This window comes from Nocardia brasiliensis NBRC 14402, from assembly GCF_000308475.2.
GTDB classification, from domain to species: domain Bacteria; phylum Actinomycetota; class Actinomycetes; order Mycobacteriales; family Mycobacteriaceae; genus Nocardia; species Nocardia brasiliensis.
Map to the genome: position 1 here is coordinate 172,600 of NZ_BAFT02000060.1, position 52,567 is coordinate 225,166.

The following is a 52,567-nucleotide window of genomic DNA, read 5'->3' on the forward strand; positions in this document are numbered from 1 at the left end:
CGTGGAGCTGTAGCTCGCGTTGCGCAGCACCAGGAAGTCGAGCAGCTCGGCCTGTTCGGTGAACTTCGCCAGCGTCGGCTCGTGCTCGGCGATCCACTGCCGCGCTTTGGTTTCCGTCGAGTACGTCCGGAACGGGTGGTAGCGCTCGTCGGTGACGATGCCGATGCTGGTGTTCCCGGACGAGAGCGGGATCATCCACACCCAGTAGCCGGTGCCCATCAGGTGGTTGGTCGAGAACCACCGGCGCTCTTGGGTTTTCGGACGCCAGGTGGGGCTGGTCGGCCCCGCCATCTCCTCCACGTCGTACTCGCCGCGCAACCGCCACCAGGCCGCGTTGATCTTGTGCGGGCTCGGCGCGCCGAGGCCGAGCTTGCGCTGGATCAGCTTGCCGCGCCCGGAGGCGTCGGCGACGAAGCGCGCCCGGACCGAGCGCTCCTCCCCGCCGGCCACCTCGTAGGTGATGACGTGATCGTCGTCGCCCTGCGCCAGATCCACGTCGACGACCTTGGCCTGTTCGATCAGGTCGATGCCGAGATCCTTTGCGCCACGGCGCAGATCGCGCTCGAAGATGCCGCGGTCGATCTGATACGACGGCACCCGGGCGAACCGGCGCGCGCCGATCTCCGGCCGTGCCTCGAAGGGACCGTGCTGGTCGCCGAAGAACAGGCGCAGGCCGAGCTTGTGCAGGTGGTGCTTGTTGAAATAGCCGGTGAGGCCGAGCTGTTCGGTGAAGTAGTGCGCGCCGCCTTCGACGGTCGCCTCCCCCACCTTGTACGCGCCGTCGGGGATATCGCCGCCGGTGCGCTCCAGCACCAGCACCGAGAGCTCGGGCATGGTCCGCTTGAGCTGCCTCGACAGGGTGAGCCCCGCCAGTCCGCCGCCACAGATCACTACGTCGTATCGGTCAATCGGTTTCATAGCATTTCTCCGTTCGAGCAGTTGCTCAGTGCCCATCCATGAGACTGGTGAAGCTCGGGTAGTGGTCCTCGGCGGACAGTTCGTCGGCGATCGTCCGCATCACCTGCGCACTGGGGTTCTGGATGAACAGGTGCCCGCCCGGGACCGTGGTGAGCGAGAACCGGCCGCTGGTCAGCTTTTCCCAGCCCTGCAGTTGGTCGGCCTCGAACAGAGGGTCCTCGGCACCGCGCAGCACCGTGATCGGGGCCCGCAGCACCACACCGTGTTCGAATCGGTAGTCGCCGAGCATCTTCAGATCCGCCCGCACCGCGGGCATCATCGGCTTCACCGAGGCCTCGTCCTCGACCGGGATGTTCAGCAGATCGTTGTCCCGCAACACTTCCAGCACCCGGCTGTCCGTTTCGCGGTCCATGTCGAAGCCGTCGCGAATGTGCTTCAGGTTTCGCACGTAGCTCTCGACCAGCGCCGGCGACGGCCACCCGCCGATGATAAGTTTCAGCGGCACTTCGGCGTACTGCTGTTCCAGATATTTGGTGAGCTCGTAGGCCAGCAGGCTACCCATGCTGTGCCCGTAGATCGCGAAGGTCCGATCCAGGTGCGGCAGCATCGCATCGGCCAGTTCCTCGATGAAGGCGGGCATGGAGTCGAACGGGACCTCGTTCACCCGGTCCTCGCGGCCCGGATACTGAATTCCCACCACTTCCACCGTGTCCGGCAGGAAGTTCGGCCACGGTGTGAACACCGAGGCGCCGCCGCCGACGAACGGCATCGCGAACACCCGCAGCGACGCGGTACTCGACCGTCCCTTCACCGTGTGGATCCAGCGTTGCGTGCCCGCGTTTTCCGACGCCACCGGCAGCACGCCGTTCGCCTCGCCGAAGACCTGGGCGAGCACCTCGTCGGTGAGCTCGACCAGCGTCGGGCCACGCATCAGACCCATGGTCGGGAAGTCGATGTCGAGATGCTTGGCCAGCGCGTTGCGGATCTGCCCGGCCATCAGCGAGTCCATGCCGAGGTCGGTCAGGGCCACGTCGTGGGCGAGCCGGTCGATCGGCATGTCGAAGATCCGCGAGATCTGTTGCGAGAGCGCCTCGATCAGCCGCGGTTGGCGCGCGGACTCTTCGAGCTCGAGCAGTTCGGCGCGCAGCCCCTCGGTGCCACCGCTCGCGGTGACGCCCGCGCTTTCGGCGAGCGCGAGATGCGCCAACCGCGGCGAGCTCCGGATGATCGGCATGACCTGATTCATCTTCGACCAGTTGACGCCGAAAACGCTGGTGCTCGTGACACCTTGGGCCAGGCACCGCCCGATGAAATCGAGAGCGTGGTCCGGGATGATCGGTGTCCACCCGAGCCGGGCCAGCGTGTCGAGCTTGGTGCGCGCGACGAAACCGACCTCGGCGAGCGCACCCCAGTTGACCGTCAGGGCGGGCAGACCGTGCGCGCGCCGATGCTTGGCGAGCGCTTCCAGGAATCCGTTGGCCGCAGCGTAATTCGCTTGCCCGGGGGTGCCGACGTTCCAGCTCATCGACGAGTACATGACGAAGGCGTCGAGTTCCAGTTCGCGGGTGTGGTTGTGCAGGTGCCAGGCGCCGTCCACCTTGGGCTGCACGGTCCGCAGGAACTGCTCCTCGGTCATGCCGGCCAGCGGACCGTCCGCGAGCACCATCGCGGCGTGGTAGATCCCGCGCAGCGGCGGCAGCTCCGCGATCCGGTCCATCAGGGCGACCACGTCGGCCTCGATCGAGACGTCGGCCCGCTCGAGCACCACGTTGACGCCCTTGGCCCGCATTTCCTCGATCGGCGCCTCGTTCTCCTCGTCGATCTGGGCCCGGCGGCCGACCAGCACCACCGTGCGCGCCCCGTTCTCGACCAGCCACTGCGCGGTGCGCAGGCCGAAACCGGAGTAGCCGCCGGTGATCAGGTAGGCGCCGTCGGCGTCGAAGGCATGGTCGCCGGTCACCGTCGGATGCACGAGCACCTCGGTGTCCGCGTCGAATTCGACGACGACCTTGCCGATCTGCTTGGCCGAGGCCATGAACCGGAAGGCCGAGGCCACCTCGACCGCGCCGAAGGCGGTGTGCGGCAGCGCGGGCAACGTATCTGCGGCGATGCGCTGCAACACCTCCACCATCGCCTCGCGGCACAGTTCGGGATCTTCCAGCAGCAGCCGGTCGATATCGATCGCCGCGTAGCTCAGGTTGTTGCCGAACGGCTTCAGGCCGAGCTTGTAGTTGTCGTAGATGTCCTTCTTGCCGATCTCGAGGAACCGGCCGCGCGGCCGCAGCAACTCGAGGCTCTTCGGAATCGTCTCGCCCTGCAGGGAATTCAGCACGACGTCGATGCCGTCGTAGCGCTCCCGGATCTCGTCCGCGAAGGCGAGCGAGCGCGAGTCGAAGACCGCCTCGATACCCAAGGCCCGCAGGTATTCCCGCTTCTCCTCGCTGCCCGCGGTGGCCAGCACGGTCGCCCCCAGCGAGCGGGCGATGTGCACCGCCGCGAGGCCGACACCGCCGGCGGCGGCATGCACGAGCACCCGCTGCCCCTTACGCAGCCTGCCCACCTCGACCAGCGCGTACCACGCCGTCAGGTAGGCCATCGGCAGCGTCGCGGCCTCGGCGTCGGACAGCCGCGACGGCGCCTGGTAGACCCGCCGGACATCGGCGACCACCAGTGAACCGAAACAGCCACGGGCGAAGGCGATCACCCGGTCGCCGGGTGCGAACCCGTCCACCCCGGGCCCGACCTCGGTGATCACACCGGCGCACTCGACGCCGAGGTTCTTCTCGTAGAAGCCGCCGAAAGTCGCACCGTCGGAGAGCATGCCGAGCGAGAGCATGATGTCGCGGAAGTTCAGGCCGGTGGCCAGCGGCCGGATCGCCACCTCACCAGCGCCGAGCACCGGCACCGCCTGCCGCTCGTAGCGCAGCTGTTCGATCTCGGGATCGGCGGGCACCGACAGGGCGAACGGAGTCGGGTCCGAGACCCGGGCCGGCGTCGCGACCGAGGCCTCGAATTCGGCGAGCGACACGTGTTCGAGCCGGTCGATGAACCGGGTCTCGCCGCGGAAGGCGATCTCCTCGTCCGCCGCGTCCACGTGCAGCAGCTCCTGGAAGAGCTGCGCGGCGCGCTGCGGCGCCGCGGCCGCCGGATCGAAGTCGAAGATCTTCGCCCGCAGGCTGCTGTGCTCGCTCAGCAGCACCCGCAGGATGCCCCAGCTGGGCACCTGGGTGAGCGCGACGTGCTCGGCGCGGTCCAGTACCTGCGCACCGGAGGTCGCCACCCACAATCGCGGCGCCTGCTCCCAGTCCAGTTCCTCGACCGCCTGCGCCAGCGCGATCACGCTGTAGGCGCCTTCGGTTTCGACGGCGGGCAGCAATTCGGTGGTCAGTTCGGCGCCCGCGTAGTCCAGGTTCCACAGGTGCAGCACGCCGGCGATCTCGCCCGCTTGCGTACGTACCTGCTCGAGCACCCGCTGCAGGTCTTCGCTGCTGTTCGGCCGCACCCGGAAAGTGTTGGCGTCGATCTCCTCGAACTCCGTGCCGCGGGTGACCACGACACCGGCCGCACCGCCCTCGGTGAGCAGCGCGATGTAGCGATCGCCGACCCCGGCTTCGTCCGCGAGCACGACCCAGGAGCCCTGCTCGATCCGCGGCTGATGCGGTTCGAGGTCGATCGACGGGGTGCGCGCCAGGATCACCGAGTTGCCGGTCTGCTCCGGTGTCGCCATATCGGAGAAGATCTGCACGTTCTCGAAACCGATGCTGGGCAGGAACTCCCGCCACTTCGACTCCGCCATCAGCGGGTAGTCGGGCCGGACGTCGTGGTCGCTGAACGCCCACCAGCCCTCGGTCATGCCGAAGGTCAGGTCGACCCAGTGCGGCGGCACCGTCGCCTCCACGACCAGCAGCATGCCCTGCGCGGTCAGCAGGCGCTGCACGTTGGCGAGCGTGGCACTCAGACTCGCGGTGGCGTGCACCACATTCGAGGCCACGACGATGTCGTAGTAGTGCGCGTCGAAGCCCTGGGCCTCGATATCGTGCTCGATATCGAGCACTCGATAGTCGACGAACTCGAATTCGGCGAAGCGATGCCGTGCCTTACCCAGGAACAACTGCGTGACATCGGAATACACGTATTCGGCTCGGTCCGCGGGCAGCTCCGGCAGGACGTAGCCGGTGGTGCCGCCGGTGCCCGCACCGATCTCCAGCACCCGGATCGGCCGGTCGGCGGGCAGCGCGCGCACGCATTCACCGACGATCTTGCTGACGATGCGATTGGCCTTGCCGAACGAGAACGAGGGACCGTAAAGGTCTGCCACCGACTGGAATTCGTCCTCGGGGAAGATCAGCTCGATGGGGTTCACATCGTCGCGCAGCACCGCGGCCTGCTCGGTGCCACAGCGGCCGAGCACCGCCAGTTCGGGCTCGCATTCGGGATGCAGTTCCTGCAACCTGGCCAGTTCCGCGCGGGTGTCGACCCGCTCGGGGACCGTCAGCAGCCGCCACGCGTCGCCATCCTTCTCGGTGATCCCGTGTCGCGCAAGCAGTTCCAGCAGCCGGGCGAGGTAGCGCCGATGCTTGTCGTGCACCCGCATCTCGGCGGCGAGCTCGTCCAGGGTGACCGTGCGGCCCACCGAGAACTCCATGCCCAGCTGATAGAAGGCCTCGGTCACGAACGCGATGCACAGCGCGTCCATCACCGTCTCGGTGCTCGCGTGGTACTCGCGGTTGACCGACCAATTCTGCAACTCGTCGACCAGCGGTGCCACCGCCGCGTCGAGCGTGGCCGGCGCGGCCAGCGCGGCGGGCATGCGGGTCTTCGTGCGCACCGGCGCCTCGTGCCAGCGGAACTCGTAGAGCCACTGCAGTAGCGCGTCGCTGTCTTCGGCGGTCGTGGTGATCGACTTGCCCCGGAACCCTTCGAGTTCGGCGACGAGCGTGCCGTCCTCGTTGACGATCCAGAGATCACCGAAGCAGTAGTTGATGTCCTCGCTGATCTGCGCGCGGCCATAGCAGTAGACGCGACCGCTCGCCTTCGCGTAGAAGCTGAGCCGCTTCACCTCGACAGGGAGGTAGAGCGTCTTGTCCTCGTTGTTCGGATCGTTGCCCATCGAGATGGACAGCGACTGGAAGCAGGAGTCCAGCACGGCCGGATGGATCGCGTGGCGCGGCGCCTCGTCCGCGAGCGCCACCGGGGTGTCGATCCGGCCGAGCGACTTCAGGTCGGCGTAGCCGAGTTTGGTGATCGCCTTGAACGTCGGGCCCAGCATCAGGCCGTTGTTGCGGAGCTTGGCGAAGACCTTGGCGGGCTCGATCTCGAGCGGGCATTCGGCGTCGAGTTCGGCGAACGGCACTGGCAATTCGGTGTCGGGCGCGCCGCGGCGCAGCGTCCCGACCGAGTGCAGGGTCCAGTCCTTGTCACCGTCCTGCCTGCTGTACACGGAGTAGTCCAGCGACGGTGTCAGCACCACCTGGACGACGGGCGCGGGACGATCGTCGAAGACGAACAGCGCACGCCGGAACTCGACGTTTTCCAGCGAGTACCGGCCGGCGCCGAACGCGTCCTCGGCACAGCCGAGCACCATGTCCAGGTAGGCCGCACCGGGGAAGACGATGGGACCTTGCACCCGATGGTCGTCGAGCCAGGGGAAGTGATCCGGATCGAGCACGATCTCCCAGACGTGCTTGTCCGGCTCGTCCGCGACCCGGCCGACCTCGCCCACCAGCGGATGCCGCAGCGCCGGGAAGCGCCGATCGCGCGCGGAAGGCGTTTCCAGCCAATAGGTTTCACGCTGCCACGGGTAGAACGGCACCTGCACCCGGGCGGCTACCCCGTCGAACAGGGCCGCCCACGACGGGTCGAAACCGGCCGTGTAGAGCGCGGCGAGCGAGGACAGCAGGGTGGCCCGATCGCTCTGCTTGCGATGCAGCGACGGCACCGCGATCCCCTCGGCGTGCCGCTGTTCGAGCAGCTCGCCGATGGCCGTCGCGTGGATCGGGTGCGGGCCCAGCTCCACGAACGCCAGGTGCTGATCCTCGATGAGGCGATCGATGGTGGGCGCGAACCGCACGGGCTCGCGCACGTTCTGCCACCAGTATTCGGCGTCGAGGCCGCCGGTCGGCACGATCTCGGAGGTGACCGTGGAGTACATCGGCACCGTCGCCGGACCCGAGGTGAGCCCCTCGAGCGAGGAGAGCAGCTCGTCGTGCAGCGGATCCATGTGGTGACTGTGGAAGGCCACGCTTACCTGGAGCATCCTGGCGAAGATCTTCTCCGCGCCGAGCTCGCGCTCTATCTCCTCGAGCGCGTCGGGATCGCCGGCCAGCGCCACCGATTGCGGCCCGTTGAGCGCGGCGATGGCGACCCGGCCGCGATATCCGGCGACCCGCTGCTCCACCTCGCTCAGCGGCAGACCGACCGCGAGCATCTTGCCCTTGCCCGACGCCTGCTGCTGAACCCGGCTGCGGTGGAAGATGACTCGCACCGCGTCCTCGAACGACAGCCCACCCGAGACGTAGGCCGCAGCGACCTCGCCGATGCTGTGGCCGACCACGGCGGCGGGCACGATGCCCCAGCTCTGCCACACGGCCGCCAGGCCGACCTGCACCGCGAACACCGCGGGCTGGGCGATGAACGTCTCGCCGATCCGGCTGTCGGCTTCGTCGCGCCCGAGTTCCTCGGACACGGTCCAGTCGGCGTATTTGCTCAGTTCCGCGTCGACGCGCTGCACGGTCTCCCGGAACACCTCGTTCTGTGCAAGCAGCTCCCGCGCCATGCCCCACCACTGCGGGCCCTGGCCGGAGAACACGAACGCGATCTGCTGTGCGGCAGGCGCTTTCACGCCGGTACGCACGGATTCCGGGGTCGCACCGCGGGCGACCTCACGCAGCGCGTCGCGCAACTCGTCGGTGGCGGCGCACACCACGGCGAGCCGATGGTCGTAGTGCGCCCGGGTCTGCGACTGGGTGGCCGCGATGCCCGGCAGGCTCGCCGCGGCGGGCGGCTCCTCCAGGTATTCCGCATAGCTCTCGGCGTAGGCCCGCAGCGCGTCCTTGGTCTTCGCGCTGAGCGCGAACACCACCGGCTCCTGTGTCTCGACGGCGGTCGCGTGCCCGTTCGCCTTGTCCGGCACCGTGTTTCCCGCGGCCGCCGGCGGGCCCTCGAGGATCACATGGGCATTCGAGCCACCGAACCCGAAGGAATTCACACCGGCCAGGCGCGGCCGGTCACCCGGCCACGGCTGGCGGGACTGCGCCAACTGCAGGCCCAGTTCGTCGAACGGGATGGTCGAATTCGGCACTTCGGCATGCAGATTCGCGGGGATCTCACCGTTGGTGAGCACCAGGCACGCCTTGATGACGCCGGCGATGCCCGCCGCCGACTCCAGGTGGTCCAGGTTCGATTTCACCGCGCCGACGATGCACGGACCGTGCCCGTTTCGCCCCGGCGCCAAGGCCTTTCCGAGGGCGCGCGCCTCGATCGGGTCACCGACGGAGGTACCGGTCCCGTGCGCCTCGACGTAGCCGATATCGGCCGGCGCCACGCCCGCGTCCCGACAGGCGTCCGCGATCATCTGCGCCTGGGCTTCCTCGCTCGGCACGGAGATGCCGTTGGTGCGGCCGTCCTGGTTCGTCGCGCTGCCCCGGATCACCGCGTAGACGCGGTCACCGTCGGCGAGCGCCGCGGACAGCGGCTTGAGGATGATGGTGCCCGAACCCTCGCTGCGCACATAGCCGTCGGCCGATTCGCTGAAGGATTTGGACCGCCCCTCCGGCGAGAGGAAGGTGCCCTGGCTGAAGCCGATGGTCGCCTCGGGAATGAGCAGCGTGCTGACGCCGCCGACGATCGCCATCGACGCCTCGCCCGAGCGGATGCTGCGGCACGCGAGGTGGATCGCGATCAACGAGGACGAGCACGCGGTATCGACCGTCATACTGGGGCCGCGCAGGTCGAGCAGGTACGAAACACGGTTCGCCACAATGCAGTTCGTGACGCCGGTCATCGTGTGGCCGCCGATGAGGTAGCGGTTCTCCGGGTTGAGCTGGATGATGCCGTAGTCGTGCCCCGAGACGCCCGCGTACACAGCGGTTTTCGTGCCCGCGATGCTTTCCGGGACGATGCCCGCGTCCTGCAGCGCCTCCCAGGTGGTCTCCAGGAAGAGGCGCTGCTGCGGGTCGATCCGCGCCGCCTCGTGCGGCGTGATGCCGAAGAAGTGCGCATCGAAGGACGTGACGTCCTCGAGATAGCCGCCCGCCCTGGTGCGCAGGTGGCCCGGCCGCGCCGCATCCCGATCGTAGAACGCCGCGCCGGACCAGCGGTTCTCCGGAACCTCACGGACGGCGTCCTGCTCACCGAGCAGCAGTTGCCAGAAATCACCCACGTCGGAAACCCGTCCGGGGAACCGGCAACCGATTCCCACGACGGCTATGCCCTCGTGAGCGGTCGACTCGGTCTCGATCGATGAGCTGTGCACAGAATCCATCGCATTACCTTCGTTTTGTAACCACACGTCTATCGACCGGGCGAGACAACCGCTCAGTTGGTGTCGCCCAGTCGATCAGGATCCGTATCGACCATTCGCGCTTCGCCTGCGCGAAACGCCCCACCACGCCTTCGATTCCAGGTGCGCGGTGGCATCGAGCAGGCTGATTTGATCGTCGAGTTTCCGACCGTCACTTGCCGAAATCGAGCCGGCGGTCATGTTCCCCCCTCGAGGACCATGACCGCCGATGCGAAATGTCCACCCGCCGAGCGCTTTTCGGTGGACCGCCGGACGGCATGGAGCTCCCGGCCGGTGCCTACTCCCCCCGAACGAGACCTCGGCGGTCGGACCGAGTCGTTCGGACGCCGGACGGCCGGCGATACATCGACACTGAGGCGGTTGAGCTGGGTGGCACAGGGCGGCACATCATCAGGGGTCGTGCTGATCGTGCTGAACGTCCACATGATTTGTGCCCACCTCACGCCCGGTGCCCAGATCCGCACCCATGGTCAGAATTTATCGACCACGAGCAGTCATGTCAACACATCGGTGTGCATTCGTGTGCATCCAAGATCCCTCTCATGCGCACACTCGTGCAGTCTAACTCCACCCCCTGCGTGACGTCGGACAATGATCTTGCTAAGGTGCTCGTTCGCGACCGGACATGAGAGGACATGCACGCGCATGATGACCAGCTCTGCACAGCCAAGTGGTATGGTGCTTGCCATGGGCGACGAGTTGGGCGCCAGCGAGACCGTGAACCGTGCGAGAGTCGAGTCGGCTGGACAGCGGTTCGGACGGCAGCTGAAGGCGTTCCGGCAGCGAAATCTTCCCGATGAGCTGATCACGCACCAGCACATCCATGACCTCGGGGGTCCTACACGAAATGTTCAGTCCCGGATCGAGAGCGGGCAAGTCGACACGATAAGCGCCACCACGGAGGCGAAGTACAACCGCGCGCTCGAAGCGCTGGGGCTGGCGGCCGGAAGCGCAACCGCCGCACTGCATCACGGCGGCACCCTCGGGGCGCCCCCGGTGGACGAACCCGACGAGACCGTCGTGCCCGACGATGTCGAGAGCGGCGTGGACGCGTTGCAGAACCTGGCCCGCAAACACCGGTCGGTCGTGGACCTCGTGACCGAGCTCGACCGGCTCGGCATCGAGTTGAAACGCGCCCGCAGCCACACCGAGGGCTATCAGCTGGTCTTCCCGAAGACCGCGATCGATCGCCTGTTACAGGCGCTACAGAACACGGCCGAACCCGCACAGCCTGGGCGCGAGTCCGACCGAGACGACCATCCGCAGACCTAGCCTCCGAAGCAGCGGGTCATGGACGTACGCACCCTCGAGACATGCCGGACGACCCGAGGATGCGGATCGGGGACCGTCCACGCGGGTCGCGCGACGCGACAACGGTTGAAACACAAAGTATTTCGGCGAACCACGGGGACGAGCGCCCGGTATCGCTCACGCGCGGAACGGTTCCGGCGGCCGCCGGACCGCGCGTCCGTCCGCCTACGGCCGCCACCGCTGAAAACCGGTCGGCATCGCGATATTTCGTGGTCCGGCGAAAACTCACCCGTACCCTGCCCTACCGTGCGCGGCCGAGCCACCGCCGGCCGTGCCACCAGGACCGATCGCGTTCCTCCGACGGCGCCGATGCCGAATCTTGCGTTACTGTTCACCCATATCGGCCCAGGTCAAAGTGACAATCTGGAACTTCTGACCGCGGAATTACAGCTACGCGAAGCCCGGGTGACAGGTAGGGTATATGCCAGCCCGGCAAGTCGACGATGGTGAGTCGATGTGTGTCGACATGCCGGTCCGCTGAAGGCATCCGGGACGATGGACGACGTCGCACTCCCGTTGAAACGGACGACTTCGACGAACAATATCGCGCCGGTGGCAACGATGCCGCTGTGGTGCGCGATAACAAGGTGGGATCTCCAGGTGCTCGGGGGAGGAAATCGTGAACGCATACGATCTGCATTCCACCGGCCTCGACGCAGCAGCTCTTACCAGCGGTAATGCCGACGGGTCGGACCTCACTGACGCGGATCGCCTCACTCGAACGAGGAGGCAAGTGACATGTTGAAACTGTTCCGGCGCAAGGCCTCCACCCTCACGTGGAAGCCCACTCGCGGCAAGACCTCCACGCGGGCTCGCCTGCAAGCGCTGGTCGACAGTCTCGAGCTGCCGACGGACTGGACCATCGAGGAGTTCATCGCGTGCGTCGAACGCACGCGCGGGCGGCGCATCGTGCGGTTGCTGCTGCCGCCCACCGCACCGGTGGGACTGTGCGGACTGTGGCTGGCCTGCAAGGACTACGACGTGATCTTCCTCAGGCAGTCCTCGGACCCGGCGGTCGAATTGCACGTGGCCCTGCACGAGGTCAGCCATATGCTGCTCGGCCACGGCCAGGACACCTCGTTGTCCTCGGTCGAATGGAAGACGCTGACCAGTGAGGTCGCGTTGAACGACGCCATCGATCTGTCCATGGTCCGCGCCGCCCGCGGCGCCTCGAGCTACGCCTCGGTCGAAGAATACGAAGCCGAGCTGCTGGCGACCCTGATCAGCTTCCGCGCGCGGACCGTCGGACCGCGCCGCGACCCGATGTTGAGAGAGTTGTGACGCATGTGGCCGAACACCCACCTGTCGCCCTGGATCACCATCTCGGCAACGGTGTTCATCGTCGCCATCACCCTGATCCGGCTGGCGTCGACCCTGCACACGACGCTGTTCGGCCGCTTGATCAACACCCTGCTCGGCTTCGACGCCGCGGCGGCGCTACTGCGTGAACCGGTCATCGCGCGACAGGTGGCGAAATTCGTCCCCGGCGGCCTGCCCACGGTGTTCGACGCCTGGCACTGGCTGACGGTGACCGCCTGGGCCTTCGGTCTCGGCATGGCGCTGCTGCACGAGAACGGCCCGGTCCGCTACCGCACCCAGTTCAAGGTCGTGCTGGGTCTTTCCGCCGCGATCGGCCTGATATTCCTCGCGCTCAGCGCGCCCGCCCGGGCCCACGGCCTGACGTCCATCGCCGAATACGGCGGCTGGCGTTTCGGCATCTACATCGGACTGTATTCGGCCCTGCCCGTGATCGTTTCCGGGTACTACTACGTCTTGAAAGTCCGCGGCACGGTGTGGCGGACCAACACGCTGTGGGAACGGTTCACCGTCGCCGCCCTCGTCTGCTTCGGTGTCGCCAGCTCACTGCCCGTCTTCCTGATGGCGATCGCCGCCGCGGCGGACGCCATCGGTGTGGGCAATGCGTTCACGCGCAGCATCTTCGAACTCGTCGCCGACGGATTCACCTCGGGCGAGCCCGGGTTGTTCGTGTTCGCCGCCCTGGTCATGGTGTACGTGCCCTCCTCGGCGCAGGCGATCGTGCAGTTGCTGCGGCTCGATCGGGAATCGCGCGCCGCGCGCCGGGTGTATCCGATCTGGCGCGACCTCACCGCCGCCGCGCCGCAGGTCGTCTTCCGGCTCAAACGGGCGGACAGTTGGAATGTCTCGCCGCAGGAACGATTGCACCGCAGGCGAATGGAAATCCACGACGCGGCCGAAATCGTCGCCAGATATGTCCTGCCGCTGCCGACGCCGGTCGACGAACTGATCGAGAACACCGTCGTCGAAGACGAACAGGAACATATCCGGATGGTCGCCGAATTGGTGCTGGCCGCGCGCCGGCTCGCCGACGGCGCCGAGGCGGCGGGCGAGCCGACCGCGCGCGGGACCGACGTCCCCGACGAGCAGACCCTGGTCCGGCTGTGGCAGCACGCGAAATCCCTGCTGCACGCGACGGATCTCACCACGACGATCCGAACACCAATCAGCACACCATGATTCGCGACGGGGGCGCCGAACGCAGGCCGCGGCATCGCGCGCGATTCGGCATGCGGCACGCGGCGCGCTGTGGTGTAATCAGTCGATTCCCGCAGCCGAATCATTCGTCGGCAGTGCGCATTCCGAGGGTCGGCACACCGTCGGAAAGTCGACCGCGCAGGTCCGTCACCCGGACGCGCCCCTCAGTCGAGTAAAGGTGAACCATGGCATCGAACGATCAGGTGAGCACGGCGTCCCCGAATGTTCTCATCGTCGGCACCGGATTCGCCGGTGTCGCGATGGCGATCAAACTACTGGAGGCGGGCGAGCGCGATTTCGTCATCCTCGAGAAGGCCGACGGCGTGGGCGGGGTATGGCGCGAGAACACCTATCCCGGCTGCGGTTGCGACATCATGTCGATGATGTACTCGTATTCCTTTGCACCGCATACCGGTTGGAGCCGAATGTATGCTCCGCAACCGGAGATCCTGGACTACATCAAACGAGTCGTCAAAGACTACGGGATCGAGCCCTATATCCGTTTCCGCTCCGAGGCGGTGTCCTATGAATTCGACGCCGCCGCGGACCGATGGGTGGTCCGCACCGCCGACGGCGAGGAGTATCGGCCCCGGGCCGTCGTCGCCGCGCACGGCGCGCTGCACGTGCCGAACATCCCGGAGTTCAAGGGGCGAGAGAACTTCACCGGGCCGGTCTTCCATTCCGCGCAATGGGATCACTCGGTGGACTTGACCGGCAAGCGGGTCGCGGTGATCGGCACCGGCTCCAGCGGCGTGCAGCTGGCGCCCCAGATCGCCGATAGCGCAGCCCATGTCGAGGTGTTCCAGCGCTCCGCGCACTGGGTGATGCCGAAGATGGACCGTCCGGTCAGCAACGTCGAACAGCGCATGTTCCAGGCTTTCCCCGGCCTGATGAAGATCTACCGCAATTTCGCCTTCTGGCTGCACGAGGCGCCGGTCTACGGCTACTTCCACCCCCGCTGGAACTTTCTGCTGAAGTTCGTGGCGCTGCACCATCTGAAGAAGCAGGTGCCCGACCCCGAGCTGCGCGCCCGGCTCACGCCCACGCACACCTTCGGCTGCAAGCGAATCCTGTTCTCCAGCGACTTCTTTCCGGCCCTGCAACGACCCGATGTGAGCCTGGTGACCGCCGGCATCGAGGAATTCACCGAGGCCGGGATCCGCACCGCCGACGGCGTACTGCACGAGGCGGATGTGATCGTGCTCGGCACCGGGTTCGCCACCGACAACCGCTGCGCGACCGAACACATCGTCGGTCGCGACGGGCTCACCATTCAGGACGCGTGGCGCGACGGTATGCAGGCCTACCTCGGCATGACCGTGGCGGGCTTCCCGAACTTCTTCATGATCATGGGCCCGAATTCCGGTGGCGGCGCCCAGTCGATCGTGTTCCTCATCGAGGCGCAGGTCCGCTACATCGTGCAGTGCCTGCGGCTGATGCAGCGCCAGGGCGCCACCCGGATCGAGGTGAGCGGCGCGAAGCAGGACGAGTTCAACACCTGGTTGCACGGCAAACTCGACCGGTCCGTGTGGGTGTCCGGCGGTTGTCACAGCTGGTTTCTCGACCACACCGGCCACAACCGCCAGTCCTGGGCGGGCACCGGCACGAGCTACTGGCGCGCGACGCGCAAGCCCGAACCGGCGGCTTTCGAGTTCGCCACCGCGGCCAGGGCCGACCTGGGTACGGCTGCGGCCGGGTAGCGAATACGTCTGGGCTCCCGGGGATATCGTCCCCGGGAGCCCATGGCGTGCCTGCAATCAGGGATTGCGCGTGGTGCCCATGCGGGTGTGCGCTTCCTCCGGGGTGGCGACATGCGATCCACCACGGGGACGCGCCGCGGCCGCAGTGCCCGCCGCCACCGGGGTGCCCCGGCCCCGCCCGGACGCGCTGTGGTTGGATCCGCCGCGGCCCACCATGGCCGCGAGCGCACCCGCGATGGCCGCGATCACCAGACCGATCGGCAGCGCCCACCACTTCGCGTTCGAACTCGAGCCCGAATCGGAGTCGGACTTGGCTTCGGTCGCCGGCTCCGGATTACCGCCGGACACCACCGAACCGGGGGGCGCACCGGGCGCGGACACATCCAGTCCGCTCAACTGACCCGCGATCTCCGGCGGCACGGTGGTGAAACCGTCGGCCTTGCTCCAGCGGATCTGCACCGGATTGCCGTTCTGGCCGCTGAAGGTCTGGGTGTAGACGCCGTCGGCCACCGTGGTGTCGGAGGTCGGGCTACCCAGCGGACCGTCGGTCGCCTTCAGATGTGACCACGCGGTGCGGATCGGGCCGCGCACCAGCCACGCGCCGTTCTGCGGGCTCCACTGGATGGTCGCGCCGTCCGCGGCGGAGAATTCGCTGTAGCGCGCGGTGCCCGCGACCGGCGCGTCGGACTCGTCGTTCACCGGGTAACCGATATCGGTGCTCGCACCGCCGAGCGCGAGATACTTGTCCAAGATCGCGCCGTACATCACCTTCGCGCCGGTTTCCGGCGAGTAGACGATCTTTCCGCCGCGATAATCCTGTGCGGCCCCGTCCGGCCCGAAAGCGTAGACGGCACCGACCTTTTCCCCGAGCGGCGTAGACGCGCCGCCCTTCTCGTCGTAGTGCGCGGTGATCGCGGCGTCCGCGTCGGCCGGTTGCGCACCGGCGCTCGGGCTCAGCAGCACACCGGCGCCGAATGTCGCGATCAATCCGCCGGCGAACGCGACGGCGGATAGGGATTTCTTCAAGCTCTTCATCGAAAGACTCCTCACAAGGGGCGACAGGGCTAGCACTTGCAGGCAATCTCGAAGCTGTCGGTCAGCGAACTTCGCCGGCCTTCGGTTTGGTGGCCACGCCGATGATCGCGGACAGCACGGCGCCCACCACACCACCGCCGGCGACCTGGGCGAGGATCTGCCCGAAGTCCAGCCCGCTACCCGTCGCGGCCTGGATGATCCCGCCGGTGACGCCGCCACCGACCGCACCCGCCGCACCGTTCACCAAGGGTCCGAGCGGGTTCTTCGAACCACCGATCCCGCCACCGACCACCCCGCCCAGTAATCCCAGAAGCCATTCCATGGGTTTCCTCCTTCGCAATGCCACGGATGTTGCGTACATCGAGACAAACAGCTGTTGTGGAAATCATCGAGTCTGGCGTCAAGACCCCATAGTGCCCCTTCGATCTACCCGGCATGATCGATTTCAATCGCAACCAGGTATTTACGCGGAAAATGCCGTCGTATGCGGCGGGAATGCGTGGCTGCCGCCGAGCGGACGAGAACCCGCAGGTAGGGGCATATCAACCGGCCACCGTTGCGGCCTGTCCCGGTGGTGCCCGAGGCAGTTTCGGTGGCACTTAACTCGTTTACAGAAACGCTAACATTTCTGGTCCGAATCGATTGCGCGCCATAAACTCTCAGACCCGACGGGTATTCGAGGGAAAGCAGCCGATGGGTAGACACCGCGCACCACGAAAGTCCGAAGTCACGATGCAGTTCGCGGTGGTCTCGACCGCCGCCGTGCTCACCGCGCTGGTCTGCACCCACCGCGACGGACCGCCGGCCGGTCGCTCCGCGTCGAGCCAGGACCACACGACCTCGGGCCTGTCCGGGCGTCCCCTCGTGCCACCGCCGGTCAGTGGGCCGGAAGCCGTACCGGAGCCGCCGATCTACCAGGCCCCACCCGCGCCGGTCGAACCGCCCGTCTCCCCCTGGACTCCGCCCGCGGCAACCCCGCAGGCAGCCGAACCCGAGGCTCCGGCACCGCGCGATGTCGTCGGCGGTATGACGGCGGCCTGGGTCGCCGGCACCCAGCAGGGCTACGACTGTCTCACCAGGATCGAACAGCACATCGCCGCGCACGTGCGTTCGGTAGTGGACCAGCGCCCGGTGTGATACTCCAGTTCGAGGCACCGTAGTACTGCGGTGCAATGTGGCTGCGGGCCTTGGGTTTCTACGGTCGGGTCATGTGGTTTCGAGCTTTCGCCCTCCCGATATGCACCGTGTCGGTGCTGCTGTCCGCCTGCACGACGGCCGCGGTCGCGCCGACGTCCGCGCCCGCACTCGCCGTCGCCGGCGCGGACCGCGTGCGCGACGACCTCGACGCGATGATCGGTTCCGGCGCGGTCGGCGCCGTGGCCACGCTCACCGACAACGACGTCAGCACGGTCGTCACCGCCGGTGTCGCGGATATCGCCGCGAAGTCTGCGATCGGCACCGATCGTCCGCAGTACGTCCGGGTCGGCAGCATCACCAAGACGTTCACCGCCGCGATCGTGTTGCAACTGGTCGCCGAACACCGTGTCGACCTCGATCAGCCGATCGAGACATATCTGCCGGGATCGGTCGCCGGGGACGGCATCGATGGACGCGCCATAACCGTCCGCCAGGTTCTCGGCCACCGTAGCGGACTGCCGCAGCCGGCCGAATCCCCCGACATCAACGAGTACACGGTGGCACGTGACGGCCGCACCTTCACTCCCGCGCAACAGATCGCCCTGGCCTTGGCCCATCCCGCGCGGTTCGCACCGGGGACCCGATTCGAATACACCAACACCAATTACATCGTCGCCGGAATGCTCATCGAAGCGGTGACCGGACACCGCTACGCCGACGAACTGCGCGACCGGGTCCTGACGCCACTGGGCATGTCGGATACGTATATGCCGGCGACCGGCGAAACCGGTTTGCGCGACCCACATCCGAACGGCTACGCCACGATCGACGGCGTCGTCACCGACACCACCCGCGTGGAACCGTCGGCGTTGTGGACGTCGGGCGCGCTGGTCAGCACCGGCGCCGACCTGAACCGCTTCTACACCGCGCTGCTGACCGGAGCGGTGGTGCCGCCGGCACTGCTGCCGCAGATGCTCGACGGCACGGACATGGGTTACGGCGACGGCATGTCCTACGGTCTCGGTGTCGGCTACACCCAACTCCCCTGCGGCACACAGTATGTGGGCCACGTCGGCGGCATAGCAGGCTTCTCGACCATCGCCGGCGCCACCACCGCCCGGGCGATCACCATCGCCTACACCGGCACCCCCGCCCCCGTCGGCATCCGCGCTCTACTCACCCACGCGCTGTGCGAGTGAGCGGCGACTCAGAGGGTTTCGGTTACCTTCTTCAGGCCGCGGGGGCGGTCCGGGTCGCCGCCGCGGGCGATCGCGAGGTGCAGCGCGAGCTGTTGCAGCGGCAGGATTTCCACGAGCGGGGACAGGGGTTCGGGGATCCCGGTCGGGAGGGTGACGCCGCCGGACAGCCCCGCCAGCGCGTCGGCCGTGCCGACACCGAATACGTCGGCGCGCAGCTCGGCGAGCCGGGACAGCACGGGCAGCATCGCGCGTCCGCCCACGCCGTCCGGCACGATCGCCAGCACCGGCACCGACGGATCGACGGTGGCCAGCGGGCCGTGCAACAGATCCGCGCCGGAGAAGGCCTGCGCCGAAAGATACGACGTCTCCATCAGTTTCAGCGCCGCCTCGCGCGCGGTCGGATAGGAGTACCCGCGCGCGGAGGTGATGAGACGCTGGGCGAACCGGTAGCGCTGGGCCACCCCGGCCAGGGACGCACCGGAATCGAGCACCCGGCTGCCCAGGCCGGGCAACTCGGCGGTGCCCGCGCCGTCGCCGCCCCGCGCGTAGTCGAGCAGCAGATACAGCGCGAGCAGTTCCGCGGTGTAGGACTTGGTCGCCGCGACCGCGCGTTCCGGGCCGGCCAGCACGTCGACGTGGATCTCGGCGGCAGCGGCCAGCGCGGAGGCCGGGTTGTTGGTGAGCGCCACGGTCAACGCGCCCTGGCGCCGGGCGACCTCCACCGACTGCACCAGATCGGGTGAGCCGCCGGACTGGCTCACCGCGACGAACAGCACGTCACGCAGGTCCGGGGCGCTGTCGTAGATCGTCATGGTGGACGGCGAGACCAAACCCGCGGGCAGCGCGTGCTGAATTTCCACCAGGTACTTGCCGTACAGCGCGGCGTGATCGCTCGTGCCGCGCGCGACGAACAGCACGAATCGTGGCTGATACTGTGCGATTCGGGCGGCCGCACGCCGGATGGCGTCGGTGCCCTCGGTGAGCAGCCGCTGCCACGCCGCGGGTTGTTCGGCAATCTCGCTCGCCATCAGGGCGCCGGGATTGTCCTGGTCGGTCATGTCACTCCTCGAAGTAGAAGGCTTATCCGGACAGGGCCGCCGCGCTGCGGTCCGGCAGCTGCCGCGCCAGTCGCACCGCGCCGTGCACCGGGTCGACGTCGAGCACGCGCACGTCGTCGAGTCCGCGCCCGGCGAGCGCGCGCCGTAACTCGGCTTGCAGCAGCGGCTGGTGCACCGCGAGCCCGCCGGCCACGATCACCGGCCCGGGGTAGGACAGTCGGTCGGCGACGGTGCCGACCAGGTCGGTCAGATCGGCGACGGCCGCGGCCAGGATCTCCCGGCCGACCGGGTCGCCGGTCGCCGCCATCTCGATGACCACGCGGGCGCGCCGAGCCCAGTATCTGCGGTCGGTGTGGTCGTAGAAATGGTCGAGCAGTTGTTCGGTCGAGCGCAGCCCGCATTCGGCGGCCAGCGCCCGGCCCAGCGGGTCGGCGGGCTCGCCGCGGTCCACCGCCGCGAGGGCCCGGCACACCGCCTCGCGCGCCACCCAGTAGCCGCTGCCCTGATCGCCCAGCAGGTAGCCCCAGCCGCCCGCGCGCGCGGTCCGGCCCGCGTGCCTGCCCCACGCCACCGAGCCGGTGCCCGAGATGAGCGCGATGCCCTCGTCGAGCCCCGCGGCCGCGAGGACCAGCTCACTGTCGTGCACCACTCGAATCATCGCATCGGGCAGGCGTTGCGCGAGCAGATCCTGCAGGCGCGCGCGACCCTCCGGGGTGTCGGCGCCCGCCGCGCCCGCGCACACGGCCCGGACCCCGTCGCCGCCGACGCGTTCGAGGATCAGATCGAGCTGGTGGCCGGCCGCGTCCGCGCCGACCGAGGCCACGTTGGCGCTGCCCGCCCGCGCCTGGGCGACCACGACCCCGTCCTCGGCCCGCACGGCCATCGTTTTCGAGCCGCCGATGTCCAGGCCCAATACCGCGGTCATGCGCGCACGTCCTGATCCCGCGCGACTGTGCGCCCGTCCGCGGGCCAGCGGCCGCCGTTGGCCCAGTAGTACTGAATCTCTTCGAGCTGGCGGCCCTTGGTCTCCGGCGCCAGCCGGTACACGAACCCGAAACCGACGATCGCGAGCGCGCCGAACACCGCGAAAGTTCCTGCGCCGCCCAGGGATTCGAGCATGGTCAGGAACGCACCCGCCACGATCGCGTTCGCGACCAGATCGGAGGTGAGCATCGCGCTCGACCCGGTCGAGCGCAGCCGCGCCGGGAAGCTTTCGCCCGCATACACCCACACCAGCGCCCCGAATCCGAAGGTGAAACCGACGGTGAACAAAAGCACGCCGAGGAACCCGAGCACGGTCAGCACCCCGCCGAAATCGGAGCCGGCCACGAATACCGCGATGAGCAGCGCGTTGGCCGCGATCATCATGCCGATCCCGGACAGCAGAATCGGCCTGCGACCCAGCCGATCGACCAGCACCAGCGCGACCAGCACCGCCGCCAACGCGGCCACCTGCACCAGTGCGGGCAGCACGAGCAGGGCGAAGTGTCCGCGGAATCCCATCGCCTCGAACAGCCGGGGGCTGTAGTAGACGATCGCGTTGATGCCGGTGATCTGGATGAAGAAGCCGAGCCCCACCACGAAAACCGTGGCCCGCAGATACGGCTTGCGCAGCATCTCCCGCAGCGCGCCGCCGGATTCCTCGCGCAGCCCGTGCTCGATCTCGGCGAGCTGGGCGTCGGTGTCGAGGTCCGGCTCGACGCGGCGCAACACCTGACGAGCCTGCTCGATCCGGCCCTTCATCACATACCAGCGCGCGGTATCGGGCAGCCGCAGCAGCAAGACGGTGGTGAGCACGGCGGGCACCGCCGCCAGACCGAGCATCCAGCGCCAGCTCTGCGTACCGGCCAGCAGATACGCCGCGAGATACCCGATGATGATGCCGATCACCGTGGCGACCTGGTACGCCACCAGCAGCGCGCCGCGCACCCTGGTCGGCGCGGACTCCGCGACGAACACCGGCACCACGACCACGGAAATACCGATCGTGATGCCCAGCGCGAGTCGCGCCGCCATCAGCATCGGCAACGCCGTCGAGCACGCGGCCAGCACCGCGAACGCGCCGTAGGTCGCGGCGACGAGCACCATCGACTTCTTGCGGCCGATCCGGTTCGCGAGCACGCCGCCCCCGATCGCGCCCGCGATCTCACCGATCACCACGGCCGTGGTGAGCAGTTCCTGCTGCCGGGTGGTCAACCCGAACTCGTCGGTGATGAACAGCAACGCGCCCGCGATGTTGGACAGGTCGTAGCCGTAGATCACCCCGACGCTGGCGGCGGCTACGCCGACCAGCACCCCCAACCGGGACGACGCCCGCAGCTCGGCCACGAACCCCATGTTTCTTCGCCTCTCACCGTTGATCAGGGAAGTAATTGGTGTACACCAATTTGCCGGTGACGAGATTGGCATACACCAATTCCGGCGTCAACTCCGGGGGCGGCGCGGTAGGTTCGGCGGCATGGGCAACACCACCGGAACCGCTCCGGACACCACGCAGCAGCCGCGCTACTACGGCACCAAACTGGCGCTGCGCCAGCTCATCAGCACACTGGAATCGTCCACCGCGCTCCCGCCGGAACGGGTGCTCGCCGAACAGCTGGCCACCTCGCGGACCACATTGCGCAAGGCCCTCGCCGAACTGGCCGCCGAGGGACTGCTGCGGCGGGTGCAAGGCAGCGGGACGTTCGTCGCGCCGCCCAAGGTGGTGCATCTGCAGCAGTTGACGTCGTTGACCGACGACCTCGATGCGCAAGGGCTGCAAGTAGATTCGCGCATCCTGGAGCTGACGGAGGTGGCGGCGGACGAGGTGGTCGCCGGTCGGCTCGGCATCGCGCCCGGCACCCGGATCCATCGCCTCGAACGCCTGCGCTCGGTCGACGGCGAGCCGCTGGCGATCGAGATCGCGCACCTCGCCGACAAGTTGCCGGACCTGCGCCGGCGCCTCGCCGACAAAGGCTCGCTCTACGCGACGCTGCGCGACTGCTACGGGATCGAGGTGGCCGGGGTGGAGGACACCGTCGAAACCGCGCTCACCACACCGGAGGAGGCGGCCCTGCTCGACGTCGCGGTCGGCTCCCCCACCCTGCTGATCCAGCGCCGCGCCTGCGATCCCGCGGACCGTCCCATCGAGTGGACCCGCTCGATCTATCGCGGCGACCGCTTCCGATTCGTCGCCCGCACCTGAACCCGGCGCGGTTCGGTCGGCGGACCGGACCGCCGATCGGCGTCGACAATCACTTCATGTGGCGGGCCGGTCAAGCCGATTCGCGGTTTTCCAGGCCGACCGCGTCGGCGAGTTCGCGGCGGTGGCGTTCGAGTTCCGGGTGATCGCCGCTGAATTCGCCCATGAAGTCGGCCAGCGCGTCGGCGATCGCATTGAGCTTCTGCTGCACCGCTTCATCCGAGCGCGACTGCGTGTTCTGCAGCAGCGCCACCAACAGGAACGTGATGATCGTGGTCGCGGTGTTGATCACCAGCTGCCAGGTGTCGATGCTCGGCAGCACCAGGAACGTCGGCGCCCACAGCAGCACCAGCAGCACGCAGAACACGAAGAACCCCGCCTTCGCGGTGAGCGCCGCGGCCCCGGTGGCGAAACGATCGAAGATCGTCAACTTCCCCCGTACGTCGGACGGCATCGTCCGACTCCCCCCACCACGTCGCGCCGTATCCCGCATTACTCATCCCATCCTCGAACACCGGTCACCCTCGGGTTAGCCCGGTTAAGCGCGCGCAAACAGGGACGCGCGCGGGCGGGTCAGCGAGTGGTCTCGGCGGGGTCCGCGCGGTCGACCGCCGCGGTGCGGGGGCCTTGCGGGTGTTTGCGGGTGACCAGCCAGCCGAAGCCCGCGGCGAGGGGGAAGATGGCGACGCCGTAGACGGCGGCGGGGATGGCCATCTCGGTGCTGCCCAGCACGCTGATGGCGATGGTGATGGCGATGACGCCGTTGTGGATGCCGACCTCCATCGAGCAGGCGATGGCCTGGCGGTCCTCGACGCCGAGCACGCGCGGGACGAGATACCCCACGGTCAAACTGATCAGGCAGAACAGGATCATGGCGACGCCGATGGCGCGGACATACGCCACGACATCGCCGCGCTGGTCGATGATCGTCGCGGTGATCACAAGCGTCAGCGTCAGCGCGGAACCGATCCGGACGGGTTTGTCCATCCGGTCCGCGAAACCCGGCGCGAACCGGCGCACCAGCATGCCGAGCATGACCGGAATCAGCACGATCGAGAACACCTGCACGGTCTTGCCGAACTGCAACCCCACCGTGCCCGACTCCCCCGGATCGAAATAGCCGAGGGCGAAGTTCGTCACCAACGGGACGGTGACCACCGCGATCACCGAATTCACCGCGGTGAGTGACACATTCAGCGCGACGTCGCCGTGGAAGAGATGGCTGAACAGATTCGCCGCCGTGCCGCCCGGCGAGGCCGCGAGCAACATCACCCCCACCGCCAGATTCGGTGACGGATCGAACAACAGCACCAGACCGAACGCGATCGACGGCAGCAACAGCAGCTGACAGGCCAGCGCGATACTGACGACTTTGGGGTTCTTGGCGATTCGCGTGAAGTCGGGCACGGTGAGCGAAAGCCCCAGCCCGAACATGATCACGATCAACACCAGGGGCAGACCCACGGAGACGAGCGGAGAGTCCATGGTGTCCTCCAATCGCAGTCACCGGCTTGCTCCGGCGCGCGCGGATAAATCCGAACCTGCCAGAAGTGTTCAGGGGACGCAAGATAACGTCACGCCCATAGAACTACGGGCCTGGCCGGTGCGCCCCGGAATCGGGGATATCACCACGGTCGGCGCGCAAACGCCCGCCGCGGTCAGAATTCCGACGATGATCCGCTGCCGCGCACCGTGATGTGGCGGCCGAGACCCGAATCGAGGCAGGAGGCCATGTCCTGCACGTACTGGTGCACCAGCCCAGGCTGATTCGGCCAGTAGGAACCACCGACGAAGTGCCCCAGTGCCTTTCCGCTGTACGCACCGTTGGTGCCGAGCACGAGTCCGCCCGAGTCGCCGAAGGTGAGCAGGTAGGACGGTCCGAGCTGCCAGCAGGCCGACCACTGCCGGGTGGTGTCGCCGAGTTGGGTGAGCGCGCCGCTGATCTGGCCGGCGACGCTGCCCGAGATCGCGCCGTAGGCGGTCACGTCGATCGGCGTGTACGGCGGCCGGGGCGTCCCGGCGGGTCCGGTGTGGTGCACGCCGAGGATCTGGTTGCGCTGGTCGCGCAGTTCCACCACCGCGTAGTCATAGCCCGCGCCGCCGGTGACCGCGGGATCGGACCAGTGGGTCACGATGCCGTCGATCCAGCTGGGTGTCCGCTGACCGGACGCATAGATCTGCACTCGCGCGCCGACACCGGTGACGAGGTGCCCGGCGGTGACGATCGCGGGTGTGTTCGTCGCGGTACGGCGGCACGACACCCCGGCGGTGGCGGTCCGGTTCGGTACCGCGTTCTCGCGGACCAGGTCCCGCAACTGCACGTGCGCAGCCGCGGGCAGCGGACGGGTGGTGACGTCGATGAGCGTCGCCGGACCGATCCGCCATTCGATCAGCAGTTGCAGGGCGGGTGCCTCCGCGAATCGTCGCTGCGCGCGCGGGTCCACCCGCTGTAGCAGCTCGAACGCGGTATAGCGACCGACCGTGATGCCGCTGTCCGGGCCGAGCGCACCGCATTCGATGAGCACGAGTTCGTTGTTCCAGCGGCCGCTCGGATCCGGCGCACTGCCGACTCCCCAGACCAGCTGCGGGGTACGGCCGTTCGCGACGGCATCCAGATGGTCGCGATAGCGGGCGGTCAGCGTGTCGACATTGCGGCGCAGGGTTTCCGATTCCTCGTCGACCGGATTCCACCACATACCCAACATCCCCAGTCGAATGACGCGATGATTCGTCTGCGCCGAGCCGTCGGCGGATCCTCATGATACTTCGAATACGTTCGGGTACAGCGCAAATGCGGCCACCAACGCTTTGGGGACGACAACCGGCACGCGCCCCGCAATCGCGCGGGGCGTGATCAATCCAGTTCGGCGGTGGCAGGCGCGTGCTCTTCGCTGATACGCAGGCGTTCGGCCAGTGCGGTGAGCAGTTCCTGCGATTCGTCGGACAGGTCGGCGGCCAGGTCGAGCAGTTTGCGCAGACTCTCGTTACACAGCCCGGTGAGCAGCGGGCGATCGCCGGACGCCGCTACCGGCTCGACGCCGCCGTAGAAGTAGTCGAGCGGCACGCCGAAGAATGCCGACAGTGCGGCCAGCAATTGTTCGGACGGATTGCTCCGAACACCTGAACGTAGTTGGGACAGATAGGAGTTGGAGACCGGGCAACCGGCTTCCTGCAAGGCGGCGACCACGCGCGCGTAGGTGTAGGGCTTGCCGATCGGATCGCGCACCGTGTGGAACAGCGCGTCGAGCCGCGCGGCCAATGCGTCGGCCGTGTCGTCGCAGGTCCCCGCCGGGGCTGCTTCCTGTCCCGAAATCGTCTTCACCAGTTCACCCACCCCACAAGAGAGCGATCCAACCGTGCACGTAACTTTTCCCAGAACAGCAGACCGTCCATGATCTCCGCAATCACTCAGCTAACAATGTGATCGAGGTCACCTAAGTAGGTATTACCTTCAACCACAGCCGTTTTCACGTCCACATCTTCTGGCAAACAAGAATCGAGGTGCGGCGGCCACGGCCGATAGGGCCATCGGCAATTCATCCGCAGGACCAAAGTCCCCGATCGGCCGCGTCGCCGGATCGCGGTATTTGCACCTCGATCCCACGAGTCAATCTCTACGCCTCGCACGAAACTTCACGACCTCATGCGCACTGAGCTGCGAAAAGAAAAATTCTACGAGCATTTACTAGACGAGTGTTGACTAGCCGACTCGACACTGCAACGCTGGCCTCGTGCGAGCGAAGAGCATCGACCTCACCGTGGAAGAGCTGGCCGCGCGCGCCGGCGTGCCCACCAGCACCGTGCGGATGTACCAGTCGAAGGGACTGCTGCACGCGCCGCGCCGCACCGGACGCACCGCGCGCTACGACAGCTCGCACCTGCAACGGCTCGAATTGGTGCAGCGCCTGCAGGATCGCGGTTTCTCGCTCACCTCCATCACCGAACTGCTCACGGCCCGCGAACAAGGCGCGACGGTGGCGGATCTGCTCGCCCTACCCGGCGGCCCGGAGGACTGGGTACCGCTCGGCCTGCGCGAGATCAGGGTGATGATCAAGGCCAAGGATCTGCGGCCCACCCTGCTGCGCAAGGCAACTCAGCTCGGGCTGGTCCGCTGGCGGCGCGGGCGCCCGCAGGCCCGGCGCTGGGCGCTGACCAGCGGGATGCGGGTCGCCGACCTCGATATCCCGCCCGCCGAGGTGCTCGACCAGGTGGTCCGGCTGCGCGCGCACACCGATCAGATCGCGGCCGACTTCGGCGATATCTTCGAACGCACCCTGTGGCCGCGCATCCAGGCCGACAGCACCGAAACCGACCAACTCGACCGGGTCCGTGCCCTGCTGGAGGAATTGACCGGCCTGGCCGAGGGAGTCGTGGTCAGCGCGTTGCGCGAGTCGGTGCGCCATCTCGCGGAAGAATTCGCCACCCGGCACGAATTGCTGCCCGCCGAAGGCGAACTCCCCGCCTGGCTGGACCGTCCGATCCCCGTGCTCAACGAGCGCCTCCTCGAACCCGCCGACGACGGCATCGAGGCGGTGGACAAATTCCTGGCCGCCGATCGATCTCCGGAGCAGTGACGAACGAATCCCTGTCTCAACCCCGATCTGCTTGCCCCGGACGCCGATCGCGAACGCGTGGTCGCCGCACTGGACTGCGCTAGGGCTTGTCCAGCCGGGCGATGCGCGGCGTGAAGTTCGTCGGGAAACCCGCGCCGTCCAGCACCTGGATCCGATCGGGATCCAAACGCAGCAGCGTGAACTGCGGGCTCTCCGGCCCGGCGGGGGCGAACATGCTCAGGTCGTAACCGACCGGCGGCGGTGTCGTCTGGAACAGATCCCACACCCGCCGCTTCTCCGCCACATCGTCCACCCAGGTGGCCACGGCCTCACCCTGCACGACATGCTGGGCCGGGCTCCAATACGAAAACGCCACAACCGGATTGGCGGCCAGGTGCCGCGCCTTCACCGGCGTCTTGCCCGTCGCGACCCAGCCGATCGGACGACCGTCGCGCACCTCCCACAGCGGATGCAGGATCCGCGACCGCGGGCGGCCCTTGCCGTCCACCGAAGTGACTGTGCACCAGACGATCTCCTGCGTGAACCGAACGAAGTCGGCTTCGATCGCCTCGAATGTTTCTGCCATGCGGCACCTCCTCGGCTCGATCGTAGTGCGGGGTCACGACAACTCCGGCCGGCGCTCGGCTCAGCGTTCGCCGGCCGGCTCCGCCGCGCAGGCCACGTCGCGCTCCGGCCGTTGCCCGGTGGTCAGGAACGCGGTGACGGCGTCGTTCAGACAGGTGTTGTCCTTAAACAGGTAGGCGAGGTGGCCACCCTGATCCGCGGTCACCAGCCGGGCACGGCCGCCGAAGGCCTGTGCGAGTTCCCGCGCGCCGGACAGCGGCGTCGCCGGATCCCGGAGATTCTGCACGATCAGCACATTCGACGGGCCGCGGTCGCCGATCCGCACCGGCGGTTCCACCGGGTCGGACGGCCAGTAGGCGCACGGCCAGACATTGGCCGCCGCCGCGCCGAACATCGGGTAGCGGACCCGGTCGGTCGCGACATCGGCCTGATAGCTGAGATCCGAACGCGGCCAGGCGGTGTCGTTGCACAGCACGTGCAACTGGCTGGACAGGTAGTTGTCCAGGTCGGGTTGCTCGGCCTCGACCGGCGGCGTCTGTTCCAGCGCACCGGTACTCGCGGCCCGCCACAGCTCGGCCAGCGCGGGCAGGTTCTTGTCGTAGTAGAGCAGCGCGAAGGTGACCTGCCGGAACTGCGAACCATAGCCGCCGCCCGCGGGATTCGGTATCGCGTCCAGCTGCGCCGCCAATTCGAAGTACTTCGCGGTGACCTGCTCGGGCGTGCCCCCGAGACCGTATTCCGGATGGCCCGCCGCGAATGCCGCGAAATCGGGGAACCGATCTTGGAACCCCTCGCCCAACCTGCGCGAGTGCAGGCTGTCGAAACCGCCCGGCCCGACGGCACTGTCGAGCACGACGCGGTCGGTGCGCTCCGGGAACAGCGACGCGTACACCGCACCGAGATAGGTGCCGTAGGAGATCCCGTGATATGACACCGTCTCCTCCCCCAGCGCCGCCCGGATCCGGTCCATGTCGCGCGCGGTGTTCGCGGTGCTGACGAACGGCAGAGTCGCCGCCGACGCGGACGTACCGCATTGCCGCGCAATATCTTTCACCACCCCGGCACGCTGCGCCACATCGATCGGATCACGAGCGTAGGGCGGGATATTGCTCGTCCGCTGGGCCGGGGACAGCGCACACGTGACCGGCGCGCTGTGGCCGACCCCGCGCGGATCGAAGCCGATCACGTCGTAGCGGTCGAGCACACGCTGCGGCAGCCCGAGCGTTTTCAGGTCAGCGGGAAAACTCAGCCCCGCCCCACCCGGACCGCCGGTATTGGTCAGCAGCACGCCTCGGCGCTGTGCCGGATCCGCAGTGCGCAACCGGGAGATGGCGACCTCGATCTGCGGTCCGTCCGGGTTCCGGTAGTCGAGCGGCACCTCGAGCACCGAGCATTGCAGGCCGGGTGCGGTGACGTCGGCCGGACAAGCGCCCCATGCCAAGCCGGGCGTAGCGGTGGCGACCGCGGGCGCCATCGAGGCCGCCACGAGGGCGACGAGGACCGGCAACACGGTTTTTCGCATGGTTTCTCCTTTTCTGAGCGTCCGATCGGCGACACGGGGGCGCAAGACCACGGCGCCTGCGCCGATCCGCCCTATGCTGGGTCGTGCCGTGAGGCGTGGCGGCGTCCACACGGTGCACGGGGAAGCGACCCGCCCAGTAGTACTGCTGGGCGGGTCTTCCGCGCCCGGCCCCTAGATCCAGCCCTTTTCGCGGGCTTTGAGTGCCGCCTCATACCGGTTGGCGACCCCGAGTTTCGCCATCGCCGAGGACAGATAATTGCGCGTGGTGCCCGGTGACAGGTGCGCGCGGCGCGCGATGTCCTCCACCGACGCACCGTCGATGGCGTATTCGAGCACATCGGCCTCGCGCGCGGTGAGCAGTGTGTCGCCGGCGCTGATGGCTTCGGCGGCCAGTTCCGGATCCACATAGCGGCCACCGCCGTGCACGGTGCGGATCACCGCCGCCAAGGTCGCGGCCGAGGTCGTTTTGGGCAGGAAGCCCCGCACGCCCGCGGCCAGGGCGCGTTTCAGATAGCCCGGCCTGCCGTGACTCGTGACGATCAGGGTGGCCGCGCCGGGCGTGAGGCGTTGCAGTTCGACGGCGGTCTCGATGCCGTCGATGCCGGGCATCTGCAAATCGATCACGGCGACGGCAATCGGCGCGCCCGCCTCGCTGCGCCGCCGCCACGCGGCGACGAGTTCCTCGCCGGAGCCGACATGGTCGATCACCTCGAGATCGGTTTCCAGGTCGAGCATGGTCGCCAGGGCGGCCCGGACCAATGTTTCGTCATCGGCGAGAAACACCGGAATCATTCGTTCTCCCAACGTATCTCGAGGAGGAACTGCTCGTCGGAGGCGAGCACGTCGAGGGTTGCGCCGATGGCCGCGAGCCGTTCGCCGACCCCGCGCAGCCCCGAACGCGCACCCGGCGCGCCGTGCGGACGGTCGTTGCGCAGCGACATCCCGGCGGCCCCGAGCGCGAGCACCGCCGTAGTCGCCGCAGAATGCTCCACGATATTCGTGGTGCCCTCCCGCACCACCCAGGCGGCGACCTCGTGGCAGCGCGCCGGAACGTTCGCCGGATCGCCTTCGACGTCCAACCGGCAGCCCACCGCCGACAGCAGCGACCGCGCACCCGCCACCTCGTTCATCAGGTCGATGCCGCGGTAGCCGCGGACCAGTTTGCGCATCTGATCCATGGATTCGACGGCCAGTGTCCTGACCTCGTCCATCTCGGCGGCCGCCGGTTCGCCCTTGCCGGACCGGGAAAGCACCGCGGCGAGTTCGCTTTTCACCGCGATCGCGGAAAAACTGCGGCCCACCACATCGTGCAGGTCCCGCGAGAAACGCAAACGCTCTTCGGCGACCTGCAATTCGGCTTCGACCGCCTTGGCCCGATCCAGCTCTTCGACGACCCGCAGGCCCCACAGCGTGAGCAATGTCGTTCCGACAAGGACGATTCCGGCGAGGTAGGTACCGCCCGCGAAGCCGAGCACCGCCAGCGGCGACGATCCGTAGAGCAATCCGGTGACCAGCGCGATCCCCAGGGTCGCCCACCATCTGTGCCGAATGAAGGACACGAGCGTGTAGGTGGCGAGGATGGCGGTGTAGAGCCCGGTCACCGCCGCCCGATCCGTGACGTCGTCGTCGGTGGCCAGGCGAGCGATCAGCGCGAACGTCAGCAGAATCCCGGTCAGCACCGCGACCGCCACCGGCAGGACCCACCGGCGCGAGACCCATCCGGCCGACCTGACGAACTCCGGCTGCACCTCCAGCGCCAGGATCGCCGTGACGCCGGCGGCCAGCACCCCCGCCACCGCCCAGGGCTCGCGCACGGTGAACGCCATCACGATGACCACCGCGGCCACGCTCGACTGCAGGGTGAGCCTGGTGTAGAGCCGGAACTTGGCCGGTCCGGACAGCTCGTGCCACCAGGTGCTCATCCGGTTCAACCGCGGTCGTCCCAGCGGAAGCTCTTGCGGGTCAGCGCGAGCGCCAGGACGGTCCATATCGCCAGTGTGGCAAACGGACGGCCGAGTTCGGCGCAGGTGCCCGCGAAGTCGAGCGCCGGATCGGCGGTGGCCGCGGTGGCCAACCGGCCCGACGCGCCGAGTGAGACCAGATCCGAGACGGCCGCGAACGGCGTCCAATCGGCCAGATCGGCCGGGCGGTCCGGCAGCACCTTCCGGATGGACGCGAGGCCGAGCATCGCGATCGTCATCACCGGCAGCGAGGTGATCTGCGCGGCCTCGGCATTCTTCGTCACCGCGCTGGTCGCCAGCGCGAGCAGGGAGAACAGCACGATCCCGCCGAGCAGCGCCAGCACGATCGCCGCCGGGTTGACCGGAGCGGGCGCGCCGGTGCCATATACCACCGCGGCGACGACCACCGTGCAGGCCAGCGTCGCGAGCGCACCGGGCACGGCCGGGGCGAGCATGATCTGCCAGTCCGCGGACTCACCGGTGCGCAACCGTTTCAGCACGCCTTCGCTGCGCCGGGTCGTCACCATCGACAGCACCGAGTAGTACTGCACGAACAGCAGGGCCGAGAGCGCGAGCAGTTCGAACGTCACCGCCGCGGTGGACGTGGTCGGCGCGGTGTCCTTGATCGCGATGAAATACAGCGCCAGCGGTATGCCGACCGGGAACAGCGTCGCCATGTACATCAGCGTCTTGTTCCGCCGGAATTGCAGGTACTCGGCTTTCGCGAGCGCGGCCAGCGGGCGGCGGCGAAACGTGGTGCCGGTGGACGTCAGGGTGGTCATCGGGCTGCTCCGATCAGTTCGGGGGCCGCGGCGGCGACCGGTTCGTCGGCGATGTCGAGGAACACCGATTCGAGAGAGGCGGCACGGGCCTCCAGGCCGCCCAGCTGCAAGCCGTGCGCCCGCGCCCAGCCGAGCAGTTCGAACAGATGCCCCTGCAGATCGTGCGTGGTGACGGTGACGCGCGCCTGCGCGTCGAGGTGTGCGCCGGGCAACGGCGGCAACGGCAGGCCGGGATGATCGAAGACGATCCGCGCCGGATGACCGTCGACGATCTCGCGCAGCGTGCCCGCCCGCGCGACCGTCCCCTTGTGCATGATCGCGATCCGGTCGGCCAGCGCCTCCGCCTCGTCCAGGTAGTGCGTGGTGAGCACCATGGTCACGCCGGACGCTTTCAGATCGGCGAGCAATTTCCAAGTGCCCCGGCGGCTTTCGGGATCGAGGCCGGTGGTCGGCTCGTCCAGGAACAGCAGTCGCGGCTGTCCCAGCAGCGCGCACGCCAGATCGACGCGGCGCTGCTCGCCACCCGACAGCGATCCGACCCGGACGTCGGCCCGGTCCGTCAGATCGACCAGCTCGAGCACCGTGGCGCTGGTCGTCGGGTTGGTGCACGTCCCGCGCCACATCTCCAGCGTTTCGCGAACGGTCAGCTCGGCGGGCAACCCACCCGACTGCAACATGATGCCGACCTGAGCGCGCACCTGTGCCCGGTCCCGGCGCGGATCGAGGCCGAAAACCTCCACGACACCGTCGGACGGCGCGGCCAGCCCCTCCAGCATGTCGAGCGTCGACGTCTTACCGGCGCCGTTGGTGCCCAGCAGGGCGAAGACCTCCCCTTCGGCGACACGCAGATCCACCCCCTTGACCGCCTCGAACGCCTTCTTCCCGTGACCATAGGTGCGGCGCAGTCCCCGAGCGGCGATGACCTCGTCATTCCGCCGCCCCGGCCGCGCCCCGAACGTTGCACTGTTCATGCCTTCAACGATCGCGAACCCAGCCCACCCCCAGTAGTAAGCCCAGTCACCGAATCCCGTGCAATCCCCCACGAACCCACCATGACAAATGTCATCGGGCGTCGCGCGACGTGCGCTACGCCAGCAATTCGTCCAGCTCGGCCCAACTCGCTGCGGCCGTCCCGCGACCCCGCATCCCGTGCACGTTTTCCACGGCGAGACAACCGATTCGAAGCAACACCGGAACGTTCACGTGCCGCACCGCCAGCCAGCGCCGCTGGTCATCCAGCGTGCCGAACCGGGCGAGGGTCTTCCCCACCGACGCGGCGCCGACGAGCGCGTGCGCCGCGAGCAGGAGCTCCTGTCGCAACGCCTGCCGCCTGGCATCCAGATCGGCGCTGCCGGCCACCGCGTACGCCTTCGCGTGCACGTGGGTTCGAATCACCACTTCGGTCGCGAGCACGCTGAGCGACGGGGTCAGCAGACCCGACCGCAGGTTCAGGCCGTTGCCCGCGGACGGCCCGAGGTAGACGGCATGCGCGAACTTCCTGAGTTCGCGGTTGTCGAGTTCGTACAGCAGCGACGACCCGGGTAGCGGAAGGCTCATCGGCGTGACGAAGTCCGCGGCCAGATGCTTCACCCACAACACCAGCGCTTCCGCGCTCGACTCGACGGTACGAAACCGGCCGGCGCGCGATACCGACTCCATCTCCCCGTGATCCCAACGCACGCCCCGGAATTCGCCGGTGCGGATCTGTCGCAGCGCCTCGAAGGGCCGTGCGAGATCGTGGCCGGCCGACCGGACCCGATGTGCCCGGCCGCCGAATCCCGGCCCGGTGTAGTCGATCGGCAGCCGCTTCGCGGCACGCTCCCATCGGCGCATGCGCTGTGTCCGGCCGACCGATCCGAGCGCGTTCGCGACGCCCTGATCTATCGTCGAGTCGAACCACACCCCCAGTGCCCCGAGCAGGCCTGCGATGCCGACCGCCACGAGATCGTCTCGCTCCCAGGCGATCCGCTGCCGAGTTCGCCACCGCTCGAATTCCGCTCGTTGCACCGCGGTGAGCGCGGCGTCGAGATCGATCTCGGACCAGTCACGCGCTGACCGCAGCCGATCGTTCGAGTCCGTCATCTCCGCATACGACACGGGTGCCGGTACCGCGACGAGGGGCAGCGGCCCCGAATCATCCTCGCGGAGCGCTTGTTCGGTGGCCTCCTCCAGTTCGGCCAACCGCCGGCGGATGGTGTCGAGGTTGCGATCGATCGAGTCGTCCATGTCAGCCCGCAGCCTCGGGCACCCGGCTGAGTACGAGTTCGAGTGCGCCCGCGGATATTTCGGCCTGCTCGCTGCGTTCCTGGAGTTCGTCCCGCAAACGCCGGTTCTCGGCCGAGAGCTTGGCCTTGTCCGCGTTGAGCTGACGGATCCGGGCGATCAGTCGCGCGCGATCCGCGACCACCTCGTCCAAACGCTGTTGCAACGCCAGCACCACGCGGCGGCGCATTTCGTCTTTGTTCGTTTCTTCGGCGAGGACGACCCGGTTGATGAGGTCGAGTCGCATCGCGCCCGCCACGATCTGCCCGGCCGTCCATGGGGTCCACCGCGCGCCGGTCGCGGCGACGCCGGCTGTCGCGATCCCGCCCAGCCCGGTGACCAGCGCGGTGCCTCCGGCTACGCCGAATCCACCCGCTGCGAGCGAGCCACCGCCGAGGGTCGCCAAACCGGCCGACGTCGCCGCGGCGCCGGACAACCCGGCCGCGGTGCCGATCGCAGTACCGATGAGTGGGGCGGCCCAGCCGGCGGTCGCGACTCCGACACCGAGACCGACCGCACCGGCCACCGCCACCCGTCCCCAGCGAATATTCTTCCGCCGCAACCGCCGCACGAGCGCTTTGTGCTCTGCCAGCATGGCCGCGAGGTCGGTCTCGTCCGCTTCTGGAAAACGAGCGGCGGACGCCTGCAGCGACTCTCGGCGGGTCTGCTCATGCCAGTGCAGTTTGCCCGGCCACGGATCGAAGAGCACCAAATCGATGAGCATCAACAACGAATGCTTGCGAGACACCGCCCGCTGCGGCGCTTGCGTGGCATGATCGGCCACCCGCGCCGCGGCAACTTCCGGCTCCGCGTCTTCGAGCAAGGCCACCAGCTCAGCAACGAAAGACGAGTCTCCCCGCCCACTTTCGACCTGCCGCAACGTCCCCCGCAACTGACCCACCGCCTCATCGCGAACCGCACGCTTCGCCGCCGCGTCGCGCGCCACCCGCGTAACCGCCAGATCCGCCTGCATCAACGCGATCTGCATAGTCGCCAAGGCGACCGACTCCACCCCACCCACCCCGAACTCGTCGTCGCCCACCTGCGCCCCACCCTCCCTCGATTCGGCCACTTCGAAAGACGGTATCCGGCGGAACACCGATGCACAGTCGATCGAACGCCCGACAAGGCATTCACGAAGCGCTCAGTGGCAGCGGTGCCTGTTCGGCCGCCACACCGCCGCTCAGCATCACCACGCACGCCGTCGCCCAGTCGACTGACGGGATCCGAGCATCCCGTCGGCAGCTGGCCTCGGCCGCGTGGCGGGTAGCGGAAGGTCCGCTCGGCGGTGATGCTGTCGATATGCCGATCGATCGCCGAGTGATCTCATCGCCGGGTGCGCGCGGAGCGCGGTCGATGAGTCTGCGTCGGGTCTTTCTCAGCGTTCTCCTGGCTGCGGCCTTGTTGCCGGTCGCCTGTGCTCGGTCCGACGCAGGTGAGCCGAACGCGCAACTGCCGCTGGCGCTGGTTTATGACGGGCCGCAAGGCTGTGCTGATTGTGCGGGGGCGATGGGTGAGGTGCTGCGGCGGGCACCGCAACCGTTTCGGGTCGAGTATGTGGGGCCCGGGACCGGGAAGCCGCTTACCGCGGCGGTTTTGGCGGGTGCGCAGCTTTATGTCCAGCCCGGCGGGGGCTCCGACCTGGAGGCGACCTGGCGTGATTTGGGTGGTTCGGCCGAGACGATTCGCGACTGGGTCCGTGGCGGCGGCAGTTATCTCGGTGTGTGTTTCGGCGGCTACCTGGCCGGGCGCGATCCCGGATTCGACCTGCTGCCCGGCGACACCGACGGCTACATCGACGCGCCCGACACCACCGTCCCCGACGCCCGCGACACCGTCATACCGGTCGACTGGCGGGGCACGCCGCGGCACATGTATTTCCAGGACGGGCCCGCTTTCCATTTGGATCAGGGTGCCGCTGCGACCGTCCTGGCGACCTACCCCAACGGATCGGCCGCGGTGGTCGTCGCCCGGTACGGCAAGGGCCGGGTCGGGGTGAGCGGCCCGCATCCGGAGGCAGACGAATCCTGGTATGCGGACAAGGGGTTGACCAATCCGGACGGTGTGCGCTGGGATCTGGCCTTCGAATTGATCGAGGCAACGGTCGCGCGCAGGTGATCCGATGGCGAAATGCGGTGCTGCCCTATGGCTCTAGCGAGGGTTCACTCGTTGTCCGGCAGACGCACGATGTGCGGGACGCCGACCGGATTGCTGATCCAGTGGGCAGCCATGCCCGCGGGCAGCGGTTCCAGCTCGTCCTGCACGGCGACACCTCGGGCGGCAAGGTATTCGGTCGCGCGATCGACGTCGTCGGTGAACAATTCCAGCCACAGGTCGGCGTGGGCATAGTTGTCGACACGGTCGAGCCACAGGGTTACTGGCCCGAACTGTACTGCGGCACTTCGGATCACGCCAGCAGCGACGGGATCGCTGCTGTCTTCGGTGACCGCCATGCCCAGAACGTCACGGTAGAAGGCGACGGTCCGGTCGAACTGGGCCCTGGGAAGCTTCATGGCGATGTTGTGTCCACCGCGGAAGGGGGGTGTCATGGTGTTGTTGTTCTCCTATGTCCGATCGAGGTGGTCGTGCAGCGCGCTCAGGCGGCTGTCCCAGGTGTGCGCGAGTGCGGCGAGATACGACTGGGCCACCGCCATCGGCCGGGTTTGCAACCGGTAGCGGATCCGGCGTCGCTCACCGGGTTCGGCGCGGACGAGTTCGGCCTCGGCGAGCAGGCCGAGATGTTTGGTGATCGCCTGGCGCGAAATGGGCAGGCGGGCAGCCAGATCGGTCGCGGTCGCCGGGCCGCGCGCGGCAAGTTCGGCGAGCAACGCGCGACGTGTCGGGTCCGCCAGGGCGGCGAATACCGCCTGGGCGACCAGTTCGGTCTCGAGATCGTCAGGCCGCGGCATCGAGGTACTCGGCCAGCTCGGTCAACTCCATTGCCCAGCCCTTGACATTGCCGTCGTACGCACCGGCCTGTTCGCCGGGCAGCTGGGCAAAGCCGGTTTCGGTCACCGTGAGCCGGGTGCCGGTCGAGGTCGGGGTCAGCAAGAATTCCACGTGTGTCCGGCGCGGATCGCCGCTCGGCAATCCTTCGATCGCCCAGGTGAACGAGAATCGGCGGGGCGGCTCGACGTGCTGGATCCACAGGGTGTGCGGTCCGTCCGCCGCCCACCACACCCGCGCTGTGCCACCGGGACGTAGCTCATCGATTTCGGCTCGGGATCCGAACCAACCACCGAGCCCTTCCGGCGTGGTCAGGGCGTGCCACACCTTCTCGGGAGGATGCTGCAGGTCGAGAACACGCTCGATGCGATCAGGTAGGGGCACCACAGTCTCCGGATATAGCAACTAAGAGGTTGCCATACTATATCGCAACCAAATGGTTGCAACAACCGTTGAGAGGTACCCAGGCGGGTGCCGCACACAGACTCAGCTGCGGTCGTCCGCGGCGGTGAGGAGCTTCTCTTCACGGATCGGATTGCGGGGCAGGGCTTTCGAAGCCCGATCGGGCGGCCACCAGCAGAAATCGCCCAGCAGTTTCATGATGGCGGGGACCAGCAGCAGACGGACGATGGCGGCGTCGATGAGCAGCGCCGTGACCAGACCCAGGGCGATGTATTGCATCATGACGAGGTCGGAGAGCGCGAAGACACCGGTGACCACGATGAGGATCGCAGCGGCCGCGGTGATGATGCGGCCGGTGTGCGCGACGCCGGTGCGGATCGCGTCGGCGGTGGACTCCCCCGCGCGCCGGGCCTCCACGATGCGAGCCAGCAGGAAGACCTCGTAATCGGTGGACAGACCGTAGATCACGGCGACGATCAGCATCAGGACCAGCGGCATGATCGGCTGTGCGGTGAAGCCCAGCACACCGGACCCGTGCCCTTCGACGAAGACCCAGGTGAGGACGCCGATGGTGGCGCCGAGGCCGAGCAGGTTCAGGGCCGCGGCCTTAAGTGGCAGCACCAGCGAGCGGAAAGTCACGAACAGCAGCGCGGTCGTCGCGAGGAACACCAGTGTGAGCATGAGCGGTAGCCGGTGCAGCAGCGCGTCGATACTGTCGCGCTGCGCGGCCGGCTGACCACCCACCAGTAGCGTTGTCCCGCTGGGCAATTCCATCGAGCGCAGATAGTCGATCGCCGCGTCGGCCCGGTCCGAGCCCGCCAGGACGGTGTCGGTGGTGTAAACGAACGGGTCGGCCGGGCCCGGTAGCGGTGCGGGGAACGGCGCGGCCAGACCCGGCGCCTGATTGGCCCGCGCGAGTACCGTCTCGATATCGGCGGTGCGGTAGGTGATCATGACCAGCTGGATCGGATCGATCCGCCGCAGTGGAAAGATTTCGTCGAAGTGCTGCTGCGCCAGCCGAGTCGGGTCCGTCGGCGGCAGGAACTTCTCGGTGATCCCACCGAACGTCACGTGTTGCACGGGGGCGACGAGCAGCAACAGCCCGGTACACACCGACACCGCGACCAGGAGCGGCCTTTTCATGACCGCCCCGGCGACCCTCCCCCAAATATTCTGCCGCACATCGTCTCCGGCCCGGGCTCGGCGAAACCAGGCGAACCCCAGCGCATCCACCCGCGGGCCGAGCACCGCGAGCAATGCGGGCAGCACCGTGAGCGCGGTCAGCGCCGCCAGCGTGACGGTGACCATCGCACCGTAGGCGAACGAGCGCAGAAATCCCTGGGGGAACAGCAGGATCCCCGCCGCCGCGGCCACCACGACGGTCGCCGAGAACACCACCGTCCGACCGGCGGTCGGCACCGTCCGCCGGACCGCCGCCGCGCTGTCGTGCCCCGCGGCGAGTTCGTCCCGGAACCGGCTCACGATGAACAACCCGTAGTCGATGGCCAGACCCAGTCCGATCATCGAAACCACCGGCGAAACAAAGGAATTCACCTCGACCACAGCGGTGATCCCGCGGATCACGCCCCAGGCCGCGAGCACGGTCAAGCCGCCGACCACGAGCGGCAGCGCCGCCGCGACCACCCCGCCGAAGAGGAAGAACAGCAGCACCGCGACGATCGGAATCGCGATCAATTCCAGCCGCCGCTGGTCGCGCACCATGGTGTCGCTGAGCGCGCCCGCGACGGCCTGCCCGCCCGCCACCTCCATGTCGACGCCCGGAATGTCCAGTCGGCCGGCCACTTTGCCGTAGTTGCGCAGCAGCGTGGTGTCGTCACCGCCGCGCACCGCGACGGACGCGAACGCGTGCGCGCGGTCCGCGGAACCGAACAGGTCCGGCAGTGTCAGGCCGGTTTCGGTCGGCCAGTACGTCCCGTTGATCTTCGCGATCTCGTCCGGAAAGCGCCGCGGCAGCTCGTTCAGTCCCGCGACGATCGCAGCGGCGAACACGGGATCGTCGATCGTCTTTCCGGCGGGCGCATGGAACAGCAGCAGGAGATCACCGCTGTGGTCACGGCCGAATACCTCGTCCCGCAGCCGGGTGGCCTGTGCGGATTCCGAGGTCGGATCGTCCCAGCCGCGCGCGCTCAGTTCGTCACCGAGCCCGAGGCCGTACGCACCCAGCGCGAGCATGGTGAAAACGACGACGCCGAGCACCGCGAAGCGCCGCCGGACGACGAAATCTGCCCACTGTCCGAAATCGGCGAACAAACGCCGCCTCCTCCTGTGCGTGTGAATTGTTCGACTCGACGGAGCCGCCTGGAACGTACCAATGGCAGCGTGTCCCGACCATGGGAAACGCCGGAGTTCCGACAGCACACAATGCTTGCCGCGAACTGCTGTGATCCATACCTATGACCGCAGGAAAGCGGCAGCTCAGCGGCAGATAACGGCCTGTATAGCGGCCTGAATTAGGGTGCTTCACAAATAATCTCGCGCCTGTTTGCAGCGATCTCCAGACTGTTTCAGAGCACTACTCGCCGTCGATATACTCGACCAGGCTCACTATTGTGTCGGACTTTGTTATACGTATCGTCGATTGCCCGGCGATAACGAATGGCCGTATTCGGGAGGACCTCCATGTCGGATATCGCTATTGTCGGTATCGGTTGCCGATACGCGGGCGGGATCGATTCGCCCGAGACATTCTGGGATTTCGTACTCGACAAAAGGGACGGCGTGGTCGAGGTACCACCGGACCGATGGGACTATCGCCGGTACTACGATCCCGAACCCCGCACGCCTGGCCGTAGCTACACCAAGCACGGTGCGTTCATGACGATCGACCCGTGGGAGTTCGATCCGGATTTCTTCGGTATCTCGGCCCGCGAGGCGACCGTGCTCGACCCGCAGCAGCGCCTGCTGCTCGAGGTGACCTGGGAGGCGCTCGACGACGCGGGACTCGCGGGTCGCACCGCCGGGACCCCGGTCGGCGTGTACGTGGGCGGGTTCGTGGTGGACCAGTCGGTGATCGGTGTGGTCGGTCCGGCGCTGTTCCACACCGATATGCACACCCCGGCCAGCGCCTCGTACACCATGCTGTCCAACCGGATCGCCTACGCGCTCAACCTGACCGGTCCCGCGCTCACGGTCGACACCGCGTGCTCGTCGTCGCTGGTGGCCTTCCATCTCGCCTGCCAGGCCCTCGACAACGACGACTGTCACATCGCAGTGGCCGGCGGCGTGAACGTCATGTTGCAGCCGGAGACGTTCGTGCTGATGTGCAAGGGCAGCTTCCTCGCCGCGGACGGCCGGTGCAAATCCTTCGATGCCGCCGCCGACGGTTACGGCCGGGGTGAGGGTGCCGGCATGGTGGTGCTGAAGAAGCTCGACGACGCGGTGCGCGACGGTGACCGCGTGTACGCCGTGGTCAAGGCCACCGGCGCCAATCAGGACGGCCGGACCACAGCGATCACCGTGCCGAACGCGGATGCCCAAGAGGCCCTTGCCCGTACGGTGTGCACCCGGGCGGGCCTGACCCCGGACGCGATCACCTACGTGGAGGCGCACGGCACCGGCACCCTGGTCGGCGACCCGGTCGAATTGCGGGCGCTCGGCCGCGCTTTCGGCGCACCGGCGGGCCGCACCGGACCGCTGGGCGTCGGCTCGGTCAAGGCGACCTTGGGCCACACCGAAGCCGCGGCGGGCGTCGCGAGCGTCATCAAGGCGGCGTTGGCCATTCGGCATCGGGTGATTCCGCCGCAGGGCTGGCTCGACAAGCCGAATCCGGACATCCCGCTCGACGAGTTGGGCCTGCGCATCCAGGTCGACGCCGAACCGCTGCCGCCGCATGCCGATCCGATGACAATCGCGGTCAACGGCTTCGGCTACGGCGGCACCAACGCGCACGCGATCCTCCAGGAGTACCGCGCGCAACCGGTGCACCCCGGCCCCGCGCCCGCCGCGCGGCACTACGGAATCCTGCCTCTCTCCGCCCGCAGCACCGGCGCGGCGCGCGCCATCGCGGGCCGCTTCGCCGATCTGCTCGACGCCGGCGCCGATCCGGACCGGTTGGCCGAGGCCGCCTGGACACGCTCGGCCCATCACCAGTTCCGCACCGGCGTGCTGATCGGCGACTCCGACGACGTGCGGCACCAGCTGCGGCAGTTCGCCGCGGGCGAGGGCCGTGACGCGGCGCGCACGGTCGCGGCCCGCATCCCCGAACCGGTGTTCGTGTTCTCCGGCATGGGACCGCAGTGGTGGGGCATGGCTCGCGAATTGCTTTGTGCCGGTGGTATCTTCGCCGAGACCGCGGCGCGCGTCGACGCCGAGTTCGGCAAGCTGGCGGACTGGTCGATCATCGACGCGCTCTTGCAGCCCGAAGCGGAGTCGCGGGTCTCGCGCACCGAGGTGGCGCAACCGGCCAACTTCCTGGTTCAGGTGGCGCTGGTGAGCGAGCTGGCCCAGTACGGGATCACCCCGGCCGCGATCATCGGCCACAGTGTGGGCGAGGTGTCGGCGGCCTATGTCAGCGGCATGCTCTCGCTGCGGGAGGCCGTGCGGGTCGCCTACCATCGGGCCAGATTGCAGGCGAGCACCGCGGGCTCCGGCGGCATGCTGGCCGTCGGCCTGCCGCTCGAGCGGGCCCGCGCACTCGTCGCCGACGACCCGCGCGTCGATCTCGCGGCGATCAACAGCGCGAGCTCGCTCACATTGTCCGGCGACCCGCAGCGCCTGGACGAGATCGCGGAAAAGCTCACCGAGGAAGCCGCTTTCGCGCGCCGGCTCCGGGTGGAGGTGCCTTACCACAGCCGGTTGATGGACCCGATCCTCGCCGAACTGCGGACCGAGCTCGCCGACCTCGCACCCAAAGAGCCCACCGTGCCGCTGTATTCGACGGTGACCGGCGAACTCGTCAGCTCGGGGACCTGGGACGCCGAATACTGGTGTGCGAACGTCCGTCAGCCGGTGCGCTTCTACGACGCGGTGGTGCGGGCGATCGGTGCGGGCAGCCGGGTGTTCCTCGAGGTCGGCCCACATCCGGTGTTGTCCGGCAACATTCGGGAGGCCCTGGTCGAGGCCGACGTGCACGGCACCACGGTCCCGACGCTCGATCGCAAGGCCGCCGATTCCGTGAGTATCCGCCGCACCCTCATCGGCCTGTACAGCGCGGGGGTGCTCGAACCGGAACAATTGTTCCCGGCCGACGGTCCGCGGACCGCACACGTCCCACTGCCCCGCTACCCGTGGCAGCGCACCCGATTGCATTCGACACTGCCACTTTTCGAGCAGGCCAGGCTCGGCTCCCCGGACACCTACGCCATGCTCGGTGATCCCGATGTGGAGGGTCGCGCGGACTGGCTGCTCCAGGTCGGCACCGAATTGCTGCCGTGGCTGGCCGATCACGTGGTCAACGGGGTCCGGATCATGCCGGGCGCCGCCTACCTGGACGCGGCGCTCAGTGCGACGGCCACCCGGCTCGGCGTCAAACGCGTTGCGCTGGAACAGGTCCGTTTCGTCGCGCCATTGATCATGGCCGCACCGGATGTGCCGCTCATGGCGCTGAGTGTGGAGGAGTCCAGCGGCCGCTTCCTGATCCGGTCCCGCAACGCGACCGGAACGGCCTGGACCGTGCACGCCTTCGGGCGCACCCTCACCGGCAGTCACCTGCCCTCGAAGGCAACCGTTCCGGAGGTCGAGGTCGGTATCGACATCGACCCGGACATGTTCTACACCGGGCTGGCCGCGGCCGGGCTCCAGTACGGTCCGTCGTTCCGCCGGGTCACCTCCATGCGAGTCGGCCGGGATACGGCGGTGGCCACCGTCGACGGCACGATCGCCGCGGACTCCGGCCATCTCGCGCACCCGGCGGTGGTGGACGCCGCCATGCAAACGGCGGCACTGCTTTTCGCCGACGAGCGGATCAACGAGGGCGTCATGGTGCCCGTCGGCGTGGCCGCCGTCCGGTTGCTCGCCCCGATACCCGAGCGGGCCACGGTGGTCGCCCGCCGTGACCCCAAGGCGCGGTTGCGCGCCGACGTCGACGTGCTCGACGCGGAGCACAATCTCGTCCTGCGTTTGACCGGACTCCAGATCGGCGCGTTGAAGCCCGGTGACGATCCGCTGCACCGGATGGCCGAGTTCTACTACCGCGAAACCATCGAGCGACGCGACCCCATCGACCTGACCGCACTACCGGACGCCGGCACGGCCACGACCCTTGTGATCGCCCTCGGAAACAGCACTCGCGCCGAGCAGTTGGCGGCCGCGATCCCGGGCGCGCGGCACTACCTCGCCGGATCGGATCTGGAAACGACGCTCGCCGAACAGCTGCGGCAGGCCCGCACAGACGAATCCACCCGGCTGCACGTGTGCGTGGTTGCGGGTTCGGGCACCGATGATCTGGAGGATCTGCGGACGTTGCAGCGGATCGCCGTCGCGGTACGCGAATTCGCCGATCCGAAGGCCGAGGAGCAGACACCGCAGTCCGTCTTCGGCGACGGATCGGTGCACGTCACGCTGATCACCGAGCGCGCGTTCACGGTGCCGCACAGCACGATCGCGCCGGATTCGCACCAATCCGCGCTGGCCGGGGCACGGCGAGTGCTGCTGAACGAACAGACCTCGTTGCGCTGGCGGCTGATCGATGTGGCCCCGGAGACCGGTATCGCCGAGATCGTCACCGAACTCGCGATACCGGGCGCGTTCTCCTACGACAACACCGACGAAGTGCTGCTGCGCGACGGTCAGCGCTGGGCTCCGGTGGTGACCAAACCGCTGCCGGACCGTCTCGCCGCGCACGACACCGCCGCACCGCTCACCGATCCGGAGGCGAACTTCGAGCTCGAACTCCCCCGCACCCGGCTGCTCTCGGCACTGGCCTGGCGCGAATGCCCGCGCCGCGCACCGGGACCCGGGCAGGTGGAGGTGCGGATGCAGGTCATCGGGCTGAATTACAAGGATCCGCTCAAGGTCATCGGTCTGCTCGGCGAAAGAGAGCTGGCACCAACCTATTTCGGCACCGTTCCCGGCATGGAGGGCGTCGGCACGGTGGTGCGTATCGGCCCCGGCGTCGACGGGCTCGGCGTGGGCGATCTGGTGGCGGTCGCGGCGAAGGGCATGATGCGACGCTTCGCCCTGATCGACCGGCAACTCGTCATCCCCCTGCCTGCCGATACCGACCCCGGTTATTGCACCAGTGCCATCGCTTTCGCGACCGCCGAATACGCCCTGCTGGAGCTGGCACGGCTGGAGCCGGGCGAGACGGTCCTGATCCATGGCGCGGCCGGCGGTGTCGGCACGGCCGCCATCCAGGTCGCAAAGGCACGGGGCGCGCGCATCATCGGCACTGCCGGCACCGACGAACGGCGCAGGCACATCCTGGATCTCGGCGCGGATCACGCGGTGAACTCGCGCTCGCTCGACTTCGTCGACGACGTGCTCGCACTGACCGGCGGCGTCGGCGCAGCGGTGGTGCTCAGCAGCGCTCCCGGGGAGATCTTGCGGCAGAACTTCACCGCCGTAGCCGAATTCGGGCGCATCGTCGAGGTCGGCAAGGCCGATATCTACACCGGTGGCCTGCTGGAGCTGGCCAACTTCGACAAGAACGTGGCCTATTACTCGATGGATCTCGACCGCCTGGTCGCGGTCCATCCACAACGTCTGGCCGGCCTGCTGCAGCGGGTGTACGAGCAGGTCGTGGCGGGCGTCTACCGGCCGCTGCCGTACAAGATGTTCGAAACCCACGAGGTGGGAACGGCTTTCGAGGAGGTCATCCGCTCGACCGGACTGGCTCGGATCGCGTTGCGCATCGATGCGCCGCATCCGCCGGTGCGGCCCTACCTGCCCGATATCGAGATCCACGAGCACGCGAGTTATCTCGTCACCGGCGGGTTCGGCGGTTTCGGCATGGCCACCGGGCGCTGGCTGGTGCTGCGCGGCGCGCGCAGGCTGGTGCTGCTCGGCCGCAGCGGGGCGAGCACCGACGAGGCCCGGCGGCAGCTCGAGGCGTGGCGGACCGTCGGCGTCGAGGTGATCGAGGCACTCGTCGATGTCACCGACACCGCGGCGGTCGCCGCGGTGCTCGCCCGGGCGCACACGGCCGAACACCCGCTGCGCGGGGTGTTCCATGCGGCGGGCGCGGTGTCCGACAACCGCATCGAGCTCATGACGCCCGAGCAGCTGGCACAGGTGTATCGGCCGAAGGTGCACGGCGCCCGCGCCCTGCACCGCGCGGTCACCGAGGCGGGCATCGAGCTGGACATGTTCGTGCTGTACTCCTCCGGCGGCTCGATGTACGGCATCTACGGCCAATACAACTACTGCGCGGCCAATGTCGCGGTCGAGGCGCTGGCCGAGGAATGGGCCAGAGCCGGCGAGCGAGCCCTGTGCATCGGCTGGGGTCACCTCTCCGGTGCGACCGGCGGGATGGCCGCCGACGCCACCGCGACCAAGTATCTCGACCTGGTCGGCTTCGGCCCGATCGATATGGCCGACGCCACCGCGTATCTGGAGCAGACGCTGCGACTGCGCGACACCAACGCCGCCATCATCCCCACCGACTGGGCCAAACTCACCGGCACCTTCCCACAGCTGACCCGCACCGGCCGGACGATCGAGCTGGCCAAGGCCTCGGCCAAGGACACCTCCGAATTGGCCCGCCTGCGCGCCGAACTCGTCGAACTGGACGACAGCAAACGCGGGCCGTTCATCGCCCGCAAGATGGCCGCGGAACTGGCCGTGGTGATGGGCGTGCCGGTGGAGTCGATCGATATGACGGTGCCGGTGCCCGAGCTCGGCCTGGATTCCCTGATGGCCGTCGAACTCGGCGCACGGGTCACCAAGACGCTGGGCATCGACCTGATGTCCTTGCAGATGGGCCGATCGTTCAGCCTGGAACAGGCCGGACCCAAGGTGGCCGAACTCGTACTCGCCGCCGAACCCGGTCGGCCGCAACCGAATCCCGAGCCGGTGGCGGCGCCGTGATCGACCTCGGACTGATCGACGAATGGAACCCGCCGCCCGGCCGACTGGTCACCTGGGTCGCCACCCCGGCGGCCGTGGCGCGGGCGGCCACGGCCCCGGCGCATCCCGCGCCGCCCTCGCACCAGCAGGAGGAGTACCTGCGGCTGGCCGACCGGCACGCGGCCGCGGACTTCCGCTATTCGGGCCTGTGCCTGGTGACCGCCGAAATACCGACGGGCGAACTCGATTACGCCGCGATGACGCGCAGCATCAACGCGTTCCTGCTGCGCCATGACACCTTTCGCACCTGGTTCGCCCTCGAACCCGACGGCACGGTCCGGCGGCACCTGGTACCCGAAGAAGTAGTCGACTTCGCGCCGATCGACTACGGCGAACTCGACGACGCGGCCGCCATCCGCGAGCACGTGCAGAAGACGACGCCCGGCCCGTTCCAATGGGATTGCTTCTCCTTCGGCGCGATCGCGCACGGCGATTCGACCACGGTCTACCTCGCGGTGGACCATCTGCACACCGACGGCCTCGGCCAGTACCTGTCCTGCGCCGACCTGGCCTACCTCTACGCCCGGGAGGCCTGGCAGGTCGGCGACCTGCTCGACCCCACCGCCAGCTACCTCGAATACTGTTGCGCCGAACGCGAACTCACCGCCCGCCTGCGCCTCACCTCGCCCGGTGTGCAGAAGTGGCTGGAATTGATTCGTGGCAACGACGGCGAATTGCCCTCCTTCCCCCTGGATCTCGGCAAACGCACCGATGGTTACAACCGCAGCGCGCATCGCACGAGCACGCTGCTCACCGAAGCCGAGGCACGCCGGTTCGAGCAGGTCTGCCGCAGCCACGGGGCCGAGTTCGCAGGCGGGATATTCGCCGCGGCGGCCCTCGCCGAGGCCGAACTCACCGGCAGCGACTACTACTTCGGCATGACCCCGATCAGTACCCGCACCACCCCCGCCGAACGGGCCTCGGTGGGATGGTATGTCGCGCTGGTACCGGTCGCCTTCCCGATCACTACCCCCACCTTCACCCGGGTGGTGGCGATCGCGCAGCGGGCCTATGAGAACGGTATCCGGCTCGCGCCCACGCCCTTTCATCGCGTACTCGAACTATTGCCCGCCGACACCGACATCCGCGTGCGGCCCGGCTGGGCTGCACCGATGATCTCGTTCGTGGACGCGCGCGACTTCGTCGGCCACGAATTCTTCGACCTGGTGCACGGTGGCATCTTCGCCAACCGGGCCGCCTCGGAGGAAGTGCTCGTCTGGATCAACCGGATGCCGTCGGAAACGACGTTGAGCGTCATCTACCCGGGTACGCCGGTGGCGCACCACTCCGTTCGCCGCTACGTCGAGGCGATGCGGACGATCTTCGCCGCGGTGGCCGGGCGGTCGTCGTAGTCCTGGCCTCGGTGGCCTATCGGTGCCCGGGCTCCAGCACGAAGACCGGGATCACTCGCTCGGTCTGCTGCTGGTATTCGGCGTATGCCGGATACGCGGCGAGCGCGCGCGCCCACCACTCGGCCTTCTCGTCCCCCGTGACCTCGCGGGCCGTCATCTCCTGGCGGGCCGCCCCGTCCTGAAGTTCGACGTGCGGATCGGCTTTGAGGTTGAAGTACCACACCGGGTGACGCGGGTAGCCGGCCTTGGAAGCCACGGCGGCGTAGCACCCTTCGTGCTCCACGCGCATCAACGGGATCTTGCGGATCTTGCCGCTCTGCCCGCCGCGCATGGTGACGATGACGACGGGCAGGCCGGTATCCCAGAGTGTCGTTCCCTCTGTGCCGCCCGACTTCTCGTACAGCTCGACCTGTTCGCGTATCCACTGCGCCGGGCTCGGCCCGTACTCGCCTTCGAACGGCATCGCATGCACCCCCGTCGTCGCGTACCGATCATGGTACGCACCCGGACAAGAGCACCCGGGAATCCGCCGGGCAAGCTAGGCGACCAACTCCATCACCCCGCGCGGGGCGGCGGCCGGTTCGGTCGGAAAGCCGAACCGCACCAGCCGGTGCGGCGGGTCCACCTCGAAATGGGCGGTGGACGCGGGCAGGAAACCGCCGATCATCTTGTCCAGCATGGTGTTCACGTGCGCGAAGCCCGGCCGCAGATACACCGGCCAGCAGCGCACGCGGCCCGCGGGCACCTCGACGGTGGTCTGCTTCTGCACCCGCGCGAGCACTGGCCAGTGCACCGAGAAGGCCAGCCACAGGTCCAGCGACAACTCCGCGCCCTCGTAGAAGTCCAAGCCCCGGAGCAAGGTCAGGCCGCCGAGGAACGGCACCACGTCCGACGGGAAAGGCGCTATGCCGCTGCCGAATTGCAGGTGCGTGGTGTCGAGGAAGTGCGCTTCCTCACGGGACACCACGACGTCCCGCGACCGCGTTTCGGCCCGATAGTCCGCCGCGCGCAACCAGCCGCCCGCCCGGCTGAACCGCTGTTCGACGGTCACCGTCGTCGCTGCCTCGCCGGTCCGCAATTCGAGCGTCGAGTGGTAATCGAGTTCGGTCCTCGTCACCACGCTGGTCACCTCGAATGACGATGGCTGATCGGCGACTCCCCCGGTGTAGACGGACTTCTCGCCATCGGGAATCACGGGATCACGGAACGTGGCGCCCACATTTCCTCCTTGGTGGCCGGAACAAACCTTCGATCCCCATTCAAATGCGTTCCGGCCGAGGACTCGGCGCGAATTCACCGGCGCTACGACGACTCACAAAATCAGTGCGGCTCGAAATGGGGCCCGCACAAGTCGTCCGGTCACGGGCCGAGCGCCGCACGCAGCACAGGCCAGGAGTTGTGCAGGTCCTGCTGCCAATAGCCCCAGGAATGCGTGCCCTCCCGCAGATCGAACGTCGCCGGAATATTCAACTCTCGCAGTCGGGTACGCAGTTGCGCCGTACAGGCCGACGCGACGACGTCCAGCAGGCCGCCGACCGTGAGCTGATCCAGCAGTTTCAGCGGATTCGCGTCGATACCGGGTCCGTCCAGCGTGTCGAGCGGCCCCGGACGGCCGCTCCCCGTCGATACGTAGATGGTCGTGCCGCGCAGCCGGTCCGCGTGCAGGTAGGGATCATTGGCCGCCCAGGCGGGATCGGTGGGCGGGCCCCACAGGTTCAGCGGGTTGCCCTGCTTGCCGAGCACCACGGCATCGACCATCGTCTGCCCGAACGGATCGCTGGTGCGCACACAGCCGCTGTAGGAACCGATCGCGCGAAAACGGCCGGGTGCGGCCAGGGCCAAGCGGAACACCGCCGAACTCGCCATCGAGGGCCCAGCAACGGCATTAGCGCCGGTGCCGCGGAACGCCGAATCGATGATCGGGGGCAATTCCGCGGTGAGGAAGGTCGTCCACTGCTGCCTGCCGAGGATCGGATCATCGGCGCGCCAGTCCGCGAAGAAGCTGCCGCCCCCGCCGACCGGCATCACCACCGTCACCTGCTGATCGGCGAAGAATCGCTCGGCGTCGGTCTCGGTCAGCCAGTTCCCGCCGTCGCGCCACCGGTCGTGCTCGCCGCCGCCGTCGATCCCGTTGAGCAGATACAAGACCGGAGCGGGCTGCGAAACATCCACCGCCGGAAGCACTTCGACCGAGATCGCCCGGCGCATCGCCACGGAGTACACCGTGAGGTCGAGCACGCGTCCCGGCCCCGGCCGCACGTCGATCAGCCGCGAGCCGTTCGCCGCCGTCGACGCCTGGGCCGCGACCGACTGCGACGGCTCCGCGAAAGCCGCTCCGCCGGAGCACAGCACGACCGCGACGCCGAGCACCGCAGCTATCCGGCGACCGCCCCGTCCGTCCCCGCCGCCCATCCGCACCTCCGCGCACCACCAGGGGTAATAGCCCGACGGTAAGCCGCTTTCGGGACCGTGAGCCGCAATCCTGTTGCGGATTGGGTGGATTCACATCGTCGCCGGTGCACCGTTGGGCAGCGCACACAATGTAGGAGTAAATGGTGAGCAACAGGGCAGATCAGCCCCATACTGGGAGCGATTGCAGGTTGCCGGTTCGCTGACGCATCGGCGCGACGGGTGACCCGCGGATCGAGGGGCACCCGCCGGCCCCGAGCTGTTCGAACCGGCCGACGAGAAGTGCGTGAGTTGGTTACCGACGTCATCGATGTGGGGGCGGACTTCCCGGTCGCCCGTAAAGCGCTGTGGGATCTGTTCCTGGAACCGCAGACCTATCCACGGTTGTTCGCCGGAATCGGCGCCTGCGAGCTCGTGGAGGAGAGTCCGGACAGCCGGATCGTGCGGGTGCGCATCGGCACCGCCGAATCCGGCATCCGCACCCATCAGCTGCGCCTCACCGTGCGCCGCTGGTACGAGAGCTTCGAACTGCAGTGCCCGGGCACCGGCAGTTTCGTGTCGGTCCGCCTGCGCGGTGACGAGGAGCGCACCAAGATCGTCGTCACCGTGTTCGCCCCGGGCCGGCTGCATCCCGGGATCGCCGAGGGGTCCAACGCCGCGGTGATGTCCTGGGTGAACGCCGGCCTGCGGCGCGCGGTGGACGTCATCCGCGGCGCGCGGACCTCGACGGTGGTCAATGCCGAGAACTCGCCGCTGCGCAGGCAGGTGAGCGTCGCCAAGCAGATGGTCACCGTCGGCGTCGGGCGCACCAGCAGCCTGGCGACCGGGGTCAAACAGGCCCGCTCCCTTGCCAAGTGGGGCTTCAACCTGGCGGGCGGATACGCGACGGCGGCCGCGTACGCACCGGACCGGATCGCGATCATCGACGATTCCGGCACCCGCACCTTCGCCGAGATGCACACGCGGACAAGCGCACTGGCCGGCGCGCTGGCCGCGCTCGACCTCGGCTTCGGCGATACCATCGGGCTGCTCGCCCGCAACCACGCCGGCATGGTCGAATGTATGGTCGCCGCAGGCAAACTCGGCGTCGACGTGGCGCTGTTGAACGTCGGCCTGTCCGGCAGGCAGATCGAGGACATCGTGCAGCGCCACCGGCTCGCCGCACTGTTCGTCGACGGCGACCTCGAGCAGCTGGTCCACTATCTGCACGCCGACCTGCCGCGCTTCAACACCGACGGCCGCCCGCCGGTGCCGGGCCGGGCCACCCTCGACGATCTGATCGCCGAGGGCGAGCGCCCGTTCCGGCTGCCGAACCGCGCGGGCAGGCTGATCGTGCTGACCTCCGGCACCAGCGGCACCCCCAAAGGCGCGCGCCGCCCGGAACCGAAGGGCTTCGGCACCATCGCCGCGTTGCTGTCGCGGATTCCGCTGCCGATGGCGGAGCCGATGCTCATCCCCGCGCCGCTCTTCCACACCTGGGGCCTGGCCGGTTTGCAGATCAGCACACCCTTGCGCGCGACCGTCGTACTGCCGGAGCGCTTCGACGCCGAGGACTGCCTGCGACTGGTCGCCGAGCACCGCGTCGCCAGCATGATCGTGGTGCCGACCATGGTGCACCGCATCCTCGATCTCCCGGCCGCGGTACGCGACCGCTACGACACCGCGAGCCTGCGTGCCGTCGTCAGCTGCGGCGCGCCGCTGGCCGGGGCGACGGTGCTGCAGTTCATGGATGTCTACGGCGACATCCTCTACAACGTCTACGGTTCTACCGAAGTCTCGTGGGCCACCATCGCCACCCCCGACGATCTGCGCACCGCGCCGACCACCGCGGGCAGGCCACCGCTCGGCACCCGCATCGCGGTGCTCGGCCCCGATCAGCGCCCGGTGCCGCTGGGCGTCACCGGGCACATCTTCGTCGGCAACCACATGCTCTTCGACGGCTACGTGAACTCCGCGCCGCCCACCGAGGCCGACGGCATGCTCGACACCGGCGACCTCGGCTACCTCGATGTCGCGGGCCGGCTCTTCATCGCGGGACGCGACGACGAGATGATCATCTCCGGCGGCGAGAACGTCTTCCCCCGCCCGGTCGAGGAGGCTCTGGCGCATCTGCCACAGGTCAGCGAGGTCGCCGTGGTCGGCGTACCGGATCAGGAATTCGGCCAGCGGCTCGCCGCGTTCGTGGTGAAACGCGG

At 68.0% G+C, this 52,567-nt stretch carries 38 protein-coding genes (1 of these 38 cut by a window edge); 12 read left to right on the plus strand and 26 right to left on the minus strand.

The genetic code is table 11. The features are described 5' to 3' along the window. Both TY25_RS20095 and TY25_RS20100 read right to left on the minus strand, forming a co-directional pair. On the minus strand, positions 1–918 hold the 5' portion of the coding sequence (locus tag TY25_RS20095; protein ID WP_051728449.1) for an NAD(P)/FAD-dependent oxidoreductase. It extends 660 nt beyond the left edge of the window; only the first 918 of its 1,578 coding nucleotides appear in the window; it begins with the start codon at positions 916–918; its stop codon lies beyond the left edge, outside the window. 25 nt (positions 919–943) lie between these two features. Further along, positions 944–9,400 (minus strand): type I polyketide synthase, encoded by an 8,457-nt coding sequence (locus tag TY25_RS20100; RefSeq protein ID WP_042258313.1) that lies wholly within the window; start codon positions 9,398–9,400, stop codon positions 944–946. 726 nt (positions 9,401–10,126) lie between these two features. Here TY25_RS20100 and TY25_RS20105 point away from each other — a divergent pair. The 4 genes from TY25_RS20105 (at position 10,127) to TY25_RS20120 (ending at position 14,964) form a co-directional block, all read left to right on the plus strand. Continuing rightward, complete coding sequence (locus tag TY25_RS20105) at positions 10,127–10,711, plus strand: hypothetical protein (RefSeq protein WP_042258314.1); 585 nt, start codon at positions 10,127–10,129, stop codon at positions 10,709–10,711. 777 nt (positions 10,712–11,488) lie between these two features. Next, positions 11,489–12,031, plus strand: coding sequence for a hypothetical protein (locus tag TY25_RS20110; RefSeq protein WP_014984574.1), 543 nt, complete (start codon positions 11,489–11,491; stop codon positions 12,029–12,031). A 3-nt stretch (positions 12,032–12,034) separates the two neighbouring features. Beyond that, positions 12,035–13,246, plus strand: coding sequence for a DUF6545 domain-containing protein (locus TY25_RS20115; protein ID WP_042258316.1), 1,212 nt, complete (start codon positions 12,035–12,037; stop codon positions 13,244–13,246). 203 nt (positions 13,247–13,449) lie between these two features. Further along, positions 13,450–14,964, plus strand: a complete 1,515-nt coding sequence (locus TY25_RS20120; protein ID WP_042258318.1) for a flavin-containing monooxygenase — start codon at positions 13,450–13,452, stop codon at positions 14,962–14,964. Between the two features lie 57 nt (positions 14,965–15,021). Here the strand turns inward: TY25_RS20120 and TY25_RS40655 are convergent, their stop codons facing one another. After that, on the minus strand, positions 15,022–15,999 hold the full coding sequence (locus tag TY25_RS40655) for an LGFP repeat-containing protein (protein WP_081868982.1): 978 nt from the start codon (positions 15,997–15,999) through the stop codon (positions 15,022–15,024). Positions 16,000–16,060: 61 nt separating this feature from the next. Further along, complete coding sequence (locus tag TY25_RS20130) at positions 16,061–16,321, minus strand: hypothetical protein (RefSeq protein WP_042258319.1); 261 nt, start codon at positions 16,319–16,321, stop codon at positions 16,061–16,063. Positions 16,322–16,692: 371 nt separating this feature from the next. On the opposite strand from TY25_RS20130, the gene TY25_RS20135 reads away from it, so the two are divergent. Beyond that, positions 16,693–17,136, plus strand: a complete 444-nt coding sequence (locus TY25_RS20135) for a hypothetical protein (protein ID WP_146153989.1) — start codon at positions 16,693–16,695, stop codon at positions 17,134–17,136. 71 nt (positions 17,137–17,207) lie between these two features. Beyond that, positions 17,208–18,335, plus strand: coding sequence for a serine hydrolase domain-containing protein (locus TY25_RS20140; protein WP_226887367.1), 1,128 nt, complete (start codon positions 17,208–17,210; stop codon positions 18,333–18,335). A gap of 8 nt (positions 18,336–18,343) precedes the next feature. Here the strand turns inward: TY25_RS20140 and TY25_RS20145 are convergent, their stop codons facing one another. From TY25_RS20145 to TY25_RS20155, 3 genes are read right to left on the minus strand one after another with little or no spacing between them, the layout of a single operon-like run. Then, positions 18,344–19,363, minus strand: coding sequence for an SIS domain-containing protein (locus TY25_RS20145; RefSeq protein WP_201773684.1), 1,020 nt, complete (start codon positions 19,361–19,363; stop codon positions 18,344–18,346). 52 nt (positions 19,364–19,415) lie between these two features. Beyond that, on the minus strand, positions 19,416–20,318 hold the full coding sequence (locus TY25_RS20150; RefSeq protein ID WP_042258327.1) for an N-acetylglucosamine kinase: 903 nt from the start codon (positions 20,316–20,318) through the stop codon (positions 19,416–19,418). Beyond that, a complete protein-coding gene (locus TY25_RS20155) occupies positions 20,315–21,730 on the minus strand; it encodes a sugar porter family MFS transporter (protein ID WP_042258328.1) in 1,416 nt (471 codons plus the stop codon). The genes TY25_RS20150 and TY25_RS20155 overlap by 4 nt, the downstream gene beginning before the upstream one ends. A 121-nt stretch (positions 21,731–21,851) precedes the next feature. Between TY25_RS20155 and TY25_RS20160 the strand changes: the two genes are divergently transcribed. Further along, complete coding sequence (locus TY25_RS20160; RefSeq protein ID WP_042258330.1) at positions 21,852–22,577, plus strand: GntR family transcriptional regulator; 726 nt, start codon at positions 21,852–21,854, stop codon at positions 22,575–22,577. A gap of 70 nt (positions 22,578–22,647) precedes the next feature. Here the strand turns inward: TY25_RS20160 and TY25_RS20165 are convergent, their stop codons facing one another. The 4 genes from TY25_RS20165 to TY25_RS20180 form a co-directional block, all read right to left on the minus strand. Beyond that, entirely contained in the window at positions 22,648–23,028 is a 381-nt protein-coding gene (locus TY25_RS20165) for a low affinity iron permease family protein (RefSeq protein ID WP_042258332.1), read from the minus strand. Between the two features lie 119 nt (positions 23,029–23,147). Then, entirely contained in the window at positions 23,148–24,059 is a 912-nt protein-coding gene (locus TY25_RS20170; protein WP_042258334.1) for a bile acid:sodium symporter family protein, read from the minus strand. A gap of 173 nt (positions 24,060–24,232) precedes the next feature. Then, a complete protein-coding gene (locus TY25_RS20175; RefSeq protein WP_042258335.1) occupies positions 24,233–25,270 on the minus strand; it encodes a hypothetical protein in 1,038 nt (345 codons plus the stop codon). 158 nt (positions 25,271–25,428) lie between these two features. Beyond that, complete coding sequence (locus TY25_RS20180) at positions 25,429–25,896, minus strand: helix-turn-helix domain-containing protein (RefSeq protein ID WP_370466275.1); 468 nt, start codon at positions 25,894–25,896, stop codon at positions 25,429–25,431. Between the two features lie 409 nt (positions 25,897–26,305). Between TY25_RS20180 and TY25_RS20185 the strand changes: the two genes are divergently transcribed. Beyond that, positions 26,306–27,148: a MerR family transcriptional regulator gene (locus TY25_RS20185; protein WP_042258336.1), complete on the plus strand. Its 843-nt coding sequence runs from the start codon at positions 26,306–26,308 to the stop codon at positions 27,146–27,148. Between the two features lie 79 nt (positions 27,149–27,227). Here the strand turns inward: TY25_RS20185 and TY25_RS20190 are convergent, their stop codons facing one another. The 8 genes from TY25_RS20190 to TY25_RS20225 all read right to left on the minus strand — a co-directional run bounded on the left by TY25_RS20190 (position 27,228) and on the right by TY25_RS20225 (position 35,311). Further along, positions 27,228–27,713 carry a pyridoxamine 5'-phosphate oxidase family protein gene (locus tag TY25_RS20190; RefSeq protein WP_042258337.1) on the minus strand — a complete coding sequence of 162 codons (486 nt, stop codon included), beginning with the start codon at positions 27,711–27,713 and terminating at the stop codon, positions 27,228–27,230. 60 nt (positions 27,714–27,773) lie between these two features. After that, the gene (locus TY25_RS20195) at positions 27,774–29,234 is read right to left on the minus strand and encodes an alpha/beta hydrolase (RefSeq protein ID WP_042258338.1); all 1,461 of its coding nucleotides are present in this window, start codon (positions 29,232–29,234) and stop codon (positions 27,774–27,776) included. Positions 29,235–29,405: 171 nt separating this feature from the next. Then, the gene (locus TY25_RS20200; RefSeq protein WP_042258339.1) at positions 29,406–30,026 is read right to left on the minus strand and encodes a response regulator transcription factor; all 621 of its coding nucleotides are present in this window, start codon (positions 30,024–30,026) and stop codon (positions 29,406–29,408) included. After that, positions 30,023–31,156: a sensor histidine kinase gene (locus TY25_RS20205; protein ID WP_042258340.1), complete on the minus strand. Its 1,134-nt coding sequence runs from the start codon at positions 31,154–31,156 to the stop codon at positions 30,023–30,025. The genes TY25_RS20200 and TY25_RS20205 overlap by 4 nt, the downstream gene beginning before the upstream one ends. Before the next feature lie 5 nt (positions 31,157–31,161). After that, entirely contained in the window at positions 31,162–31,977 is an 816-nt protein-coding gene (locus tag TY25_RS20210; RefSeq protein WP_042258342.1) for an ABC transporter permease, read from the minus strand. Then, entirely contained in the window at positions 31,974–32,948 is a 975-nt protein-coding gene (locus tag TY25_RS20215; protein WP_042258344.1) for an ABC transporter ATP-binding protein, read from the minus strand. Before TY25_RS20215 ends, TY25_RS20210 begins: the two co-directional genes overlap by 4 nt. A gap of 115 nt (positions 32,949–33,063) precedes the next feature. Next, complete coding sequence (locus TY25_RS43495; protein ID WP_042258428.1) at positions 33,064–34,203, minus strand: hypothetical protein; 1,140 nt, start codon at positions 34,201–34,203, stop codon at positions 33,064–33,066. 1 nt (position 34,204) lies between these two features. Continuing rightward, positions 34,205–35,311, minus strand: a complete 1,107-nt coding sequence (locus tag TY25_RS20225) for a hypothetical protein (RefSeq protein WP_146153990.1) — start codon at positions 35,309–35,311, stop codon at positions 34,205–34,207. A gap of 284 nt (positions 35,312–35,595) precedes the next feature. Here TY25_RS20225 and TY25_RS20230 point away from each other — a divergent pair, with 284 nt between their 5' ends. Next, the gene (locus TY25_RS20230) at positions 35,596–36,357 is read left to right on the plus strand and encodes a BPL-N domain-containing protein (RefSeq protein ID WP_042258431.1); all 762 of its coding nucleotides are present in this window, start codon (positions 35,596–35,598) and stop codon (positions 36,355–36,357) included. A 44-nt stretch (positions 36,358–36,401) separates the two neighbouring features. On the opposite strand, the gene TY25_RS20235 is transcribed toward TY25_RS20230, so the two are convergent. The 4 genes from TY25_RS20235 to TY25_RS20250 form a co-directional block, all read right to left on the minus strand. Continuing rightward, on the minus strand, positions 36,402–36,752 hold the full coding sequence (locus TY25_RS20235) for a VOC family protein (protein ID WP_088606860.1): 351 nt from the start codon (positions 36,750–36,752) through the stop codon (positions 36,402–36,404). A gap of 51 nt (positions 36,753–36,803) precedes the next feature. After that, complete coding sequence (locus TY25_RS20240; RefSeq protein WP_042258351.1) at positions 36,804–37,148, minus strand: ArsR/SmtB family transcription factor; 345 nt, start codon at positions 37,146–37,148, stop codon at positions 36,804–36,806. Further along, entirely contained in the window at positions 37,135–37,569 is a 435-nt protein-coding gene (locus TY25_RS20245) for an SRPBCC domain-containing protein (RefSeq protein WP_042258433.1), read from the minus strand. Before TY25_RS20245 ends, TY25_RS20240 begins: the two co-directional genes overlap by 14 nt. Before the next feature lie 102 nt (positions 37,570–37,671). Further along, a complete protein-coding gene (locus TY25_RS20250) occupies positions 37,672–39,858 on the minus strand; it encodes an MMPL family transporter (RefSeq protein ID WP_042258353.1) in 2,187 nt (728 codons plus the stop codon). 369 nt (positions 39,859–40,227) lie between these two features. Here TY25_RS20250 and TY25_RS20255 point away from each other — a divergent pair, with 369 nt between their 5' ends. Both TY25_RS20255 and TY25_RS20260 read left to right on the plus strand, forming a co-directional pair. After that, positions 40,228–46,572: a type I polyketide synthase gene (locus TY25_RS20255; protein ID WP_042258435.1), complete on the plus strand. Its 6,345-nt coding sequence runs from the start codon at positions 40,228–40,230 to the stop codon at positions 46,570–46,572. Then, a complete protein-coding gene (locus tag TY25_RS20260) occupies positions 46,569–47,963 on the plus strand; it encodes a condensation domain-containing protein (RefSeq protein WP_042258354.1) in 1,395 nt (464 codons plus the stop codon). The genes TY25_RS20255 and TY25_RS20260 overlap by 4 nt, the downstream gene beginning before the upstream one ends. Before the next feature lie 16 nt (positions 47,964–47,979). Here the strand turns inward: TY25_RS20260 and TY25_RS20265 are convergent, their stop codons facing one another. The 3 genes from TY25_RS20265 to TY25_RS20275 all read right to left on the minus strand — a co-directional run bounded on the left by TY25_RS20265 (position 47,980) and on the right by TY25_RS20275 (position 50,375). After that, positions 47,980–48,426 (minus strand): nitroreductase family deazaflavin-dependent oxidoreductase, encoded by a 447-nt coding sequence (locus tag TY25_RS20265; RefSeq protein WP_042258355.1) that lies wholly within the window; start codon positions 48,424–48,426, stop codon positions 47,980–47,982. Between the two features lie 75 nt (positions 48,427–48,501). Further along, positions 48,502–49,182, minus strand: a complete 681-nt coding sequence (locus tag TY25_RS20270) for a hypothetical protein (protein ID WP_042258356.1) — start codon at positions 49,180–49,182, stop codon at positions 48,502–48,504. 140 nt (positions 49,183–49,322) lie between these two features. Further along, positions 49,323–50,375, minus strand: coding sequence for an alpha/beta hydrolase (locus tag TY25_RS20275; protein WP_042258362.1), 1,053 nt, complete (start codon positions 50,373–50,375; stop codon positions 49,323–49,325). A 288-nt stretch (positions 50,376–50,663) separates the two neighbouring features. Between TY25_RS20275 and TY25_RS20280 the strand changes: the two genes are divergently transcribed. Further along, on the plus strand, positions 50,664–52,567 hold a 1,904-nt coding region (locus TY25_RS20280; protein ID WP_042258437.1), incomplete at its 3' end, for an AMP-binding protein.

Bases quoted from the DNA above. Each gene is read 5' to 3' on its own strand.
- TY25_RS20100 (WP_042258313.1), bottom strand. From the start codon at position 9,400: ATGGATTCTGTGCACAGCTCATCGATCGAGACCGAGTCGACCGCTCAC.
- TY25_RS20105 (WP_042258314.1), top strand. From the start codon at position 10,127: ATGGGCGACGAGTTGGGCGCCAGCGAGACCGTGAACCGTGCGAGAGTC.
- TY25_RS20110 (WP_014984574.1), top strand. From the start codon at position 11,489: ATGTTGAAACTGTTCCGGCGCAAGGCCTCCACCCTCACGTGGAAGCCC.
- TY25_RS20115 (WP_042258316.1), top strand. From the start codon at position 12,035: ATGTGGCCGAACACCCACCTGTCGCCCTGGATCACCATCTCGGCAACG.
- TY25_RS20120 (WP_042258318.1), top strand. From the start codon at position 13,450: ATGGCATCGAACGATCAGGTGAGCACGGCGTCCCCGAATGTTCTCATC.
- TY25_RS40655 (WP_081868982.1), bottom strand. From the start codon at position 15,999: ATGAAGAGCTTGAAGAAATCCCTATCCGCCGTCGCGTTCGCCGGCGGA.
- TY25_RS20130 (WP_042258319.1), bottom strand. From the start codon at position 16,321: ATGGAATGGCTTCTGGGATTACTGGGCGGGGTGGTCGGTGGCGGGATC.
- TY25_RS20135 (WP_146153989.1), top strand. From the start codon at position 16,693: ATGGGTAGACACCGCGCACCACGAAAGTCCGAAGTCACGATGCAGTTC.
- TY25_RS20140 (WP_226887367.1), top strand. From the start codon at position 17,208: ATGTGGTTTCGAGCTTTCGCCCTCCCGATATGCACCGTGTCGGTGCTG.
- TY25_RS20145 (WP_201773684.1), bottom strand. From the start codon at position 19,363: ATGGCGAGCGAGATTGCCGAACAACCCGCGGCGTGGCAGCGGCTGCTC.
- TY25_RS20150 (WP_042258327.1), bottom strand. From the start codon at position 20,318: ATGACCGCGGTATTGGGCCTGGACATCGGCGGCTCGAAAACGATGGCC.
- TY25_RS20155 (WP_042258328.1), bottom strand. From the start codon at position 21,730: ATGGGGTTCGTGGCCGAGCTGCGGGCGTCGTCCCGGTTGGGGGTGCTG.
- TY25_RS20160 (WP_042258330.1), top strand. From the start codon at position 21,852: ATGGGCAACACCACCGGAACCGCTCCGGACACCACGCAGCAGCCGCGC.
- TY25_RS20165 (WP_042258332.1), bottom strand. From the start codon at position 23,028: ATGCCGTCCGACGTACGGGGGAAGTTGACGATCTTCGATCGTTTCGCC.
- TY25_RS20170 (WP_042258334.1), bottom strand. From the start codon at position 24,059: ATGGACTCTCCGCTCGTCTCCGTGGGTCTGCCCCTGGTGTTGATCGTG.
- TY25_RS20175 (WP_042258335.1), bottom strand. From the start codon at position 25,270: ATGTGGTGGAATCCGGTCGACGAGGAATCGGAAACCCTGCGCCGCAAT.
- TY25_RS20190 (WP_042258337.1), bottom strand. From the start codon at position 27,713: ATGGCAGAAACATTCGAGGCGATCGAAGCCGACTTCGTTCGGTTCACG.
- TY25_RS20195 (WP_042258338.1), bottom strand. From the start codon at position 29,234: ATGCGAAAAACCGTGTTGCCGGTCCTCGTCGCCCTCGTGGCGGCCTCG.
- TY25_RS20200 (WP_042258339.1), bottom strand. From the start codon at position 30,026: ATGATTCCGGTGTTTCTCGCCGATGACGAAACATTGGTCCGGGCCGCC.
- TY25_RS20205 (WP_042258340.1), bottom strand. From the start codon at position 31,156: ATGAGCACCTGGTGGCACGAGCTGTCCGGACCGGCCAAGTTCCGGCTC.
- TY25_RS20210 (WP_042258342.1), bottom strand. From the start codon at position 31,977: ATGACCACCCTGACGTCCACCGGCACCACGTTTCGCCGCCGCCCGCTG.
- TY25_RS20215 (WP_042258344.1), bottom strand. From the start codon at position 32,948: ATGAACAGTGCAACGTTCGGGGCGCGGCCGGGGCGGCGGAATGACGAG.
- TY25_RS43495 (WP_042258428.1), bottom strand. From the start codon at position 34,203: ATGGACGACTCGATCGATCGCAACCTCGACACCATCCGCCGGCGGTTG.
- TY25_RS20230 (WP_042258431.1), top strand. From the start codon at position 35,596: ATGAGTCTGCGTCGGGTCTTTCTCAGCGTTCTCCTGGCTGCGGCCTTG.
- TY25_RS20235 (WP_088606860.1), bottom strand. From the start codon at position 36,752: ATGAAGCTTCCCAGGGCCCAGTTCGACCGGACCGTCGCCTTCTACCGT.
- TY25_RS20240 (WP_042258351.1), bottom strand. From the start codon at position 37,148: ATGCCGCGGCCTGACGATCTCGAGACCGAACTGGTCGCCCAGGCGGTA.
- TY25_RS20255 (WP_042258435.1), top strand. From the start codon at position 40,228: ATGTCGGATATCGCTATTGTCGGTATCGGTTGCCGATACGCGGGCGGG.
- TY25_RS20265 (WP_042258355.1), bottom strand. From the start codon at position 48,426: ATGCCGTTCGAAGGCGAGTACGGGCCGAGCCCGGCGCAGTGGATACGC.
- TY25_RS20275 (WP_042258362.1), bottom strand. From the start codon at position 50,375: ATGGGCGGCGGGGACGGACGGGGCGGTCGCCGGATAGCTGCGGTGCTC.